The 57,671-nt window shown below is 37.3% G+C and carries 56 protein-coding genes, 2 tRNA genes, 1 rRNA gene and 6 pseudogenes; 22 read left to right on the top strand and 43 right to left on the bottom strand.

Annotation, left to right across the window (positions count from 1 at the left end; translation table 11 throughout):
• The first annotated feature begins 95 nt into the window (after window positions 1-95).
• Window positions 96-1,295 carry an IS110 family RNA-guided transposase gene (locus tag H5R88_RS05900; protein WP_182578375.1) on the top strand — a complete coding sequence of 400 codons (1,200 nt, stop codon included), beginning with the start codon at window positions 96-98 and terminating at the stop codon, window positions 1,293-1,295.
• 214 nt (window positions 1,296-1,509) lie between these two features.
• Here the strand turns inward: H5R88_RS05900 and msrB are convergent, their stop codons facing one another.
• From msrB to H5R88_RS05870, 6 genes are all read right to left on the bottom strand, one after another.
• Window positions 1,510-1,938 carry a peptide-methionine (R)-S-oxide reductase MsrB gene (gene msrB / locus H5R88_RS05895; protein WP_182600501.1) on the bottom strand — a complete coding sequence of 143 codons (429 nt, stop codon included), beginning with the start codon at window positions 1,936-1,938 and terminating at the stop codon, window positions 1,510-1,512.
• 59 nt (window positions 1,939-1,997) lie between these two features.
• Window positions 1,998-2,966 (bottom strand): zinc-binding dehydrogenase, encoded by a 969-nt coding sequence (locus tag H5R88_RS05890; protein ID WP_182600500.1) that lies wholly within the window; start codon window positions 2,964-2,966, stop codon window positions 1,998-2,000.
• On the bottom strand, window positions 2,963-3,601 hold the full coding sequence (locus tag H5R88_RS05885) for an ABC transporter permease (protein WP_182577648.1): 639 nt from the start codon (window positions 3,599-3,601) through the stop codon (window positions 2,963-2,965). The genes H5R88_RS05890 and H5R88_RS05885 overlap by 4 nt, the downstream gene beginning before the upstream one ends.
• Window positions 3,594-4,364 carry an ABC transporter ATP-binding protein gene (locus tag H5R88_RS05880; protein WP_182577647.1) on the bottom strand — a complete coding sequence of 257 codons (771 nt, stop codon included), beginning with the start codon at window positions 4,362-4,364 and terminating at the stop codon, window positions 3,594-3,596. Before H5R88_RS05880 ends, H5R88_RS05885 begins: the two co-directional genes overlap by 8 nt.
• The gene (locus tag H5R88_RS05875) at window positions 4,339-5,004 is read right to left on the bottom strand and encodes an ABC transporter permease (protein ID WP_182600499.1); all 666 of its coding nucleotides are present in this window, start codon (window positions 5,002-5,004) and stop codon (window positions 4,339-4,341) included. Before H5R88_RS05875 ends, H5R88_RS05880 begins: the two co-directional genes overlap by 26 nt.
• Window positions 5,005-5,068: 64 nt before the next feature.
• The gene (locus H5R88_RS05870) at window positions 5,069-5,968 is read right to left on the bottom strand and encodes a glycine betaine ABC transporter substrate-binding protein (protein ID WP_182600498.1); all 900 of its coding nucleotides are present in this window, start codon (window positions 5,966-5,968) and stop codon (window positions 5,069-5,071) included.
• Between the two features lie 148 nt (window positions 5,969-6,116).
• Between H5R88_RS05870 and H5R88_RS05865 the strand changes: the two genes are divergently transcribed.
• Genes H5R88_RS05865 through H5R88_RS09685 form a run of 3 tightly spaced genes read left to right on the top strand, consistent with a single transcriptional unit; the run spans window position 6,117 to window position 7,595 of the window.
• Window positions 6,117-6,572: an Rrf2 family transcriptional regulator gene (locus tag H5R88_RS05865; RefSeq protein ID WP_182600497.1), complete on the top strand. Its 456-nt coding sequence runs from the start codon at window positions 6,117-6,119 to the stop codon at window positions 6,570-6,572.
• Window positions 6,573-6,574: 2 nt separating this feature from the next.
• Window positions 6,575-7,429 carry an NmrA family NAD(P)-binding protein gene (locus H5R88_RS05860; RefSeq protein WP_182600496.1) on the top strand — a complete coding sequence of 285 codons (855 nt, stop codon included), beginning with the start codon at window positions 6,575-6,577 and terminating at the stop codon, window positions 7,427-7,429.
• Between the two features lie 34 nt (window positions 7,430-7,463).
• Window positions 7,464-7,595 carry a hypothetical protein gene (locus H5R88_RS09685; protein WP_003667147.1) on the top strand — a complete coding sequence of 44 codons (132 nt, stop codon included), beginning with the start codon at window positions 7,464-7,466 and terminating at the stop codon, window positions 7,593-7,595.
• A 44-nt stretch (window positions 7,596-7,639) separates the two neighbouring features.
• Here H5R88_RS09685 and H5R88_RS05855 read toward each other — a convergent pair whose 3' ends face one another.
• Window positions 7,640-8,830 carry a phosphopentomutase gene (locus H5R88_RS05855; protein ID WP_182600495.1) on the bottom strand — a complete coding sequence of 397 codons (1,191 nt, stop codon included), beginning with the start codon at window positions 8,828-8,830 and terminating at the stop codon, window positions 7,640-7,642.
• A 103-nt stretch (window positions 8,831-8,933) separates the two neighbouring features.
• Between H5R88_RS05855 and H5R88_RS05850 the strand changes: the two are divergent.
• Window positions 8,934-10,493 (top strand): annotated as a pseudogene (locus H5R88_RS05850) (HAD-IC family P-type ATPase).
• A 48-nt stretch (window positions 10,494-10,541) separates the two neighbouring features.
• On the opposite strand, the gene H5R88_RS05845 reads toward H5R88_RS05850, so the two are convergent.
• The 3 genes from H5R88_RS05845 to H5R88_RS05835 form a co-directional block, all read right to left on the bottom strand.
• Window positions 10,542-11,276 (bottom strand): M57 family metalloprotease, encoded by a 735-nt coding sequence (locus H5R88_RS05845; RefSeq protein ID WP_182586563.1) that lies wholly within the window; start codon window positions 11,274-11,276, stop codon window positions 10,542-10,544.
• A 75-nt stretch (window positions 11,277-11,351) separates the two neighbouring features.
• Window positions 11,352-12,056, bottom strand: coding sequence for a hypothetical protein (locus H5R88_RS05840; protein WP_182600494.1), 705 nt, complete (start codon window positions 12,054-12,056; stop codon window positions 11,352-11,354).
• Between the two features lie 109 nt (window positions 12,057-12,165).
• Window positions 12,166-12,486 (bottom strand): membrane protein, encoded by a 321-nt coding sequence (locus H5R88_RS05835; RefSeq protein ID WP_003667139.1) that lies wholly within the window; start codon window positions 12,484-12,486, stop codon window positions 12,166-12,168.
• A gap of 285 nt (window positions 12,487-12,771) precedes the next feature.
• On the opposite strand from H5R88_RS05835, the gene H5R88_RS05830 reads away from it, so the two are divergent.
• Window positions 12,772-14,130 carry an FAD-dependent oxidoreductase gene (locus tag H5R88_RS05830; protein WP_182600493.1) on the top strand — a complete coding sequence of 453 codons (1,359 nt, stop codon included), beginning with the start codon at window positions 12,772-12,774 and terminating at the stop codon, window positions 14,128-14,130.
• 198 nt (window positions 14,131-14,328) lie between these two features.
• Here H5R88_RS05830 and H5R88_RS05825 read toward each other — a convergent pair whose 3' ends face one another.
• The 6 genes from H5R88_RS05825 to tpiA all read right to left on the bottom strand — a co-directional run bounded on the left by H5R88_RS05825 (window position 14,329) and on the right by tpiA (window position 20,048).
• The gene (locus tag H5R88_RS05825; protein WP_019252848.1) at window positions 14,329-14,607 is read right to left on the bottom strand and encodes a hypothetical protein; all 279 of its coding nucleotides are present in this window, start codon (window positions 14,605-14,607) and stop codon (window positions 14,329-14,331) included.
• Window positions 14,608-14,677: 70 nt separating this feature from the next.
• Window positions 14,678-17,527, bottom strand: a complete 2,850-nt coding sequence (locus H5R88_RS05820; RefSeq protein WP_182600492.1) for a DEAD/DEAH box helicase — start codon at window positions 17,525-17,527, stop codon at window positions 14,678-14,680.
• A gap of 20 nt (window positions 17,528-17,547) precedes the next feature.
• Window positions 17,548-18,048 carry a phosphatase PAP2 family protein gene (locus H5R88_RS05815; RefSeq protein ID WP_182600491.1) on the bottom strand — a complete coding sequence of 167 codons (501 nt, stop codon included), beginning with the start codon at window positions 18,046-18,048 and terminating at the stop codon, window positions 17,548-17,550.
• Window positions 18,048-19,001, bottom strand: a complete 954-nt coding sequence (locus H5R88_RS05810; protein ID WP_182600490.1) for an aldo/keto reductase — start codon at window positions 18,999-19,001, stop codon at window positions 18,048-18,050. Before H5R88_RS05810 ends, H5R88_RS05815 begins: the two co-directional genes overlap by 1 nt.
• A 146-nt stretch (window positions 19,002-19,147) precedes the next feature.
• Window positions 19,148-19,222: transfer RNA gene (locus tag H5R88_RS05805), tRNA-His, on the bottom strand.
• A gap of 55 nt (window positions 19,223-19,277) precedes the next feature.
• Window positions 19,278-20,048, bottom strand: a complete 771-nt coding sequence (gene tpiA / locus H5R88_RS05800; RefSeq protein ID WP_035151270.1) for a triose-phosphate isomerase — start codon at window positions 20,046-20,048, stop codon at window positions 19,278-19,280.
• Window positions 20,049-20,179: 131 nt separating this feature from the next.
• Between tpiA and psiE the strand changes: the two genes are divergently transcribed.
• The 5 genes and pseudogenes from psiE to H5R88_RS05775 all read left to right on the top strand — a co-directional run bounded on the left by psiE (window position 20,180) and on the right by H5R88_RS05775 (window position 24,402).
• A complete protein-coding gene (gene psiE, locus H5R88_RS05795; protein ID WP_003665465.1) occupies window positions 20,180-20,581 on the top strand; it encodes a phosphate-starvation-inducible protein PsiE in 402 nt (133 codons plus the stop codon).
• A gap of 24 nt (window positions 20,582-20,605) precedes the next feature.
• A pseudogene (locus tag H5R88_RS05790) lies at window positions 20,606-20,770 on the top strand (alpha/beta hydrolase); the annotation flags it as partial.
• 479 nt (window positions 20,771-21,249) lie between these two features.
• The gene (locus H5R88_RS05785) at window positions 21,250-22,275 is read left to right on the top strand and encodes a cation diffusion facilitator family transporter (RefSeq protein WP_182600489.1); all 1,026 of its coding nucleotides are present in this window, start codon (window positions 21,250-21,252) and stop codon (window positions 22,273-22,275) included.
• A 330-nt stretch (window positions 22,276-22,605) separates the two neighbouring features.
• Window positions 22,606-24,024: a Na+/H+ antiporter NhaC family protein gene (locus H5R88_RS05780; RefSeq protein WP_182600488.1), complete on the top strand. Its 1,419-nt coding sequence runs from the start codon at window positions 22,606-22,608 to the stop codon at window positions 24,022-24,024.
• 144 nt (window positions 24,025-24,168) lie between these two features.
• A complete protein-coding gene (locus H5R88_RS05775; RefSeq protein ID WP_182577630.1) occupies window positions 24,169-24,402 on the top strand; it encodes a cytochrome b5 domain-containing protein in 234 nt (77 codons plus the stop codon).
• A 68-nt stretch (window positions 24,403-24,470) separates the two neighbouring features.
• On the opposite strand, the gene H5R88_RS05770 is transcribed toward H5R88_RS05775, so the two are convergent.
• Together H5R88_RS05770 and H5R88_RS05765 are read right to left on the bottom strand one after the other, a co-directional pair.
• Window positions 24,471-25,121 carry an NAD(P)-dependent oxidoreductase gene (locus H5R88_RS05770; protein ID WP_182600487.1) on the bottom strand — a complete coding sequence of 217 codons (651 nt, stop codon included), beginning with the start codon at window positions 25,119-25,121 and terminating at the stop codon, window positions 24,471-24,473.
• A 78-nt stretch (window positions 25,122-25,199) separates the two neighbouring features.
• Window positions 25,200-25,427: a hypothetical protein gene (locus tag H5R88_RS05765; protein ID WP_182600486.1), complete on the bottom strand. Its 228-nt coding sequence runs from the start codon at window positions 25,425-25,427 to the stop codon at window positions 25,200-25,202.
• Between the two features lie 107 nt (window positions 25,428-25,534).
• Between H5R88_RS05765 and H5R88_RS05760 the strand changes: the two genes are divergently transcribed.
• On the top strand, window positions 25,535-26,275 hold the full coding sequence (locus H5R88_RS05760; RefSeq protein ID WP_182600485.1) for an SDR family NAD(P)-dependent oxidoreductase: 741 nt from the start codon (window positions 25,535-25,537) through the stop codon (window positions 26,273-26,275).
• 157 nt (window positions 26,276-26,432) lie between these two features.
• Here H5R88_RS05760 and H5R88_RS05755 read toward each other — a convergent pair whose 3' ends face one another.
• The 6 genes from H5R88_RS05755 to H5R88_RS05730 form a co-directional block, all read right to left on the bottom strand.
• Window positions 26,433-27,770 carry a replication-associated recombination protein A gene (locus H5R88_RS05755; RefSeq protein ID WP_182600484.1) on the bottom strand — a complete coding sequence of 446 codons (1,338 nt, stop codon included), beginning with the start codon at window positions 27,768-27,770 and terminating at the stop codon, window positions 26,433-26,435.
• A 961-nt stretch (window positions 27,771-28,731) separates the two neighbouring features.
• Window positions 28,732-29,328 (bottom strand): cysteine hydrolase family protein, encoded by a 597-nt coding sequence (locus tag H5R88_RS05750; protein WP_182600483.1) that lies wholly within the window; start codon window positions 29,326-29,328, stop codon window positions 28,732-28,734.
• Window positions 29,329-29,353: 25 nt separating this feature from the next.
• The gene (locus H5R88_RS05745) at window positions 29,354-29,809 is read right to left on the bottom strand and encodes a PPC domain-containing DNA-binding protein (RefSeq protein ID WP_182600482.1); all 456 of its coding nucleotides are present in this window, start codon (window positions 29,807-29,809) and stop codon (window positions 29,354-29,356) included.
• A 16-nt stretch (window positions 29,810-29,825) separates the two neighbouring features.
• Window positions 29,826-30,359 (bottom strand): flavodoxin family protein, encoded by a 534-nt coding sequence (locus H5R88_RS05740; RefSeq protein WP_182600481.1) that lies wholly within the window; start codon window positions 30,357-30,359, stop codon window positions 29,826-29,828.
• A gap of 13 nt (window positions 30,360-30,372) precedes the next feature.
• Window positions 30,373-32,577 carry a glycoside hydrolase family 3 C-terminal domain-containing protein gene (locus tag H5R88_RS05735; protein WP_182600480.1) on the bottom strand — a complete coding sequence of 735 codons (2,205 nt, stop codon included), beginning with the start codon at window positions 32,575-32,577 and terminating at the stop codon, window positions 30,373-30,375.
• A 16-nt stretch (window positions 32,578-32,593) separates the two neighbouring features.
• A complete protein-coding gene (locus tag H5R88_RS05730; protein ID WP_182600479.1) occupies window positions 32,594-33,511 on the bottom strand; it encodes an alpha/beta hydrolase in 918 nt (305 codons plus the stop codon).
• Between the two features lie 147 nt (window positions 33,512-33,658).
• Here H5R88_RS05730 and H5R88_RS05725 point away from each other — a divergent pair, with 147 nt between their 5' ends.
• From H5R88_RS05725 to H5R88_RS09890, 3 genes and pseudogenes are all read left to right on the top strand, one after another.
• Complete coding sequence (locus tag H5R88_RS05725) at window positions 33,659-34,054, top strand: winged helix-turn-helix transcriptional regulator (RefSeq protein WP_182600478.1); 396 nt, start codon at window positions 33,659-33,661, stop codon at window positions 34,052-34,054.
• Window positions 34,055-34,059: 5 nt separating this feature from the next.
• Window positions 34,060-34,779 (top strand): alpha/beta hydrolase, encoded by a 720-nt coding sequence (locus H5R88_RS05720; protein ID WP_182600477.1) that lies wholly within the window; start codon window positions 34,060-34,062, stop codon window positions 34,777-34,779.
• Between the two features lie 162 nt (window positions 34,780-34,941).
• A pseudogene (locus H5R88_RS09890) lies at window positions 34,942-35,079 on the top strand (ISL3 family transposase); the annotation flags it as partial.
• Here H5R88_RS09890 and H5R88_RS05715 read toward each other — a convergent pair.
• Window positions 35,066-35,567 (bottom strand): annotated as a pseudogene (locus H5R88_RS05715) (ROK family protein); the annotation flags it as partial. The pseudogenes H5R88_RS09890 and H5R88_RS05715 overlap by 14 nt on opposite strands.
• Here H5R88_RS05715 and H5R88_RS09855 point away from each other — a divergent pair.
• Window positions 35,539-35,798, top strand: a pseudogene (locus H5R88_RS09855) (transposase); the annotation flags it as partial. The pseudogenes H5R88_RS05715 and H5R88_RS09855 overlap by 29 nt on opposite strands.
• Before the next feature lie 188 nt (window positions 35,799-35,986).
• On the opposite strand, the gene H5R88_RS05705 reads toward H5R88_RS09855, so the two are convergent.
• From H5R88_RS05705 to H5R88_RS05685, 6 genes and pseudogenes are all read right to left on the bottom strand, one after another.
• Entirely contained in the window at window positions 35,987-36,856 is an 870-nt protein-coding gene (locus H5R88_RS05705; protein ID WP_231824871.1) for an alpha/beta hydrolase, read from the bottom strand.
• Between the two features lie 16 nt (window positions 36,857-36,872).
• Window positions 36,873-37,589, bottom strand: coding sequence for an SDR family NAD(P)-dependent oxidoreductase (locus tag H5R88_RS05700; RefSeq protein WP_182600475.1), 717 nt, complete (start codon window positions 37,587-37,589; stop codon window positions 36,873-36,875).
• Window positions 37,590-37,977: 388 nt separating this feature from the next.
• A complete protein-coding gene (locus tag H5R88_RS05695; protein ID WP_182600474.1) occupies window positions 37,978-38,637 on the bottom strand; it encodes a ferric reductase-like transmembrane domain-containing protein in 660 nt (219 codons plus the stop codon).
• Window positions 38,638-38,809: 172 nt separating this feature from the next.
• A pseudogene (locus H5R88_RS09675) lies at window positions 38,810-39,073 on the bottom strand (flavodoxin); the annotation flags it as partial.
• A gap of 12 nt (window positions 39,074-39,085) precedes the next feature.
• The gene (locus H5R88_RS09670) at window positions 39,086-39,511 is read right to left on the bottom strand and encodes an NADPH-dependent FMN reductase family protein (protein ID WP_231824869.1); all 426 of its coding nucleotides are present in this window, start codon (window positions 39,509-39,511) and stop codon (window positions 39,086-39,088) included.
• A 188-nt stretch (window positions 39,512-39,699) separates the two neighbouring features.
• A complete protein-coding gene (locus H5R88_RS05685; RefSeq protein ID WP_182600473.1) occupies window positions 39,700-40,575 on the bottom strand; it encodes a LysR family transcriptional regulator in 876 nt (291 codons plus the stop codon).
• A 144-nt stretch (window positions 40,576-40,719) separates the two neighbouring features.
• Here H5R88_RS05685 and H5R88_RS05680 point away from each other — a divergent pair, with 144 nt between their 5' ends.
• Window positions 40,720-41,220, top strand: coding sequence for a DapH/DapD/GlmU-related protein (locus H5R88_RS05680; RefSeq protein ID WP_182600472.1), 501 nt, complete (start codon window positions 40,720-40,722; stop codon window positions 41,218-41,220).
• A gap of 165 nt (window positions 41,221-41,385) precedes the next feature.
• Here H5R88_RS05680 and H5R88_RS05675 read toward each other — a convergent pair whose 3' ends face one another.
• The gene (locus tag H5R88_RS05675; protein ID WP_182600471.1) at window positions 41,386-42,531 is read right to left on the bottom strand and encodes an MFS transporter; all 1,146 of its coding nucleotides are present in this window, start codon (window positions 42,529-42,531) and stop codon (window positions 41,386-41,388) included.
• Window positions 42,532-42,842: 311 nt separating this feature from the next.
• Between H5R88_RS05675 and H5R88_RS05670 the strand changes: the two genes are divergently transcribed.
• From H5R88_RS05670 to H5R88_RS05655, 4 genes are read left to right on the top strand one after another with little or no spacing between them, the layout of a single operon-like run.
• Window positions 42,843-43,202, top strand: a complete 360-nt coding sequence (locus H5R88_RS05670) for a cyclophilin-like fold protein (protein WP_182600470.1) — start codon at window positions 42,843-42,845, stop codon at window positions 43,200-43,202.
• A 5-nt stretch (window positions 43,203-43,207) separates the two neighbouring features.
• Window positions 43,208-43,756 carry an NAD(P)H-dependent oxidoreductase gene (locus H5R88_RS05665; RefSeq protein ID WP_182600469.1) on the top strand — a complete coding sequence of 183 codons (549 nt, stop codon included), beginning with the start codon at window positions 43,208-43,210 and terminating at the stop codon, window positions 43,754-43,756.
• Between the two features lie 5 nt (window positions 43,757-43,761).
• Window positions 43,762-44,061, top strand: coding sequence for a YciI family protein (locus tag H5R88_RS05660; RefSeq protein ID WP_182600468.1), 300 nt, complete (start codon window positions 43,762-43,764; stop codon window positions 44,059-44,061).
• A gap of 24 nt (window positions 44,062-44,085) precedes the next feature.
• Window positions 44,086-44,814 (top strand): dihydrofolate reductase family protein, encoded by a 729-nt coding sequence (locus tag H5R88_RS05655; RefSeq protein ID WP_182600467.1) that lies wholly within the window; start codon window positions 44,086-44,088, stop codon window positions 44,812-44,814.
• Between the two features lie 1,148 nt (window positions 44,815-45,962).
• On the opposite strand, the gene H5R88_RS05650 is transcribed toward H5R88_RS05655, so the two are convergent.
• The 6 genes from H5R88_RS05650 to H5R88_RS05625 form a co-directional block, all read right to left on the bottom strand.
• Window positions 45,963-47,165: a tyrosine-type recombinase/integrase gene (locus H5R88_RS05650; protein ID WP_182600466.1), complete on the bottom strand. Its 1,203-nt coding sequence runs from the start codon at window positions 47,163-47,165 to the stop codon at window positions 45,963-45,965.
• A 68-nt stretch (window positions 47,166-47,233) separates the two neighbouring features.
• Window positions 47,234-47,434: a helix-turn-helix domain-containing protein gene (locus H5R88_RS05645; protein ID WP_182600465.1), complete on the bottom strand. Its 201-nt coding sequence runs from the start codon at window positions 47,432-47,434 to the stop codon at window positions 47,234-47,236.
• Window position 47,435: 1 nt separating this feature from the next.
• The gene (locus H5R88_RS05640) at window positions 47,436-48,641 is read right to left on the bottom strand and encodes a Rep family protein (protein WP_182600464.1); all 1,206 of its coding nucleotides are present in this window, start codon (window positions 48,639-48,641) and stop codon (window positions 47,436-47,438) included.
• Window positions 48,642-48,832: 191 nt separating this feature from the next.
• Window positions 48,833-49,333, bottom strand: a complete 501-nt coding sequence (locus H5R88_RS05635; protein WP_182600463.1) for a hypothetical protein — start codon at window positions 49,331-49,333, stop codon at window positions 48,833-48,835.
• Between the two features lie 3 nt (window positions 49,334-49,336).
• Window positions 49,337-50,506, bottom strand: a complete 1,170-nt coding sequence (locus tag H5R88_RS05630) for an FtsK/SpoIIIE domain-containing protein (protein WP_182600462.1) — start codon at window positions 50,504-50,506, stop codon at window positions 49,337-49,339.
• Complete coding sequence (locus H5R88_RS05625; RefSeq protein WP_182600461.1) at window positions 50,503-50,835, bottom strand: hypothetical protein; 333 nt, start codon at window positions 50,833-50,835, stop codon at window positions 50,503-50,505. The genes H5R88_RS05630 and H5R88_RS05625 overlap by 4 nt, the downstream gene beginning before the upstream one ends.
• Before the next feature lie 248 nt (window positions 50,836-51,083).
• On the opposite strand from H5R88_RS05625, the gene H5R88_RS05620 reads away from it, so the two are divergent.
• On the top strand, window positions 51,084-51,734 hold the full coding sequence (locus H5R88_RS05620; RefSeq protein WP_182600460.1) for a hypothetical protein: 651 nt from the start codon (window positions 51,084-51,086) through the stop codon (window positions 51,732-51,734).
• 13 nt (window positions 51,735-51,747) lie between these two features.
• Here the strand turns inward: H5R88_RS05620 and H5R88_RS05615 are convergent, their stop codons facing one another.
• The 5 genes from H5R88_RS05615 to rrf all read right to left on the bottom strand — a co-directional run bounded on the left by H5R88_RS05615 (window position 51,748) and on the right by rrf (window position 57,607).
• The gene (locus tag H5R88_RS05615) at window positions 51,748-53,241 is read right to left on the bottom strand and encodes a restriction endonuclease subunit S (RefSeq protein WP_231824868.1); all 1,494 of its coding nucleotides are present in this window, start codon (window positions 53,239-53,241) and stop codon (window positions 51,748-51,750) included.
• Window positions 53,241-54,716, bottom strand: a complete 1,476-nt coding sequence (locus H5R88_RS05610) for a class I SAM-dependent DNA methyltransferase (protein WP_182600458.1) — start codon at window positions 54,714-54,716, stop codon at window positions 53,241-53,243. Before H5R88_RS05610 ends, H5R88_RS05615 begins: the two co-directional genes overlap by 1 nt.
• A 16-nt stretch (window positions 54,717-54,732) precedes the next feature.
• Window positions 54,733-57,081: an EcoAI/FtnUII family type I restriction enzme subunit R gene (gene hsdR / locus H5R88_RS05605; protein ID WP_231823163.1), complete on the bottom strand. Its 2,349-nt coding sequence runs from the start codon at window positions 57,079-57,081 to the stop codon at window positions 54,733-54,735.
• 253 nt (window positions 57,082-57,334) lie between these two features.
• Window positions 57,335-57,407 (bottom strand) — tRNA-Thr (locus tag H5R88_RS05600).
• Window positions 57,408-57,490: 83 nt separating this feature from the next.
• A 5S ribosomal RNA gene (gene rrf, locus H5R88_RS05595) occupies window positions 57,491-57,607 on the bottom strand.
• Window positions 57,608-57,671 lie beyond the last annotated feature (64 nt).

The following is a 57,671-nucleotide window of genomic DNA, read 5'->3' as shown; positions in this document are numbered from 1 at the left end:
CTTAATCTGCTCTTAGTCTGTTGGCTCTTAAGTCGTGTATTGAAAATTAGATTTAATAGACTTTTTGTGATTCTACTTCATTTGGAGATGATAAAATGCGTACTGTATTTGGGATTGATGTTAGTAAACATATAATTAACTTGGCAATTGTAGTTAATAAAGTAAAAGTTGATGAGTGTAAACTAACACTTGATCGTCCTGGATTAGATAATTTATTAAAGCTCCTTAAGGTCTTCCATCAACCTGAAGTGGTTTTTGAGGCGACCGGTATTTATTCTCGTACTCTTCAACACTTTCTTGATTGTAATGAGTTTAATTATACGATGCTTAACCCTTTAACTGCTAAAAAGCAACTCGATAGTTTACGTCCCTATAAAACTGATCGAGCTGACGCTCTTAACCTAGCTCAAACTAGTTTCATTATTCACCGCTCTTTATCTTATAAGCAGGCCCCAGTATATGAACAGTTACACGATCTTAGCCGCTTTTACCAAGAAGTAAGTCGAGATGTTGTTAACCATAAAAATCGGCTACATCGTGCCTTACAACTTACTTTCCCTCAATTGGAGTCATTATTTAGTAATACTAATAACGAGCTATATTGGGCAATTGTGATGCGTTTTTCCTGTCCTTCACAGGTTCTTAAAACTTCGTTTACTGATTTACGTTCGCTTATCCAGGATAGCACTAATAAAGTTATATCAACTAACCGCGCCACCTGTATTACCAAAAAGCTAATATCACTTGCTAAAGAAGCTTATCCGGTTGTTAATGACAATTCCTATGTTTACGAACAAATTCAGTACTTAACTAAACGCATCGTTGAGGAAGTCCATGAAAAAGATAAGATCATTTCAGAAATGCAACACGAAGCAGAAAATTTACCTGAATATGATTTACTATTAAGTATTCCTGGCTTTGGTGTACGAACCGTTACTTCTTTAATCGGTGAATTAGGTGATATTCGCCGCTTTCACAGTAGTAATGCACTTAATGCCTATATTGGAATTGATCTTAGACATTATGAATCGGGCAACTTCGTTGCTACCGATCATATTAGTAAACGTGGTGACGCAGTCGCTCGTAAAATTCTATTTAGATCCATCCAAAATATTGCGGTCGCTAGTCACTTTCATCCTAATCATATTAACGACTTTTATCAGAAAAGGAAAAGGCAATCTTCTCAGCCAGGGACTAAGAAAATTGCCATTGCCGCGATACATCGCCTTCTCAGAACGATTTATCATCTTGTAAAATACAATCAATCTTATAATTATCAAATAGCCAAAGCATAATTTAGGATTGATTCTTACTATTATTCTACAACCCATGAAAAATAAATCTAGTTCATGAGTTTATTTTGTTATACCTTAAATTCCCTTTTTAAACTACCTTAACTATCTAAATAGTTTTTTCTTAAATTAATCTCAAAGAAACACCTTAATATACTTGACTATTCGTAGAAAACAAAAATGAGGATAGGAGAAATTTTCTTCCATCCTCATTTTTCTATTTATCAAATAAACTCAAATACTCACCATAGCCTTCTTCCTGCATCTTTTCAACTGGAACAAACTGCAAGGCTGCTGAATTAATGCAATAGCGCAACCCTCCTTGATCCGTTGGGCCATCAGTAAAGACATGCCCGAGATGCGAATCAGCTTCCTTACTTCTTACCTCAGTCCGCTCCATTCCAAATGATTGATCGCGCTTTTCTGTAAGAACACGCTTCTTAATTGGTTTAGTAAATGCTGGCCAGCCGCACCCTGCATCGTATTTATCTAATGATGAAAACAATGGTTCACCACTAACAACATCAACATAAATGCCCGGTTCATCAAATCGATCATATTTCCCACTATATGGTTTTTCAGTAGCGCCCATTTGAGTCACGGCATATTGCATTGGTGTTAATTTTCTTAATTTATTCTTATCCATTGAGCACCCTCCTCAGTTCCGCTACCTACTTTGATTATACGAATTCTCAGTGAATACTACTAATTTCTTGCCCATTTATTTAATACAACGACTTTTCCAAGGCCATTTGTACTTTCAAGATACTCATGTGCCTGGGGAAGCTGATCTAAATGAAAAACTCTGCTTGGCGTTACATCGATGTCTTTTTCGACAATTAGCGCTAAAAGTTGGTTTAACTTTTCCTCATCAACATTTCCAGAATAAAAACTTGTTAAATACGAATTAGGAGCTAAATCAGTTATTGGGTCAAAGTTTTCAAGATACCATTGATTCCCCAGTTGACCGCTACTACATACAATGCCTTTTTCTCTAAGATGCTTAAAACTATCTTTTATTGTTACTGGACCAACTAATTCAAAAATTTTAGTAAATACTTGGTCAGTTACTAGTTTTCTATTTTTCTCAAGTACAATATGATCAAAGCCAGCATTCAAAAGTTGTTGTTCTTTTTCTACATGACGTGAAGAACCGACTACAGTAATCCCTGGATAAAGCGCTTTGGCAAGCTTAAGAAACGCAATCCCGACACCACTACTTGCACCACGAACTAAAACGTTATCTTTTTCAGTGAGTTGTAAATTTAACAATGATCCATAAGCCGTATAGTAAGTCTCTGGGACAGCCGCTAAATCTGCCCAATCTAAGCTTGTGTGGACTGGATAAATTTGTTCATTCGGTAATAATACGTATTCAGCATAAGAGCCATCAAAAGCCCGTCCCATTTCACCCATGATTGAAATAACTTTCTGTCCTTGGGGTAATCTTTTAGGGTCAGTAGTTTCTTCAATTATTCCTACACATTCAATTCCTAATATCCGCGGAAATTTAACAGATGGTGATAACCCCTTACGCGTAAAGATTTCTGAATGATTTATTCCGAATCCCATCACTTTTACCAAAGACCAACCATTTTTTACTTCTGGACGTGGCACATCCTTATAGATTAACTGTTCAGGGTCACCAGCTTTTTCAATTACCACTGCTTTCATTTATCCAATACTCCTTTCCAACGATGCAACAATATCCACGAAATCAATTGAACAATTCCTGCGCACACTAACGTCAAAGCCATTGTTAAAACTGTTCCCCACAAAATTGGCACTACCTGTTGCCCCTGCAGTCCTTCAAACAATAATTGACCAAGGCCACCAGCATTGATCGTTGCTGCAATAGTTGCCATTGCCATTGTCGAGGCTAGTGCCACTTGGATTCCACTGAAAATTGCCGGTAACGCTAGCGGTAATTGAATTTGGCGAAAAACCTGTTGAGATGTCATCCCCATTCCAACACCAACTTCAATTAATTGGGGATCAACTCCACGGATTCCCGTAATAAAGGAACGTAATAGGACATATTCAGAGTAGATCGTTAAAACAATAATTGCGGTCTTCATGCCCAATCCAGAAATCGGTAAAAGTAAGGCAAAAAATGCAAAACTTGGGATTGAATATAAGAGCGAAAAGAAATAGATCAAACTATTAAGCCATTTTTCACGCCGCAAGAACAATAAGATTATTACAACTGCAATTACTAAGGCAATTACCAGTGAGGAAAGAACCATTGTTGCATGTTGCTGCATATCATCAAGCATTGTTGGCCAATTTTCATTCCAATATTCAATCATATTGTCGCCTCCACAAATCTTGGTTCTGTCGAATCGTTCCTAACAGTTTCTCAACAAATTCAGTTGCTGGATGACAAACAATTTCTTCCGGAGTGGCAAATTGGACAATTTGTCCTTCATGCATAATCATTACTCGTTGTCCTAAAAATAAAGCTTCGTTAATATCATGAGTTACAAACATAAATGTTTTGTCCCCCAATGATTCATGAATCTTTTTCACTTCTCGTTGCAATTCCATTCTTGTTAAAGCATCCAGTGCGCCAAAAGGTTCATCAAATAATACATACGGCGGATTAGTTGCTAATGCCCTTGCTACTCCCACTCGCTGTTGCTGGCCACCAGATAATTGTTGGGGATAGCGGTTTATATATTCAGCGGGATTTAGTTGAACAAGGTTTAGCAATTCAGTAACACGGCTATTAATTGCTTCCTTATCCCAATGAAGCATCTTAGGTACAACTGCAATATTTTGCCCAATTGTCATATGAGGAAATAATCCTATCTGTTGAACAACATATCCCATGTGACGACGCAATTCGACCAGATTTAGTTTCTTAAGTTTGTGTCCATCAATTAATATTTCACCAGCACTCGGCGATATCAACCCATTAATCATTTTCAAGGTAGTAGTTTTCCCTGAACCAGATGAACCAAGAATCGTGATAAATTCACCCTTGTTGACCGTAAAATTGAGATCAGGAATCACCGTTTGATCGTTAAAACACTTTTCAACATGTTTAAATTGAATAATTGGTTCTGTCATGCTTTTGTACCTTTCTAATTAAAAAATCAAAGCTAATCATTGCCAGTAAGGATAAAATAGCAACACTTACTGCGCCAATTACCACATAACTCATATCGTATAAGCCTAAGCCAGTAAATATTAGGGTTCCCAATCCACCAGCACCAATGTAAGTAGCTAAGGTTGCACTAGCAATAGTTTCAACCAATGCTAGTTTTATTCCGTTTAAAATATAAGGCAACGCAAGGGGAATCTCTATTTGTCGGCGTAACTGACGCTGATCCATTCCGAGGGCTTTTCCCACTTCCTTATATAACGGACTTACTTCATTAAAGCCGAGAATTGTATTTATTAGCAACGGCGGAAGCGCTAAAACAATCAAAGCAATTAATGCGGGTACAACCCCCGTTCCAATAAATGGAATTAATAAAAACAGTAATGCCAAACTAGGAATGATTCGTAACAATTGAGCAAATATCACACAAAATTGAGCAACTGGTTTTATTTGCGAACCAATATATCCTAATGGCAGTGCAATGATCATTGAAATCACTAGCGTTACAACGGTAAGAACTATATGCTGACCAACATATTGCCAATATTGTCCGCTGTTTGTTTGAAAATATTGAATTATTTGCCCGAACAAGCTACCACTCCCCATCTATTACCTATAACGAAGGAGCAAATATCTAGCAATAAAAACTAGTTATCTGCCCCTTTGGTACTTATTTCATATTTTGATTATACCAATTTTTAGCAACGGTCCTATAATTCTGTCCGTCAACGTTAACTTTTTTATTTAGATCTGTTAATTGTTTAGTTGTTAACTTCGCATCAACTTTATTTAAGGCTTGTTCCATTTTGGGATGACTTTTGACAGCCTTTTTATTTACTACTGGTACTAAATTATATGGCGGCCAGATATTCTTATTATCCTTTAGTAAAGTAAACTTACTTGTTGCCAATTGACCATCGGTTGTTGAAACCGGAGCTGCTTGTGCTTTTCCTTGTTCCATAATCTTATAGAGTAAATTTACGTCATAGTCTTTAATTGACTTAAAATCAAACTTACCATAAACCTTATCCATTTCTGGAAGGGCATCAGCACGTTTTTCGAACTCACCCTGTGAAGCAAAGTTAATCTTCTTTGCATTCTTTTGCAGTTCACTTAAATTGGTAATATGGTACTTCTTCGCATCCTTAGTTGGCATTGCTACACCTTGGCGATTATCACCTGGTGCGTACTTAAATGTCGTTAAGCCGTCTTTTTGAATACCATCATGTGCTAATTTTGCCATTTGACTAGCACTCTTGCCGGTTCCCTTCTTTTTAAGGTATGTCTCTACAATTGTTCCCGTATAATCAGGATAAACATCAACTTCGCCTTTTTGCGTTGCACTAAAAATCACATTATTTGAAATATTGGGTTTCCGAGTAACCTTATAGCCCTCATGTTCAAGTGCAAGCGCATAAATTTCACTGACAGTCTTACTTTCCGAGACGTTTTTTGACCCCACAATAATTGGTTTATTGCTGGCCGCACTTGCTACCGCTGGCATAATAGTACCTGTTAGTAAACCAGCAATGCTTAATAATGAAAGAGCAACGATTTTCTTAAATCTCATTTATTTTCTCCTTATTTGTAACTAAATAAGTTTCAATTAATAAAATAATACTATATCTATCAAAAATGATTGTCAAGAAAACCGCTAATTCATTCCCTTGACATCATGTAACTGCATAAATTACAATCTTTATCAAAGGAATGATAATATGAAAATTTCAACCCGTTTTAGTGATAGCATCCATATTCTTGCTTTCATTAATATTTATCAAGGAGTTATCCCCTTAACAAGTAATAATATTGCCAGCAGCATTGAAACTTCACCAGTTGTCGTCCGACGTTTGATGAGTGCGCTCAATAAAGCTGGATTAATCAATACTGTCCACGGGGCAGCAGATCCAGTGCTTGCAAAATCACCCGAAAACATCTCACTCTATGATATTTTTCTTGCGATCGAAGGAGATGCTCACCTATTTACGATTGATGAACGAACAAATCCACAATGCATCGTTGGCGGAAATATTCAAGAGACACTTAACGGATTTTACCAGCAAGCAGAAACAGCGGCGAAAGCTAAACTTGCAAGAACCAGTTTACAAGATGTAATCGACACTATTCGCGTTAAACAAGCAATAAAAGATGCTGAAAAAGAAAGAAGGAACTAATAATGAAGTATATGGTTACTGGTGCAACCGGGCACCTTGGTCAACACGTTGTTAAGCAATTAAGCAAACTTACATCTTCAGATAACATCCGCGTCGGCGTTCACAATCCTGCCAAAGCTTCCCAATTCAAAGATGTCGGATATGAAATTGCCGCAATTGACTATCATGACGTCGCTAAGATGACGGCAGCTTTTAGCGGAATCGATGTTGTTATCTACATTCCAAGCATCACTTACCTAGTTAAGGATCGAATTGATGAATTTGAAAACTCATTAACCGCAATGTTTAAGGCCGATGTTCATAATTTAGTTGATGTTAGTTTTATTGCAGATCAATATAATAACCCATTCCAAATGGCTGGTTACTACGCATACTTACCTGCCCGACTTGCCAGTTCCGGCCTTAAATATGCTGTTGTTAAAAATTCGCTATATGCTGACCCCCTCGTTCCTTACCTTCCAGAATTAATCGAACGACACAACATCATTTACCCAGTCGGTGACCAGGCAATGAGTTTTATTTCCCGTCAAGATAGTGCTGAAGCTATCGCCAAGGTAGCAGTCAAACCATACTTGCGAGATAAGGGTCAAAATTATCTCCTTACCATGAGCAAGAATTATACAATGCCAGAACTTAGTTATATTATGACTAATGTTACGGGTGAAAGAATCGGCTATGACCCTGTTACTATAAAAAAATTTGCTGAAATTTACGCTGCTGAGGGTGACGGAAACGAACTTGCTTCTATGTACCAAGCAGCTGCAATGGGATTGATGAACCACGTTACTGACGATTTTGCGCATATCACTGGACATCAACCAACAGATATGAAAGAATTCCTTATAAAAAACTACTAAGCGCTTAAGTAAATTTTGAAAGGGTGTCTTTTCTATGTTTACTCTTCCCCTTGGTATTGGACAAATTCATGCAATGCACGAATTATTTAAAACAAACCCACGTCTTGCTGCCCTTGTCCTTCTTTTGATTATGGGAATTGCTATTTACTATAAATTTCATCGTTAAAATAGATAAAAGAGGATGGAAAATCAGAATTTTTCCATCCTCTTTTATTGATATGCAGAAAATAATTCTTTTAAAAAACTATTACCAACCGGCAACTTATTTTCTAAGTCATAATTATCAAGAATTGTTGCACCAATATCGCTAAAACTTCTGCCACCGAGAGAAACATTTTGTTTAATTTGCGGGGATGTTATAAGTAACGGCACATATTCACGAGTATGTTTTTCACCTGGATAAGTAGGGTCATTTCCAAAGTTCCCCGTCACGATTAGTAAATCATCACTTTGCAGTTTATCGATAATTTTTGTAAGCTCTTGATCAATTCGCATTAATTCCGTTCCAAAGCCTTCAGGATTACGCGCTTTACCAAATCGCTCTATCTCTCCTACTTCTGCTATACAAACACCTGTAAATTTTTTACCGATCAGCTCTTGTAACTGAACAAAACTCTCTTTATTATTCCAGGTTATTTCATTACGAGCCAAATCAAAGAACTGGGTGCTTCTCCCGATTAATTTCACCGCATAGCCTTCTTTCAAGAGACAATCAATAACCGTTGGACTCGATGGAGCTAAAGGAAATTTATAAAGTTCTTGGGGATAAAAATTAGCCGGCCGGTTTCCACTAAAAAGAAGGCCATTTACATTTTCAATAGTATACGGAGAGTTATCGAGCATTGTTCGCAAAATCTGACAATCTTCTTTTAATTCGGCAACCGAAATAGTATGTTCATGGGCAATTAACCAAACACTCGAAGAAGTAGCCGTTGCTAATAATAGACCGCCTGTGGCCAATTGTTCACGACCATAATTTCTCAATGCCGTGCGGATATTCATTAAGGAATTACTTAAAAGAGGACGCTTTGCTTTTCGTGCAAAATTAGTTGCTATTTCCAGCGGTACGCCAGTAATAAAAACATCAGATTCAGCTGTAGTTGCCAAGCCCATCATCTCCCACTGACTTTCACGATCACTCAGGCCTGTTGAGATTGAACTCATTTGCCCGTAAGCCGCAGACGGATTTTCAAGCGAAGGCATCCCCATAATCGGGTGCAAGTTCCCAAGACCCATTTTCTGAAGAGTCGGTAGTTGTAGCCGTATTCGAAAATGCTCCCCAAGATGGCCTAGCGTATCAGCCCCTAAACTTTCAAAATGATTTGCGTCTGCAGTTGCCCCAATTCCTAATGAATCAATTATCAATACAAAAATTCGTTGATAAGATTGTCCATTTTGCATTATTTTCCACCAGTTTCCTTAATATTTCTATTTTTTATTATATCACTGCATAAAAAACCTATAGTTAAAGTGTAAAAAGTATTAGAAACTAAGCGGGGGTATTATGAAGAAATTATCTAATAAGCAAAAATTAATCATCATCTTAGTAATCGCAGCAATTGCAGTTATCCTCCAATTTGGATTCCACTTACACCTCTTTGCACAAATTTTAGTTACAGTCGTTGGGGCAATTGTTGCTTTTTCAATGTTTATTGGCATGATCAAACTATCCGTAGTGGTAAATATGGCGTTGATCTGCTTGCTATTATGGCCGTCATCGCAACGCTAGCCGTTAGCGAATACTGGGCAGCCATGGTTATTCTTGTAATGTTAACCGGAGGAGATGCCTTAGAAGATTATGCCGCTAAAAAAGCAAGTACTGAATTAAAAGCATTACTTAATAATTCACCACAAACGGCGCATTTAATCACTAATGGTAAAACCAGTGATACTCCAGTTAACGATGTCAAAGTTGGCGAACAACTCATCGTTAAGCCCGGAGAATTAGTACCAGTCGATGGAATTATTAAAAACGGTGAAGGATTGATTGATGAATCGTCATTAACTGGTGAATCACGGCCAGTTTTAAAAGCTGCTGGTGATGAAGTGATGTCAGGATCAGTTAATGGTGATAATGCTGTTGCTTTACAGGTCACCAAACTAGCCAAGGATAGTCAATATCAGCAACTTGTGAAATTGGTTAAAGAAGCTGAATCAACTCCTGCCCACTTTGTTCGCCTAGCTGACCGATATGCCGTGCCTTTTACGATTATGGCCATTGTCATCTCTTCACTCGCATGGGTACTTTCTGGTCGTCCTGAACGATTCGCGGAGGTTCTCGTTGTCGCTTCTCCATGTCCACTAATCCTTGCGGCTCCTGTGGCAATGGTTTCTGGAATGAGCCGAGCTTCACGAAATGGAATTGTTGTCAAAACAGGGAGTGTGCTGGAAAAACTAGCAGTTGCTAAAACTGGTGCATTTGATAAAACTGGAACTATTACAAGTGGTCAATTGACCGTTGATAAAATCTTACCAACAGGAAAAATCGATTCAGCTCAGCTCCTCCATTATGCAGCAAGCGCCGAACAACAATCATCACATATCCTAGCACGCTCACTGCTTTCTTACGCCACTGCGTATAACATTCCCTCTAATGTTAACGGGAGACCAAGCTGTTATTGCAGATAAAGTTGCTCAACAAGTAGGGATCACCCAAGTTAAAGCCGACCTTCTTCCACAAGATAAAATCAATGCACTTAAAGCCATTCCAACAAATGAACACCCTGTCTTCATGGTTGGCGATGGCGTAAATGACGCACCTTCTCTTGTGACAGCTGATGTTGGAATTGCAATGGGGGCTCACGGATCAACTGCTGCTAGTGAATCCGCTGCAGTTGTCATCCTAAAAGACGACCTTTCGCGAGTCGCAAAAGCCGTTAGCATTTCTCAGGAAACTCTGCGAATCGCAAAACAAGCGGTCCTAATCGGAATTGCAATCTGTACTATCCTAATGCTTATTGCTAGTACCGGAATTATTCCAGCCTTTTTCGGCGCCATGTTACAAGAAATAATTGATACTGTTTCTATCCTGTGGGCACTAAAAGCGCAGAAAATGATAGACTAAATATAATAACGAGGCTGAAAGAAATTCATTTCTTCAGTCTCGCTATTTTTATTTATTATTAGCATATAGTTTTTGTACCGCTTGCACATCATCTGGTTGAATCGTATAGAATGATCCAGCAGGCTGCATTACCGAAACAGCATTGGTATGATCAAGTCCAATCGCATGTCCCAGTTCGTGTTCGGCTGTATTAACAATTCGTTCCTGACTATAGCCATAGCTTGGGTCAGTTAAATAATATGTATTTAAATACACCGTTGCATGCATAAATCTTCTTGTCAACGAATTTGAGGACGTCTTCGTTAACCCAGCAGCATTTGAATCAGAGCGGTTCATCGTCGTTACAACAATATCCGCTTTGCTTTGATTGTTTACTGGTTTGAATGTAAATGCCCCGGTTTGATTCCAGTTTTGAATTGCTGTATTAGTAGCTGCATCAAGTTGAGCATTATTTGTATTTACATAAACCGTTGCTTGATTAGTCGCCCATCGTCCAGTAGACGGAATCGAAGTTTGTGTACTCGTTTGTTGTTCTGTCGTTGGTTCTTGTTCATTTTTAGAAGAACCGTTATTTGCATCGTTTAAGTGCAGATTAGAATTATCGTTTGAATTTGTATCGTCTTTGCCAATTAACTTAGCAATACGATCACGAACGTTCCATGCAGTTTGGTTTGCAGTTGCTTGAACCCGTGCATCATTGAAATAAAGCCATCCTCCACCTACTAAAAGTCCTATTATAAATATCCGCTTAAGCAGTCGAAAAATGAAATTTATCTCGTTCACCTTCTTTCAACTGTTACTAATTATAAAAAGTCAATCGGGATAAATCATGAACTAAATTTTAAGTTTTGGTAACGATCATCGATAATTTAATTCACGCTCTAAATCGCGAGCATAAAATTTCAAGATTTGTTCAATCGCTATCACATCATTTTGGGCTTGATGGTATTTAACCCGGGGAAGATGCAACAAACGGCACATCTTTTCCAGACTGATCCCACTTTTACTTTTCCATACTTCTTTAGCAACTAATTTTTCCAGATCTAACGACTGAATTGTGCGCCAAGGGCGATCCTCTTTCCTAATCTTTAATCGATTTGCTTCATAATTCAACGATTCAAAGTCAGTTCCATTATCCCAACTCACAATATAGTCAGGGCGTTCTACCGCAATGAAATGAAAAATCCGGTTAAAAATCTGTCTAACCTCATATTCATTTACTTCCGAAATGCGAAGGTCATATTGTCGTAAAAAAGCCAATTGCCGCTCAGCAGACATATTCTGAGCATAGAGGTAGTAATTAAAGCTGCTTTGTGTTTCAAACATTCTCCCTGCAATCTGGGCAACTCCATTTCGATGCTTCTGCTGATCTTGAAAAAACTCAAGGTCCAAAATAAGAAATCGTGCTTGACTATTTAATCGTTGACGCAATTGATCAAAGTTTTTAATGGCTGGCGCTTTCTGAGCCTCTTTGTTCCTTTCAACCGGCAACGACTGTAAAATCATCTCTGTCACCGGCGCAAAAGAACTAAAGTGAACTACTGGCATCCCATCTTTTAGCATCTCTACTCACCTCTAAACATATGTTCGATTAATTATATCATAGAGTTGAGAATTAGCGTATAAAAAATAGGATTGGAGAAAATCTCATTTTCTCTCAATCCTATTTTTCCTAATGTAAACATGTGATAAAGGTGATTAAGCCAAAAATAATGCCAGGGAAATTTGCCCAGAAGACTGGCCAATCACGTTGTTGTTTGAAGTAAGCATAAATGCACCATAACGTACAGTTAAGCGCTGCCACTAATGGTTGTAAAGGAGCACCATAATTTCCTGCCAAATTATTCTTAATCTGTGAAATGTAAGATACATACATCAAAATAGCTACAACTGTTGCAACTTTACTCAAGATGTCGATAAACTTGGTCTCTTGAATAACTGGTTTCTTTTCATTTACTTTTTTGGGGTGTTCTACTAAATGCGCAGCTTTCATTATAATCTCTCCTCAATCAAAACTATTTGTAAATCAGTAAAACGTTTTATTTCGATAGCACACTCTTTATGATCAATAATGTACAATATTTTATCAAATACGTTTTTTTAATATACAAGTTCTGACTGCAGTTGGGACTAATATATTTACGATATCATCCTAACACTTTGTTCAGTAAAATGCAAACTGCACATTTGTCTCATTTAAGCGTTTTAAGTGACAAAGCGTTTATTCTTAGTATAATTTCAAAGTATGTAAAATGATTTCAACTTTGGAGGCTTTTTAATGGAAACAGTCAAGAATATTATTATCGGGTTTGGCAAGGGCGGAAAAACGCTTGCGAAGTTTCTCGCTCAACATGGGGAACAAGTGCTTATTATTGAAAAATCGAAGCAAATGTACGGGGGAACCTGCATTAATATTGCTTGCCTTCCCTCCAAACGGCTAATTATTGAAGCTGCTCATGGAACCTCATTTGAAGACGCAATCGATGGAAAAAATGTGATGACATCCCAACTTCGGCAAAAAAATTATCAAATGTTAGCAAGTGAAGATCATATCACTGTTTTAGATGGAACCGCTCATTTTACTGGTAACCACACGATTGATGTGCAAACTCCAGATGGGCAAACGCTTTCCTACAAGGGCGAACGTATTTTCATCAATACTGGTGCAACACCAACCATCCCTGACATTCCTGGATTGAAGGATAGTCCATTTCTTATGAATTCTACCCAAGCAATGGACCAGCCTAAGTTGCCACGTGAACTTGTGATTATCGGTGGCGGTTATATTGGTCTAGAATTTGCAAATATGTTTACTTCCTTTGGTTCACACGTCACAGTTCTTGATCACCATAAGACTTTACTACCACGTGAAGATGATGATGTAGCTGAAATGGTAATTCAAAACTTTAGGGATAACGGAGTTCGTTTTGAAGTTGGGGCTGATATTAAAGCAATTAGCGAACAAGATGAGCAAGCTGCGATTACTTTTGCCAGAGCAGACAATCGTGAAACAACCATTTTTGCCGATAAGATTTTAGTGGCAACCGGACGAAAACCCGCAACGGCAGGTCTTGATTTGCAAAACACAGATATCAAGGTTGCTCAAAACGGGGCAATTGTTGTCGATGACCTCCTCCATACTAGTGTTCCGAATGTGTGGGCACTCGGGGATGTTAAAGGCGGTCCCCAATTCACTTACATTTCCCTTGATGACTTCCGGATTATTAAAGAAGAATTATTCGGTAATAAGGAACGGCGAGTTAGTGATCGCTTAATCGTCCCAACCAATGTCTTTATTGAACCTTCCCTTGCGCAAGTTGGCTTAACAGAAAAAGAAGCACAAAAACAAGGGAAAAATTACCTTCTCTTTAAAATGCCTGTTACTGCAATTCCAAAAGCAAAAGTACTGAAGGATACCCGTGGACTGCTTAAAGTACTAGTAGATCCCCAAACAAACTTAATTATTGGCGCTACCCTTTACGTCCAGGAAGCACAAGAAATTATCAACATGATTGTGCTTGCAATGCGGGCAAAGCTTCCCTATCAAATGCTTCGTGACCAAATCTATACTCACCCAACAATCAGCGAAGCATTCAATGATTTATTTAAGCAACCAGTAAATAAAAGTGACCAATAAAAAATGAACGTGGGAAATAATCTTCTCAACAAGGCGGTACTCTAAGCTAGAACGGTAATTAGTACAAGTATAGGATTAGCGTTCGTACTTAAATTCGAGCCTTGTGGCAACGCAAAGCTAATGCCCTGTTATTTTGATATTATTCGTAAAAATAGTTGAGACTGAGAGAAAAGTTTTATTTTCTCTCAGTCTCATTTTTTACAGCTTATTATCAAGACGATCAATTAGTTTGGAAATATGATTATTAAGTTGATCAATCGTGTCCTTTTGTTCATCGATATGTTCTTGTTGTCGCTCAATGGTATCACGTAATTCATCTTTTTTGCTTTGCTTATTCTTCTTTTGACTCTTCTTTAAGGACTTTACTAATGCCCCCATTGTATTGACGTCAAATTCATTTAATAAGCCAGCTAACTCATCTAATTTAACATCCCGAACTGAGCGCTTATCACTAGTTTTTACCTTTCCTTTTGCCATAATCTTCATCTTCTTTCTACTTCTTCAATTATAGAAGATTTGGTAAAAAATAAAAGTAATATGGTTGCGTTTACATCGCTAATAAACTCATCATCGCGGAAGTTAGCGATTGTTCTAATACCAAATCCATCCCCACTGCCGCTTTTTTCTTTGGACCAACTAATTCTTCTCTTACTGAGTCTGGTTGAATATAAGCAGGGCCTAAATAATAAAACTCTTTGCCAACCGCATCACTCTGTTTTACAAATAAGTGTAACTTTACTTGTGGTTTACCTTCTTTTACCCCCGCAAGCAGCCGCTGTACTTCATCAGATGAAAGATGACGAGGTGCCCGGGTATACCAGCGCAAGGAACGGCCATCTTGTAATTGATTATTATAGATAGCATTTCTTTTTTCTTCCGCATCCTTATGGTAGGTAATGAAAATCGGACACACATCTTCTGCTACCCGATACCCATATAACGGAGCACTTACGTCGAGGGGCCAATTTAACAAACGACAAACATCTTTTCGATCATATTGCTGATAAAGTGTAAATGCATGCTTAAAATCATATTGTTTAGTGATTTCAAGCCCCGTCGTTAATACATCCATAAACAATCGCTTAAAATCATTATGCCTTTTCAACCCTTCTCGAATTTTTGAATTAAACTGATATGTTAATAAATCTGGATGATCAACCAGAGGAAGCCCGCCATACTGATCTTTTTTTAATTGTTTACCGGCTTTTACATTAAAGAAGCGTAAACTTAAAATATCGTCAACTGATTGTAAAACAGCTGGTGAAACCCGAATATTTTGTTGTTTTAGTTCTGCTTTAAAAGCATCAATTGAACATGTACCACGAAGTAAACATTGAAGGAAGATCAATTCATGTGGCCGTTTACCATTAAGAAGCTCTTTAGTTAAAAAGGCCAGTACTTGTCGCTCATAATTAGTTAATTTAAGTTCGGTCCCCATCTTCTCTAAAAAGTCACCATAATGGTTGAGTTGGGCATTTTGCGCAAATACTCGGGGATCAACAGAACCATAACGATAAAAGTCATTCAGCAACGGTGTTTTCCCTAGTTGGTTAGTTAAATCATGGTATGCCTGCCGTAATTCACGCATCGAGTCCAATTTAACCTTATCAAGGGAGGCTAAAATTTGTTCTTCGGCAACCTTCGTAAAGTTAATAGTTGAAACATCAAAATTTGTTGGCACCTTAATTTCACAACGCGCTCGATCCTTACTTCGACTATTATCCTGGTTAAGTGCAAGTGGAATCATGTAGTTATGCTGATAATTTCCAATAAAATCAATTACTGTCACAAAATCTTTACCAGGGTATTTACGCAATCCGCGCCCTAGTTGTTGGGTAAAAACAATTGGTGACTGGGTATTGCGCATCATTACAATCTGATTTACTGATGGAATATCGACTCCTTCATTAAAAAGATCGACGGTAATGACATACTCAATCTTTCCTGCTTCCAATTGTTCAACTGCCTTTGCCCGCTCTTGACTGCTGCTTTGATTCGTTAATGCAATCGCAGGATGGTCAGCCGCATTAAATTGGACTGCCAATTCTTTTGCTTCTGTCTGACGACTACAAAATACTAATCCACGAGGCTGATCCCCACAGTATCCATAGTAGTCTAATTGACTAAGAACATAATTAACCCGTTTTGCAGCAACCAATTGATTTAACTTAGAAGTCTCGGTAATAACTTCGCCATCAACTTCATAATCGGTGACCCCTACATAATGAAAGGGAGTCAACATTTTAGCAACCAATGCATCTTTCAGACGAATTTCGTAGGCCAAATGATAATCAAACAACTTAAATACATCTTGATTATCCATTCGTTCAGGGGTTGCAGTCATCCCCAACCAAAACTGCGGCATAAAGTGGTTTAAAATTCGTTGATAACTAGGTGCTGCTGCACGATGGGCCTCATCGATCAAAATGTAGTCAAATTCGGTTGCTTTGAGCTTATCCAAAACTGATTGCTGGCTCAGTGTTTGAACAGTTGCAAATAAATATTTAGCATTCCAATCATGGCGATTACCTGTCAGTAACCCATAATCAGTTTTCTTTCCACCAATAACTCGTTGAAAACTAGCTAACGATTTTTTGGCAATCTGTTCTCGATGAACGATATATAAAAAACGACGCGGTTGATATTTTTTAACCGCAAACGCCCCTAGATATGTTTTTCCAGTTCCAGTTGCTGAAACAACCAGTCCTTTCTTTGCGCCAGTTTTTATCAGAGTACTTAATTGTCCTAAAGCGGCCTGTTGCATTTGATTAGGCTCAATTGGTTTTAATTTTTCCGGTTGCGTCACCCTAGTCTTTGGTGGTTGCCAATTCTTGCGATACTTCGCAATCCACTCTGATGTTAGAACAGTACTCTCATGTTTAACAGCATTTAATTCCGCCGTTAGTTGTTGAAAAAAGCTTCCTTCTTGGCGGGAACTTAATTTCAAATTCCACTCCTTATTAACTAACAAAGCAGACCGTGTAAAATTAGCACTCCCAATAATTACGGTCTGATATTCCCCATGATCAAATAAATACCCCTTAGTGTGAAATCCATTAATATCAGCAATCCTGACCGTTAAATTAGGAATTTTTTGCAATTCTTCAAACATCGCGGGGTGATTAAAATTCAAATAATCACTGGTAATGATGGTCCCATGTACTCCCTGCTGTGCTAAGTCAGCCATCACTGCCTTAAATGGAACCAACATGTCTAACGTAATAAAGGCGACTGACCACGTAAAACTTTTACATGACAGTAATTCGTGCCGTAACGTTTGCCAAATTGTCGATGATTGATTATTGGTTAATAATTGCGGACCTAGTAACATATTGCCTTGATATTGATTACTAATAAGCCCATTCAAAATTGCGTCTTGCAAGACTGAATTGTTCATGAAATACACCTTTCTAAAAATTAGACAAGAAATAAAAACAAACCACAAATAAAGCCACAAACAAACCCGATAACAACATCACGGAGAAAATGAACTCCGCCAATCACTCTCGTAATAGCTGAAACAACAGCTAAAGTGAGTAAGATCATTCCTAAAATCAAATTTAACCTTAATCCACACATCGCAATAACAGTCGCCGAAAAAACATGACGACTAGGCAGTGAATCACCAGTTTTTTGCCGTAAAATTAAGGGATTAATCGGAAATTTTTCATATGGTCGTGGCGCATCAATCCGTTGACGAATAAAAGAAAGTAGGATAAAGCCAATGCCAGGAATAAGTAGAAAATGGCCTGCTTTAAAGACATCATTTTTCCCTACCCACACCAATATAACGATATAGGCAATGTACATAACCCACACAACAAATTTATTAATCGCTCGTAATAAAGGAATTGTCCACGGGTGTCGATAAAAAGGAGCTGTAATATGCTGATAGAACTGAAGATAATCTTTTTTCATTATGGCAAATCATTCCCGGCCGCAAGATATAGGTCATACCATTCTTGACTTGTCAACGTAATATCGCTCCCCTTAGCACTGTCAATAATATGAGCTGGCGTCATAGTGCCAAGCAACACTTGCATATGCGCAGGGTGACGCAAAATCCATGCAACGGCAATTGCATTTTTACTTACCTTATATTTTTGCGCAAGAGTTTCTAACATTGCATTTAGTTCAGAGAATTGATCATTATTAATAAATGTCCCAGCAAATGTGCCATATTGGAAAGGTGACCATGTTTGAATCGTCATCCGTTTTCGACGCGTGTACTCTAATAATCCCCCATCATGATTGATTGCAGCATCATCAGTCATGTTCGTATGCAGGCCAAAATCAATCATCCCCGTATGCTTTAAGCCAAATTGTACCTGGTCAATCAAAAGCCGTTGGTTTGTCGCCGCTTGAAGGAGCGCGATTTGTTGCGGGTTAAAATTCGATACTCCAAAATGGCGGACTTTCCCAGATGATTGAAGTTGGTCAAAGGCTGCTGCTATCTCTGCGGGCTCCATTAAGGGGTCTGGACGATGAATCAAAAATGAATCAAGATAATCAATTCCCATCCGTTGCAAAATCCCATCAACAGCAGCGATTAAATGCTTCTTTGACGAATCATACCGCGTTATTTTATTATCCTCGTTCGCAAAAAGGCCTCCTTTTGATTGAATGTAAAAGTCATCACGAGTAAGACTACTTTTCTTTAACGCTTCACCAAAATGAATTTCCGAAGATCCGCGTCCTAACTGTGGGTCGTTGCCATAAATATCAGCTGAATCAATAAAGTTTATTCCAGCATCGTGGGCGGCTTCTAAGGCATCGATCGCTTTGGGCACTGCTAATGTCCCCATTCGCATAATACCCAATGCAACATTCGATACTTCCCAGCTTGTTCCACCAATTTGTATGTTTTTCATAATTAAAGCCCCTTTTTCTTTCTCCACCTTATACCGTTTCTATTTTAAGTTACTTTCTTTGATGTTATCAATTAAAATTCATAAAACAGAGAATACAAAAAAACGCGACAGCAAAGGAAAAATCCTTTGCCATCGCGCTAGGTCAGGGCGGTATGTGGGATTCGAACCCACGCGTGCCGGACCCACAAACCGGTGTGTTAACCAAACTTCACCAATACCGCCATAACAACTGTTAATAACTATAACACAAAATGACGGTAAAGAGAAAGACTTTTTTTATTTTTCTTGGTCCTTTTTTAAATAATTGACCATCCGCAAGAAATTATCAACATCTAAACTTGCCCGACCGATTAAAACCCCATCCACATCTGGCTTGTTCATAATCATTCCGATATTATCTGGATTGACACTGCCCCCATATAGGATCCGGATCTTATCAGCAATCTCATATGTATAGTTATCAGCAATCGTTCGCCGAATTTGACGGCATCCTTCTTCAGCAAGAACTGGATTAGCGTGCTGACCATATCCTACTGCCCAACTTGGTTCATAGGAAACGACTACATTTTTAATTTGATCAAGAGAAACGCCCCTCAATACGCTCATCAATTGTTGGAAAACGTAGTGGATTTCACCATTAACTTCTTTCTGAACCATCGTTTCATCCGTACAAATTATCGGGGTAACACCCATTTGGAGGGCTGCCAATACTTTCCGATTAACCAACTCATTATCCTCATGAAATAAATGGCGACGTTCAATATGTCCTAACATTACATATGAAACACCAGCGTCAGCTAAACCTCGTAAGCTAATTTCACCAGTGAAAGCTCCCGAATATTCAGCCGCCGCATTTTGCGCGATTATCTTTAATCCTGAATCATCAGCAGCGTGAACCATACTGGGTAATGCAAAAGCTTGGGCCGCAATTCCGACTTCAATTTCTTGCGGATCCGGTAGCTTTCCTTTAATTGCGTCCACAAATTCAACCGATTCTTGGACATTTTTATGCATCTTCCAATTAGCTGCAATAAAGGGTTTTCGCATTTCTCACTCCTCCTTTTATCCTCTATCTTTAAGTATCGCATATTTTTAATGGCTATTTTGTTAAATATTAGCTAAATTTCTTTATCATTGCTATTCTATAGATAAAGCGTTTTCTTGAGGAGTATTAGAGAATGAAAAAAATATATAAATTAGCAGCTAATTTTAGTCATATTTTGCGTCTATGTACAATCGGTGCACTAGCAATTCTAGGAATTTTATTAACTATTATTTTATTTACGGAAACTTTTTCGCTGATTCCTCTTATGCAAGCGGGAAATACGGACCATGTCATTTTTAAGATTTTGGATCGCGTTATCGTCTTCTTTCTTTTCTTTTCATTTATGACAATGATAATTGCCGCGCTAAAACATCATGGCCGGATTGCGGTCGATTTTTTATTAAGCTTAGGAATTATGGCTTTAATCCGGGGACTAATTGCCGCTCACGGTCAGCCTTATGAAATTCTTACTAATTCGATTGCCATTTTATTATTAATCATCGGCATGGTAGTATTGAAACACTTTATGAAATAGGAGTCGTAATAATGAAGAACTCATACTTATAAAGATGACCCAATCGTTCCTTATCAAAATAGCATTGCGGTCGCTAATAAAATTAGAGCAAAACTCATAGTTAAAGAAAAAGGCGGGCACTTTTTAACTAGTGACGGCTTCATAAAATTCCCTCTAGCATTAAAAGAATTAAACAAATTGGCTGGATAGCTTAACTTTATAAATAAATAACTCGACTTTTCTTAAGAATTAAAATTTATTAATTCATATGATAGTTACTTATAATATTTTACTTATAATCATTCCCTCCTTTCGTAAAAAAGCTCATTAAAAGCTTAGCTAATTATTATCGTCACTACTGCTTAGACCTGTTACAATACTTGGTGGAGAGGGGAAAACAATTATTATAATTTGTTTTCCAAAAAGGCAACTGTAATTGGTTGTGCTGTAAAAAATATTTTAATTATGTAAAGGAGTTGTTCAATATGATGTCAATTATGAGTAATATGATCGCTGTAGTAAGTTTTATGGGACTGATTATTGCAACATGCGCCCACGTAATTAATAACCGGGCCTAGCAATTATTTTCATTATTATTTTTAGTAAAAGCTGAGAAAATCGTTTTCTCGGCTTTTATTTTTTGCGTTACAATTAAACTGATTTTATTAACCAAGGAAGTTCTTAAATTAATGACTAAATTTAAAAGACATACAACCAAAGAAATGAATAACTGGGAGAAAACGCAAGCAACCGAACTAGCGAAGATTCGAGCTTCCCAACACCATTTAATTTATAACTTGATTGCTTATGTTGTTATTTCAATTATCGAGTACTGGTTAGCTGAAATAAGTAAATCACAGACGTTACGAGCCGATGCTTTCAACAACCTTTCGGGAATTATCTCGACCTTTTTACTGATGATGGGCTTACACATCGCCCAGGATGTCGATGATGATGATATCATTGGCGCACGGCTGCCTTCTGGAAATTATCAAGCACATATGGGATCTGACCAACGAGTACAATTTGTTCGTTGGCGTTATGAGACAATTTTTTCCCTTGTCACAGCGGTCGTGATGGTTGCGATTGCTTTAAGCGTTATCATCGATGGCATTAAAAGTCTCCTCAATCCTGCAAGTCGAGTAGTTCCACAACCAGTCGCATTGATCGGGGCGGGGATCGCGTCAGTTATTATGTTAGTCGTTTGGTATATGAATCGACAAACAGGACTTAAGTTAAAAAACGCCGCGTTGCTTGCTTCTGCCCAAGATAGCCTGAGCGATGCCTTCACAAGTATTGGAACCTTGATTTCAATTGGTGGTGCCCTCCTCTTTAACCTTCGTTGGCTTGATGGTGCTACCAGTATTGTCGTCGGTTTCTTTATTCTATATTCTGGACTAAAAATTTTCTTTGAAAGCAGTCTTAACTTAACCGACTACTTTGATCCCCGGGCTGAACAGGAATACCGTCAAACAATCACCAATATTCCGCACGTTGTAAAAGTTGTCGAACTAAAAGCTCACTATAACGGAAACGTGGTCACGCTTGATGCTTCCGTAATGGTTAACGCTAAAATGACGATTCTCAAAAGTTTTCAATTATCAGAACACATCGAAAATGTAATGCGAGAAAAATTCGGAATAATTGACACTGATATTTCTTTTGTCCCTGATCCTCATTCATTTTCTGATAAGGATATTTCTGGTGAATTCTAAAATTAGAGTTTGACAAATTTTGATTAGAATGTTTTAATAATTACAACTTAACTTGAAAGGAACGACTAACATGATTCAACACTCATTAACTTCAACTAAGTATTATAACAACTATGCTTACCGTGCATAATTGTCTGTACTCATCTAGGTACGGACAGCGGTGTTCGTACCTAAGCAGGGTTGTTTTAATGAGTCCTTTGCTAGGTACATTGATCTAGTAAGGGCGTGTAGTTTTCCGCGATTTTTTATACTACCGTAATACCAACTAGATTAAGCAAATGCCGCTGATCTAGTTGGTATTTTTTATTAAAAAACAAGGAGAATTACACAATGAAAACTATTAATAAATCAAAAAATAGTTCTGAGCCAGTGATTGGCTTTAGCGAAAGTTTACTTATTCTTGGCGTAATATTATGTATCTTAGGCTACCCCATTATTTTTAAACACCAAGAACCACAAGCACCACTATTTATTTCATTTGTTTTGCTCGCTGTTTATGGGCGAATTCGTGGATTTAAATGGAATACCGTGATGGATGGAATGCGTCATGGTTTGCGAGCCGGCGTTGACCCTCTCATTATCTTTCTTTCAATCGGCGTCTTAATTGCTACCTGGATTTTCTCAGGAACTATTCCAACAATTATGTACTTTGGATTTGAGATTATTTCCGTAAAGTTCTTTTTGCCAACAGTTTTTATCGTTTGTACCCTTGTTGGGGTTGCTTGTGGAAGCTCATTTACAACTGTATCGACAATGGGGATCGCCTTTATTGGCATTGGTGCAACCCTTAAAATTAACCCCGGTTTAACTGCGGGAGTAATTATTTCAGGGGCCTTTTGTGGTTCGAATATTTCCCCGCTTTCAGGAACTACAAACCTTGCTGCCAGTGTTGGTGAAATCAGTATCTACCAGCACATTAAATCCCTACTCACCACCGATATTCCCGCCTGGGCAATCTGTCTTATTCTTTACACCTTCCTAGGATTGAACTCCAAAAATGTTAGCTTAGGCGCCGTTCACCAAATGATGGCCGGTTTACAAAATGGGTTCTGGATCTCAACATGGGCTCTTCTCCCTGTTCTTCTCCTAATCGTGTTAGCTATTTTCCAAGTTCCAGCTATCCCTTCCCTTGGCCTTGGCTCACTCTTTGCGGTCGTACTTGGCTGGATTCATGCACCTAAAACCAGCCTCACTACGATTACTAATACCATCATGACTGGTTACGTTTCCCATACCGGTGATAAGACAATCGATATATTGCTTTCTAAAGGTGGTATCTCTAGTATGCTTACTTCTCTAGCCCTAATTATCTTCGCGCTTGCTTTAGGTGGCTTATTGATCAAGTTCAATATTATTAGCGCCATCATTAATCACTTAACTGGGATTGTAAAGACGCCTGGTCGATTAGCATTCTCCACAGCCCTTACCTGTATTGGGGTTAACCTCCTTGTTGGGGAACACTACCTTGCAATTATTCTTCCCGGTCAATCATTTCTCCCGTCATTTGATAAATTAGGCTTAAAACGGGTTGATTTAACTCGGATTCTCAATGACGCAGGGGCCGCAGTCAACGCAATTGTCCCATGGAGTGTTTCTGGGGTATTCATCGCTAGTACCTTACAAATTAATCCATTAAGTTTTATTCCGTGGACATTTTTCCCATTCCTCGTTACCATCCTAACGGTTATTGCAGGAATGCTTGTAAAGGTCCCAGTCCAAAGCCCTGCTGCAAACTTAGTCGCTGAATAAATTGAATTTCAGATATCATTCCCATTTTCGTGTTATAGTGATGATAAGATAACGAATAAACTCGTCATCGATTTTCATATGTTATTACACTCAGACAAGAAGAGGCCGAGTCGATTCCCAGCTTCTTATAGAGGAGGGATTATTATGCGGTTATTTACTCACAATGAATTAGCGCAATATAATGGCCAAGAAGGTCGTCCGGCATATATTGGAGTACGCGGAAATGTTTATGATGTTTCTGAAGTTCCAGAATGGAAAGGCGCGGAAATTCACGGCAACGTTTTTGGTCATGACCTATCGGATGTTACCTATCAACAAGCAGCTAAAAAGTATTCACCGGTTTCGAAACTTCCAATTATTGGAAAATTAGTTGACTAATATTATTAAAAGGCATGAGAATTAATTTGCGTTCTCATGCCTTTTAGTATTTGCTTTAGTTCTAATAACTATTCCGCATCAATAACGGTAATTCGTTCACGATGGTGGCGTGGCGCTAAAATTTCATTGACCACTAACTTCGCCATTGTCCCCGTAGTTACCTTTGATTTATTTTGTTCGTTAAATAATAATTCATCCTGACCAAGAATATAATTAGTAGCAGCGCCAGCTTCAAATATTGCTGATGGTGAAATGCCTAACCAGTCAATATCAGAAACGGTTTCAAGGTACTCTAACTCTTTTAACTGCTGGCGTGGTGCATTAATCCATGTCTGAGCACCGGGCATTTTTTCAATATCATCAACAAATAGGTGCTTATCCTTACCAGTTTTAAGGCTTCCGGCACCGAGGATGAAAATTAACCGAATTTTATGTTTCCGGGCTAAAACTACTAATTTCTCAGCCAGTCTTACTTGCCGATCCGCATTCTCTGGACTAGTACCATATGCATCAACAATCACATCAAACCGTGATAGCAAACTATCATTTAAGGCGAAAATATCACCACTAATCAAATTGGCATCGTCACCAAGGATCTTTCTTGCCTTACTCTCGTTTCGAACAATTCCAGTCACATTCAAATCTTTTTTTGTCGATGCTAATTTATAGATTGCACTACCAGCCATTCCAGAAGCACCAATTATTCCAACTCTTATCATGACTATCCCTCCTTGGACTATATTCCTTTCATGAATAACTCTATCACGAGGAAGTATTTTTGCCAAAGAAAAGGCTTTCTAGTCATTACTGGCTAAATAATGGCGAATATTGCGAATACACTTATTGAACTCAACCCAGTCATTAAAATCCAGATCAAGATCTTTCACTTGATAGCGATCAGGCGGTGTAATAACTGCTCGCTCTTTCCCATTATATTTAAGAATTAGTTGTGAAGCTCCTTGTTCTAATGTATAACCACGTCCATGAAGCCAAGTCTGGAGCGCTTTTAAGGTTGCTGTATTCATTACATTTCCTCCTCATCTTTATTTTATTATAAAGACTTTTCTAACAAATAGCTAAATCCAGCCAAAAATGCCATAATTATAAAAAAGATTAGAGAGGAGTTTTATATATGCAAACAGTTATTATTACTGGTGGAACCTCTGGAATTGGCCTTGCCACTGCTGATGTTTTTCTCAAAAACGGGTGGAATACGGTGCTTATCGGTCGCAATGCAGAAAAAGGGATGCAAGTTGAACGGCGCCTAGGCGAAACGTATTCTCCGGCACAAGTTGCTTTTATTCAAGCTGATATTAGTAAATCAAGCGAGGTTGAACATGTTAAGCAAACAATCCTCAATAAATTTACAACCGTTGATGTACTTGTCAATAATGCGGGAATCGTTATTCACGGCGAAGTTCATGAAACAAGTGAGGAAGATTGGGATAAAATCTTTGATGTTGATGTTAAAGGGACTTTTCTCATTAGCAAGGCCTTCTTGCCAACAATGATTGAACAAGATCATGGGAGTATCGTCAACATTTCCTCTGTCTCAGGAATGGCTGGCGATCGAGCTATGGTTGCTTATAATGCCGCCAAAGGAGCAATTATTAACATGACTCGGGCAATGGCAATTGATTACGGTAAGAATAATATTCGCGTAAACGTTGTTGCACCTGGTCCTACCAATACCCCGCTTTTTCATCAAGATAAACAAAAATTTGCAAAGAATAGTCCATTAAATCGAATTGTTGAACCTGAAGAAGTTGCTGCTGCAATTTATTTTGTCGCTAGCCCTGCTGCTAGTGCAATAACGGGAGAAGTAATTCCTGTAACAGCTGGCTTTGAAATCTCAACCGGCCAACCAATGTAATTAATAAAGCCACTAGTAACACTTAATCTGCGTTGCCAGTGGCTTTATATCAAATCTGGTCAAAGTTTTTGCATCATCTTTTTTACGGAGACATGCACAAAGAAGTAAGTCGATCACCAGCTCAAGTTAACAAAAATCGTTAATACCTGTTGCATTACTAGTACGGATTAAAATGATCAAAGTGACTTGTATTTTTGTTTGGCCTAAACGGTTGCTGATAAATGTACTCGAATAGCTTTTGGTACTGATAATATAGTTTTTGTTCTGATTTATTAGGGGCGGGTTCATAATAATGACGGCCAATTAAATCAGCAGGTAGATAAGGTTGTTTGGCAACTTTCCGTGGCTCATCAAACATATTTTTCATTAATCCAGCACCACGTAACTTATCCGCCCCCTTGTAATGAACATCTCGGAGATAACTCGGCATTGGGTGCTGACTAGCATCTTTTGCATCCTTGGCTGCTCGTTTATAAGCCTGCATTACTGAATCAGAACGTGGACTAATCGCTAAAAGCATCGTTGCCATTGCAGCATGGGTAGTAGCACGCGGTAAGCCAATTTCTAAAGCAGTATTCGCTAACGTAATTACTTGAGTTGCTCGGGCGGGATCTGCTAAACCAAGGTCTAAAGCACTCATATCCTTTAAACTTCGAACTACTGATTCCAGATCACCCGCCTCAAGTAAAACTGCTAAATAATAAAGGGCAGCATCCGCATCTGAACCCTCAATTGAATCACGCCATGCTGACAAATAATCATAATGTTGAGTTGCATCCTTGTCATAGGTTAAGTGTTGTTGGCGGCTAAAGTTTTTCACTTGCCCAAGGGTTAAATCCTTTTGATACATTGCATATAGGGTATCTAAAACATTTAGGGCCGTTCGTACATCCCCATTGCCAGTATTTGCAATCATATGCGCAATCTCTAAAGGAATCTCATAGTCAAAGACTTGGTGGGCCGCTCGTTCGATCATTTGTTGGACATCTGATGTTTTAAGCGGATGAAATTCAAATATCTGACAGCGAGAGCGAATAGCAGGAACCAATGAAAGGATCGGATTTTCTGTCGTTGCTCCAATTAGAAGGATATGACCATTTTCTAAATAAGGCAATAAATAGTCCTGTAACGGCTTAGTAAGACGGTGAATTTCATCTAATAAGAGGACAAAAGATTCGTCTGGGTGACGGTTAATTAGTTTTGTTAGCTGTTGCTTATTTTCAATACTGGCATTGAACTGTTCAAAGGAATAGTGCAACTCATTAGCAATCACATGTGCTAAAGTTGTTTTTCCGGTCCCCGGGGGTCCCCATAAGATTAATGGAATTGGAATATGCTGGTCAATAATTTGGCGAAGAGGCTTCCCCACTGCCAACAAATGCTCTTGTCCAACCATTTCAGATAATTTTTGTGGTCGCATCCGATCTGCTAACGGTTGTTTAAAGGGATGATTTACTGGCTCATTAGCAGAGAATAAAGAAATATCTTCACTCATCATGCTCCCCCCTTTCTTTAAGGAAGTTTCCTTAATTATACTGCACAGGGAATATTGTGTCTTAGGCAAAGTTTAAGAGAAAAATATATTTAATATAGTAAGTTCTAAAGTTGATTTCCAGACTAGAGGACGCATTTAAATGTAGGCTTTTAATTTTCTTCTAATCTCAGGAAAGCTCATAGTCCTGTTGAAAATGGTCATATGATTGGAAAAGTATCGATCACAGCTTGGCAAAGGTAACTTATGATAAATATCGCTGCCTAGCGGTGAGCTAAGCTAGGACGATAATTAGTACGACGGGCTGAGTATCGTTCGCACCTAGGATCGAGTCCTGTGGAGACATGAGACTAGACTCTGGGAGTCCCCGTATGCAACAATGACCTCCAACGCTCGGTAAAACCGAACATTGGAGGTTATTGTTGTACTGTGCTATTTGTCTTAACCTGACTTATGTCACATCCAATATTTCAAATCATGATTTGGATATATAAAATGGATATAAACCCCATAATAAACAAAAATAGTTCTTAATACATCTTTGTAAAAAGTTGATATATCAAGAACTAATAAACTTTGCAAATTCCAAAAATGCTGAATGCCAGGACATGAGTTGAAAGAAAAACTTGAATCGTGTTTTTCCCCATTCTCTGACAAGCATACATATTAGAAATGCGATTGTTATTTCCAAGCAGACTACTTAAATATACTCGCAGAGAATACAGAGCTAAAATGTAATTTTCTTGTTGTTCAATCCCAGCCTTATTACATGCTTCTTTTAGTCCGTCATTTAAGCCGCCTTGTGTAACTGGCAATTGGTTATTTGAGCTAATTGATTTATAACTCTATGTAAGTTCAGAAAGATGTATCCTGATGTGTTTTTTAAACCATAATTGAAGTGCCTCATAATTGTTAGATTTCTTGTCTAACAATTAACTCCATTTTTAGGGGATGCTTTTAGTTATTATAATTCTTTGATAATTTCTTCAGTTAGCATTTTTGTTGCTACGTTATTCATCGCATAGTTCATTGCAGCTGATTGCCATTCATCGTTAATAGTAGCAGTAGCATCAGGAACTACTATAACTTTATAACCATAATCAGCACCATCTCTAGCAGTATGCTCTACAGCCATATTAGTCCAGACACCAGTAATTATGATCGTATCAATATCTAAATTTTTCAAAATAGTATTTAATTCTGTACCGTGAAATGCACTCATTCGATCACGCTGAAGTACAAAATCTTCTGGGGCAATGTCAATTCCATCAACCGTTTCTGCACCCCAAGTACCGCTAAATGCACTCTGATTATTTTTCATATTTATAAATATCGGTGCATTACTCCCGATTGCCTTCCCATCATTTTTAACTACAAATTGATTATGAATCACGGGAATATTATTTTCATGAGCAGCGCTGATTAATTGACTAATATGAGGAACAATTTTTTGCTTTTGAGCATGTTCTACGGCACCAGTACCTTCTGATTTACCTCCAGCACTTATATTATCATTTTGCATATCAATTACTAATAGAGCTGTTTTATTTTTTTCTAACATCTATATTTCCTTTCTTAACATATAATTATCTATCTTCTTCAAAATGCCAGACATCTATACCAACGTTAGGGTCAAATTGCTTAGATATCTCACCACCTATTACAGGTTCAATGACAATTTCACCAGTATACATAATTCGGGATGATTTTAAATCGCCACCAAAATACTGAATAGTATTAGTTTTAGCATCAAGATATGAAAACATCCCATGAGCATGAATATTTAATTTAGTATGATCAGCATTGTGCGTTACATTTCCCATTAAGCTAATCATTTCTAACATTCCTTCTTTAGTATGAAGTAAAAAATCTTGTTTTTCTGGAAGATAAGTACCGATTACGACTTTGTCACAAGCACCAATTCCAGAAAAAGTTGCTGAACTAATTTTTTGTTCTTGGCAGGTTTGAAGTACGCTCTTTAATACTTCATCGCCTTTATCTAAACGAAGATATATCTTATCACCAAATTTTTTACTTTTCATTTTCTATTCTCCTATCTTATCTAATCGGTTCACCTAAATGACGTCCAAGCTTATATGCTTGTTCAATATAGTCATGACGTTTTAACAAATCCACATTATCAGACCATTGAGCCGTAATGTAGCCCGCATCAACCCACTTCATATAGTGAAGAATCGCATGATAATGACCAACTAAATTGTCAAATCGGAAACTATCACCCCAAGCAGTGGCAAGTAAAACTCCATACTTATTGCCCATTAGGCCATAATCATCTTCATAAAAGCGATCAACGGCTGCCTTCATTTGGGCGCTCATACCGAAGTAATAAAGTGGTGTAGCAAAGACTACTGCATCAGTTTCTTCTAATAAACGCAGATAATATTGAGTATTTTTATCTCCTGGAATTGCACGATTATTAGCATCAACATGCATTGGAGTAATTGGATTCTTTGCGGCATCATAAACCGTAACTTCATGCCCCGCTTCTTGTGCGCCTTTAACAAAAGCTTCTGCTAAAGTAGTTGAAGTACCTGGACGTCGTGTACTACCTAAAATTACTAATACTTTCATTAAATTTTTCTCCTTAATTAGCTTCTGCAATAAAATCCTTTACCATTTTTTCAGGAATATTTACCATTCCTAGTGCACGTAATGGCATATTAGCAAAAATAGCTTCATTTTCTGGATTTAGCATTTTTTCTAGTTCACTTCCTAGACCAGATGTCTGTAATGCTTTTTTAACTACTGGATCTTTACTATTAATAACTTCATTAATATAAGTATCGCGATTAATTTTAACTGTCGGAGTTGTACCAATTGTTAAAGTAAATTTATCCTTAAGTCTAATGTCAGCAACAGAAGATCCGACAAAAATTTCATAGCTACCATTATCAATTTGCCAACTATTATTTTCAGTATTGTACCAAGCAAAATCTCGTCGAGTTAAAAAAAGCGGCACCTTTTTACTTTCTCCTGGCTCAAGGTTAACTTTAGTGAATGCCCTTAATTCTTTCTTTGGTTTTTCAATAAAACTAGTCTTATTTCCTACATATAGCTGTGCTACTTCTTTACCTGACCTTTGCCCTACATTCTTAATCTCAAAATTGACTTCAACCCTATTTTCTTTTTCAGTAATTTGTAAATCACTATACTCAAACTTGGTATAACTTAATCCATGTCCAAATGGGAAACGTACGGGAATACCTTTAGAATCATAATAACGATAGCCGACAAAAATTCCTTCATGATAATTTTCTTCTTTTTTGCTGGCATCAAAGGTTAAGTAGGTTGGATTATCAGCTAACTTAATTGGAAAAGTTTCGGATAATTTTCCTGACGGATTAACTTTACCAGTTAAGATATCCCACGTAGCCTCACCTACTGCTTCACCAGCTAAATAAGTTTCTACAATTGCTGGTACTCGATTAGCCCAAGGGATTTCAACAACTGAACCATTTTCTAAAACTACTACCACATTTGGATTAACCTTAATAATTTCAGTTAACAGATGATTTTGATTTTTTGGCAAAGCAATTGACTTCTTATCAAAACCTTCTGTTTCCATTTCTTCTGGAAAACCAGCAAAGAAAACTATTTGATCATTTTCTTTTGCTAAGTTAACGGCCTTGCTTTCCAGTTCAGTGTCTACCTTATCAGTAGTTAAGTCATAGCCAGGAGCATATTTAGTATTTTCAGGGGCGGCTTCAAGAGGTGTAACTAAATGGTGAGCATTAACATGAGAGCTACCGCCACCTTCATAGCGAGGCTTTTGTGCTAATTCCCCAATAATAGCAATCGATTTTTCAGTATTAAGTGGAAGTTGCTGATTTTCATTTTTTAAAAGAATAATACTTTCATCTGCTAATTTACGAGCAAATTCATGTTGTTGATCCTTATCATAATTTACTTTTTCAGCATGATTTTTACCCCATTTTTCAACTATCTTTAATATGCGTAACACAGAGCGATTTAAAGTAGCTTCGTCTAATTGACCTTCCTTAACTGCAGTCACAATTTCATCAACTGAAGCTTGCCCTTTACCAGGCATTTCTAAATCTAAGCCGGCTTTTAATGCCGCTACATGATCAGCTACTGCGCCCCAATCAGACATTACAAAGCCCTCAAAACCCCATTCATTGCGAAGAATATCAGTTAAAAGATGTTGATTTTGGGAATTAAGTACTCCATTTAAACGATTATAAGAACACATAATTGTAGCGGGTTGTGCCTCAGTAACAATTCTTTCAAATTGAGAAAGATATATTTCACGTAAGGTACGTTCATCAATATTTGAAGATGAAGTAAAGCGTTGGTCTTCACGATTATTAGCCGCAAAGTGTTTTACACTTACTCCAACTCCTTTACTTTGAACGCCCTTTACGTAGGCAACTCCCATTTTTCCAGTTAACAAGGGGTCTTCAGAAAAGTATTCAAAATTTCGCCCTGCCAAAGGACTACGTTTAATATTTACTCCCGGTCCTAATAACACACCAACATTTTCTGCACTTGCTGCTATTCCCAGATTTTCTCCTAATTTAAACAGCATCTTTTCATCAAAAGAACTTGCTGTTAAAGCTGAACTTGGGAAACAAACTGCATCAACACTCGCATTAATTCCTAACGCATCAGCACCATCGGCCTGCTTTCTTAAACCTGATGGTCCATCAGTCATCATCATTGATTTAACTCCAGGAACACTAGCAGTAAACCAGAAATCCTTTCCTGTAACTAGTTCTGCACGCTCTTTAAGAGTTAATTCTTTTACAAAATCAAGATCTATTTTTACCATTTGAATCACCTCATAATTAATCTGCTGAAAAGAAAGTAGCCCTTTGACTTTTATGAGGAGCTAACCACTCAATAAAGAGATCAAACCACTTACTTACCTGAAAATTAACTTGTTTTTGATCATTACCTGTTCTTAAGTCAGCCAACGAGAGACCATGACCACCCTCATTAAAAATATGAGCTTCAAACGGAACATTTTTATTAAATAGAGCCTGCTCAAAATCAATCGTTCCCTGAACATTAATAATTTCGTCTTTTACAGTTTGCCATAAAAATGTCGGTGGTGTAAAAGTACTAATATGTTTTATAGGATTTACTTTATCCAATTGTTCTTCTGCCGGATCAACTGTTCCGAATAAAGCATGACGAGCATAACTCATAATCTCTGGCATTTTAGTATAACGTGAATTACCCTTATCTGATAAATCATATGCGCCATAACCTAACATTAAATGTGTTGGGCGATACAATTCTTTAGACTTACCAACTAACTTTTCTAACCATTCTTCTTGCCAATACACACCTAACTGTGCAGCAATATTAGCTCCCGCCGAAAAACCACCGACACAAATATAATTTTCATTAACTCCCCAATCAGTCGCATGTTCTTTGAGATAGCTAACCGCTTGAGCAACCTCAACTAAAGAATTCGGAAATAGACTTGCTGGTTTTTTTGGAAGCTGGGCACTACTTTTACCTAAGTATTTATCTGCTCCATCAGTTGCATAATGGACTACTACCACATTAAAGCCTTCATCCAAAAAACGTAAAGTGACTGCCTCATCTTCACGAAAAGAGGTCATCATAAAAGCTCCACCGGGACAAATAACCATAGTTGGAAATTTACGTTGCGGATCAACTTCTTCACTACGTTCTTGAAGATAATATTTGGCATAAGCACCATGGTTACCGATATTTTTTTTGAAGTACTTCATTAATGTTACCTCCCAAAACTACAAACTATTTTATTGAAATGACTGAAAATACACACAGTTATTATAATTATTATGCTTGTATAAAGTAAGTAGTTACTTTGAAGTATAATAGTAACCAAAAAGTATAAATTAAAAGTGGTGAAGAGTTTGACGAATAATTTTCATATGGGTACTAACTATCTCTTAAAAGTAATTACGGGAAAATGGAAAGTTTCTATTATTTGTGCATTGGGACTGAGAGATTATCGTTATCTAGAATTACTTAAATACGAAAATGACGTTAATCATACTAAGATTTCTAAAAAAGTATTAACCGAACAGCTTAATCAATTGGAAGAAGATGGAATTATCACTAAAAAAAGTTATGGTACTATACCTCCTAAAGTGGTCTATTCTCTAACTACAATTGGTCAGGAACTTGCCAAAAACCTAACTAATCTAAATTTTCTAGGTGAAAAATTAGCTCAAGTTAACCAAGCAAATATCAGTTTTGATATCAATGCCCAACAGGTTAAGAATCTACATAAGGAAGAACAGGATTAAAAATAATGAAAAAGGCCAAAAAAGTTATAATTGTCATCATCAGTATCATTGTGATCTTACTAGTAGCAGCAGCGGGATGGCTTCATTTTTCAACTTATCATCCCTCATCTGCAGCTCAAAAAGTAGCCCAAACTGCTAGTCAAACTAATAAAGCGACAGTTTTTAAAGCACGGCATAATAAGATGACGGTCATTTTTTATACTGGTGCGTTAGTTGAACCAGATTCATATTCAATCTGGGCCAAACAAGTGGCAGATGCAGGCTATCCAGTTAAAATCGTTCACTTTCCCTTAAATCTTGCTTTCTTTAATGTTAATGCAGCTGATAAACTAGCAGGAAAAAATAAAAATTATGTTGTTGGTGGTCACTCTCTCGGTGGAGCAATGGCTAGTCGTTATGGCCATGGTAGTCATAATAAATATCTGCGTGGTATTTTCTTACTTGGTGCTTACGCAGATGAAAAAGGACGTTTAGATAAAACTAATTTAGCTGTGCTTTCTATTACCGCTAGTCATGATAAAGTCCTAAATTGGCAAAAATACCAAATAAATAAAAAATATCAGCCAAAAAATACTAGCTACCAAACAATTAAAGGCGGTAATCATGGTAATTTTGGCTCTTATGGTCATCAAAAAGGTGATGGACACGCTACTATTTCTAATGCCAATCAACAAAAACAAGTGGCTAGCTTGTTAATTAATTGGCTTAATAAAGTTAGTAAATAAAAAAGCATTCTGAAATTTTGGCTCTATACTTTTTCCTGTTGATGGAATATCTTATGGTATTCTGTTGACAGGATTTTTTGATATAAAAATAGAGTCCACAGCCTCTCTTTGACTTAAAATCCTTTTTCGACCAATTCAATTAAGTTTCTTAGGAGTTATGCTATGTCCTCTTTTAATGGTTGTATTAAATTTTCTCTTGATATTAAAGATAAAAATATTATTTTTCTTGATTTCTTTACTAAATTTATTAATAGTAAAGCTCATAAAGTTTATCTGGCTAAGCTGCTTTTACCATCTTGCCGGCTGAACATGAACTATCTATATAAGCATTCATATCTTGTAAGCCAGCACTTTAATTGGATCCAACTAAGTTCATCAGCCTGAAAATTACGCCCATGTAGTACCCGATTATCAATTAAGATACCACCACCAACACCATTTCCAAGTGTTAATACTGCAGCAGTATTTACTTCATGCAGTTCCCCTAACCACTGTTCGCATAATGCAGCAACTTTACCATCATTTTCTGCTCCTACGGGTACGTGATATTTGTTACCTAAAGTTTTTTCTAAGTTTAAGCCATCCAAAAATGGTAAGGCCCCACCAAAATGAATAATTTTCTTCTTGGTATCAATTTTTCCAGGAGCACAGACTGCAATTCCTTCAAATTTTCCTTGATACTTATCAGCAATGACATACATTGAATTCAAAAATTCACCTATATTTTCGGTTTTTATTGAGGTACCTCCTTGATTACCAAAAACAAATACAGAAATGGATACAACCATTCAAACCTTACGTCATAATATAAAATTTATCTTAAATAGCGCTAAGTTTGACTACTCTAACGGGCCCGTTAGAAGGTATCAATCGCAAAATCAAAACGCTAAAACGAACTTGTTATGGTTTCGCCAATCAAAAATTTTTCTTTTTAAGAATTGATTGTATTTTTTTTCGTAAAAAAATACCCCCTACATTTTCGTAGAAAGTATTTTCAGTCAACCATACCAGTTGACTGATATCCATCGTGGAAATATATCCCGAAGGTGAGAAAAATGTAAATCGCAATACAGCTGCGAAACTTCCTACCAGAATAATTGGAAACATGACGCGCAAAGTATGACGCAAAATGTAAGCAATCTTGCTTCGATATACTCTAGCTGTGAGCTGGACTAAATGATCCATTGCCAGCACCCTCTTAACTTAATTATTTCTCCCACAAGAAACTAATTAGTTCCCTATTCACTTGCTGATTATTGTGCAACTTACTGTGTTGGGCATTCTTACCCTTAATCTCAACTTCACGATAAGATTTAGCGCGATTACTTACCAAATATTTAAGTGACTTAGCCGAATTGACAGGAACCGCTGAATCCGAATGGCTGCCATTCGCAAGGTCACCATAAATATTTAAGACCCGCGTATTTGTTGGGAAGTCCTGCTGTAAGCCGAGTAAAGCCTTATAAGTTGGATCTTCCCAATTAGGTTGACCATTTTGATCAATTTTCGCCTTTTGTGCTTTCTTTTGTTGCATTAAACCATTGTAATGACCGGCAATTGCAACTAAGTGGTTAATCTTAGGTAAGTTCTTATTATTGATGTTATCGTTGATATAGTAGATTATCTCTAAGTTCCCCATTGAATGACCAACCAAATTAATTGTGTCATAATGGTGTTGCTTTTCTAAGGCTTGTACGACATTCTTCACGTAATGAGCACCATGATGATAACCGCTAGTCCAATTACCATCTGCACCGTATCCGGCTAGCTTATTATCTTCTAAGTTAACCTCAACTATTGGATTAACTGCATTAGATGGAACAGTACGACTGAAAGTTACTTTTCCATTCCGGCTAACATTTGCCCGAACAACTGTCCTAGTTACTCCAGCGTTCCGGGCAGCGTTAGCCATTTTTTCTTCCGCATGGGAGCTGCTTCCCCAACCATGAACAAAGATGGTTGGTACATCAGATTGAACATAATTTGTTGCTGCCGATACGTGATGGAAGCTTGTAATGCCAATAAAGCCGACGATTACTACTACACTTGTTATTAATAATTTAAAACTCTTTTTCAAAATACTCATCTCTTTTCTATAACTTAAAACCAGTTAGTTGATACAACGAGTTTACTAGTTTATCTTGCAAAATAGTTGAATCGACTCTTTGATCATAGTTCTGAATTCTCTGGTGGTAATAATAGTTTCCCGTTACAATATTGTCCCTGGCTTCAGTTAACCATACCTGAGTTTCATACCCATCCATTAAGCTATCAGGCGCTGCTTGGCCCCCCATTCGTGTTGGTACCCAACCAGGATCAACCGCACTTACCTTTACATGTGGATAGAGTCTTGCCACTTTTTTCATTAGTAACAGAATCGCTAGTTTAGATCCTGAATAGCTTAGATCATTCGCAATTTCCCCAATATTTAACTTCGCATCCATGTGCATATTAGATGCAATATAGATAAGTTGTTTTGGCTTATGAATTAAGCTAGTTAAAACATATGGTGCTAGTACATTTACGCGAAAAGTTAGATTAGAATTGGCTGTATAAACTCCAGCATTATGAATGATCGTAGAGAATTCACCCAAGTCATTAATTTCTTTAGCAACTTTTTGCAGCCCATCAAGATGACTCAGATCACCAATCAATACATCCTTTGCCTGAGAGCATTCCTCCAGGGCGTTCTTTGCTCGTTCAGCGTTACGAGCGTGTAAGTAGACCTCATAGCCATCCTTAATCAATTCTTTAGCAGCGAGCATTCCTAAACCAGTACTTGAGCCAGTGATAAATACTTTTTCATTCAAGGTAATTCACCTACTTTTTCCTTTCTTACAATTACTACTTTAAGGAAGAAAGAATTAAAAGTTAAATACCCATTTTTTGTAGTGATTCATAATAAAAATGCATAATTCTATATCGTAATTAAATATTAGTCATATTATTAATTGAAGAATATACTTTTAACTGAATTAAACATGAAAGGAGCAGTTTATAAATGAAATCTGCTGTATTTGCTGAAAAAGGCTCAATGAAATTAGTCGACGTTGATAAGCCAACCATTCAAAAAGCCTGACGACGTTATCATTAGGGGGCAATTCCTGTACTTAATGCATACATGACAAGTAGTCCTTCCAAATGAACCAGCGTACCAATCTCTACTTTATCAATTTTTTCGGTGTAATCCCCTAATTTTTAAATCAAGAAATTAATGTGCTCTTGATTTACTGGCGAGGCAATAGAGAAAGGGTGAGATTCTTTTGGTATACTTTTACTATTAAAGGATAAGAAGTAAAAATCACCTGCATTATAAGTGTTTACATCTTGATTCAACTTAACCGTTATCTTTTGAATTGTCGGCGTTAATGATTTATTTTCAACGACTATTCCTGTCTTTCGTTCATTACCGATAATTTTCTGATAAGTATACACTCCAATGAACACAATCGTATAAATATCAAATACGAGTGCAAAGTATGGGACGCTAGCCCAACGAGGAATGACATGAACATGTAACCAGATCAATCCGATTACGACGAAATTAAGCCGGTGAATCCAGATATTTAACTGATGGTTAAATACATGCTCTAGTCTCTTCTTCAACCGATAAAACACCCGCGATCCTTCGGTTAACCAACCGGATAAAAAGAGGATAGCAAATAGCAAAACAATAATTGCCAAGTACCAGGCCCCATTCCCAGTATTTCTAATAATTGGGTGGAAAGTTGTTGAGCTAAATTTATGAATAGTTGCTGCCAAAAGCGCAAGCACACCTGCGATTCCGTGAATCATATATAAGCCAGGCATTCCGATCCGATTAACTAACGGGTGGCAAGGAATACGCTCCCCAGCCACAAGACATAAGCAACAATTCCAAAATCATAGACTGCCAAATGGTCAAGACTATCAATCATTCCAGTGTTAAGTAGATAAATTAACGGTGAAGGCAATACTACGAGTAAAACAAATCATAGTATTAATTCATAACCCTTGCGTTTTATCATGAAAAAGCCAACTTTCTGTTTAATTAATAGCCTAACCTACTAAGCCACTTATCTACTCGCGGTTGGATACTGCTTGGGTTATCATGAACTGCATTCCCCTCGGCGGTAAATCCTTTACGAACCCTAGCGTGTGGATATGCCTTATGTAAAACTTCAGTGGTGTTACCAAGCCCAGATTCTTCAGAGGTTGTGAACGGAATAACAGTCTTACCATTTAAGTCAACGTTGTCCATAAAGGTCCGGACAATCATCGGGTATTCGCCCCACCAGATTGGCGCACCGATGAAGACCGTATCGTACTATTTTACATTAGGAATGGCATTTTTAATCGCCGGGCGGGCGTTTTCCTGCTGCTCTTCCTGACCTAAATCATTAGTCGCTTCGTTCCCAGACGGGTATGTTTTTTTCGGAACAATTTCATAAGTATCACCATTGGTGTGCTGCTGGATAAAGCCCGCCACTCGTGCTGTGTTTCCAACCTTAAGCATTCCTCCTGCAACACCCTTGCGCCTTGAGAAATATACAATCAAAATCTTATAATTGGTTCCGCTCATTGTTACCTTACCGCCAGTCTTGACCTTCGTCTTAACAGTTTTTGTTGCACTAGCAGAACTAGAATTGGAAGCGGCCTGTTGACTTTGGTGTTGTTGGTGGCCATTAAAGCCAATAACCGCGCTAACCACGACTATAATGACGATAATGAAGCCAATAACTCTTTTGTACATATTTTTCCTCACTTTCGACTAAATATTAAATCAGTCGCTAATGTTATAGCTCTAATTTAATTGTTCGAAGTATAAGGTATTCTATATATAATGTTAAATATTTATTCTCTATCTAAAAATATGCAAAAAATTATACGTTGACTAAAATAAGGAATTCGCCTAGCCACACTAGCCAGCGAATTCCTTATTTACTTAGTAGTTTTAACTTTTTTCTGGATTTTATCGATAAACAAACGACTCAGATTAGATAACTGGTGATCTCGATTCCAAATCAAGGTGTTAAGATCAGTGACCTCTGGATAAAGTGGACAGAAGACAAGCGAATCATCTTGAACTAGATTCTCATACGTTAGTGCAAAGCAGGAACCTGTTTTTACTAATAATGTAGCATTATTGATCAAATTGTAGTGTCCCACAAAGGTCAGCTGATTAACTAATGATCCTGCCCACTCCCGAAAGGCATCACCATTATTAGTCTCATATGACGTAATCAATGCGTGGCCAATAAGATCTTCGGGAGCAATTACATCTTTTTGAGCTAGTGGCTCATCTTTACGTAACAAAATCCCCCAGCGGTTCTTTTGGGGAAGTACTAGTGAATTATAATTTTGTAAATTATGAGTACCCATAACTACCCCAAATTCAATCAAGCCACTCTCCAAACGCTTTTCAATACTATTAGCATTCCCACTGACAAGATTGACTTGTACTTCAGGATGTTCCTGTAAAATATCGTTGATGGTCTCCATTACAATCTTCATCGCAGGACTTTCCCCTCCACCAATATCAAGTGTTCCACTGATAACGTCCCGGGACTGTAGACTGTATTCGGTGGTGTTCACCATCGCTACAATGTCCTGAGCACGTTCATATAAATAGTACCCTTCCTGAGTAAGCTTAATCTGACGGTGGCCACGCTCAAACAATGTTACTCCTAATTCCATCTCCAAATCCATGATCTGCCGTGATAAAGCTGGCTGTGATATGTGTAACCTCTTCGCTGCTGAAGAGATATTGCCATCCTTGACAATTGCAATAAAGTAACGAAGTACCCGAAGCTCCATGATGTCCTCCATATTTTTTTGTTATATTTAATCATTTGATATGAGTATTTAACATTATTCTAGTCCCTTGCTAGAATAAATTCAATTAGATAAATACAAGTAGGAGGTAATATTATCACTGCGCTCAATCTTAATTATGATGATATGCAACACGTCCAAAAGTTAGTTGCACAAAATCAGCTCTTATTGCAAAAGTTAAATAATGGAACGGCTGACCAACAAGAGATTCGTAAGCAGCTTTCAGTAATTACCAATCAACGAATTGACTCTTCTGTCGAAGTGCGACTCCCGTTCTACACAGATTTTGGTCGTAACATTCATCTTGGTAAGAATATCTTTATCAATAGTGGTGTGATGATGACTGATCTTGGTGGTGTTTACATCGGTAATAATGTCTTGATTGGCCCAAAGGTAACAATCGCCACTGTCAATCATCCACTGAACCCACAAGATCGTCATCACGTTGATCTAAAGCCAGTTTATATTCGCCAGAATGCCTGGATAGGTGCCAACGCCGTAATTGTTCCTGGGATTACCATTAGTGAAAATGCTGTTGTTGCTGCCGGATCAGTAGTAACACACAACGTTCCAAAAGACACCATGGTTGCCGGTGTTCCCGCAAGGATTACCAAGCTTCTTAAATGACTCCAAAAATGAGCTAAGTAAATTTGCTTAGCTCATTTTTACATGGTATTAAATCCTCTGAGACTATGTATAAACATGGTTCTATTCTTAGAGTAATAAAAAAGTTCAGAGCGATTATTTTCGCTCTGAACTTTTTTATTTCTTATAGGTTCCCTCAAACTATCCTTAGGCAACCTTTCTTTGAATAAGCAACATAACGTAACTAAGAACGATAAAGACTAATGATCCAAGTAGAGTAAAACTAGTGTTAAAGGTATTCAAGAGCGCTCCGCAGACGGCCGTTCCAATGGTTGTACCTAAATTAGTTGAAGTCAGGAAAAGACCATTGGCAAAATCTGGCGCCTTGGGAGCTGCAGAATTAATCAGGTACTGGTTAATATTAGCGATTAGCCCGGCCAGTACACCGACAATAAAGATCAGTACAGCGGCTAAAATTGAAATCCTTCCTGTAAAGAACAACACTAAGTAACTGATGAATGTAATTACTGGCACAACCATTACAGTCTTAACAGGCTTGATGCTCAAAGTATTCCCCGCAATGATGTTACCAACAATATTGGCCACCCCATATACCAGCAACAGCGTGCTGACAATGTTAGTTGAGAATTGGCTTACTGAACTCAAAAAGTCCGACATATAGCTATAAAAGCCGAAGACAGCGGCGTTCAACCCAATTACTGAGGCAATTGCCAAAATCATCACTGGACTCTTAAGGACACTTAGTTGACTTCCGTAACTAGTAGTTTCGATTACCGGCATTGAAGGAACAACAAAGATCGTGAACAGGAAGACCAAAATATTGATTACGGCAAAGAATGACATGGCGGCAGCAAACGAGAAGTTATTAGCAATGAAACTAGTAACTGGTACCCCTAAAACCATTCCGGCAGAAACACCAACGAAAACTTTGGCAACCGCTTGTTGAGCATGTGCCTCTTCGACTGCTTGTGCGGCCATCGTAAAGGCCATTGAAACATAAACCGGTTGGAAAAATGCTGGGATGATCCGGGCAATCATTAATATAGTGAAGCTATGCGTAAAGATTGAAACAACGTTACTGATACAGAAGATTCCTAATGATAGCATCATGGCTGTCTTCCGATTAACGTTTGAGAAAAGCAGTGGCATTGTTGGACCAGCGATAGCCACCCCTAAGGCAAAACCACTTACTAAGAATCCGGCTGTTGAAACTGATACATTAAATACTTTGGCAATTAATGGAAGAATACCGATAATTCCCATTTCAGTGTTAATAATGCCAAATACACCAATTGTTAAAATCAAAATTAAAAAGCTGCTCTTGTTTTTCATTATGTCTGTCCTTTCGTCTGAAATTAAATTTCAAATATTTTCTGAAACTTAGATTATCATCAAAAACTATAAATATAAAATATTTATATCTAATCAAAAAATATGTTTTAAAGTTATATATAAATCAAATGCATGCTTTTATATATAAAATGTATATTAGACATAGTCATAGTAACTAGTTACTATTGGTAAGTGAGCAGGAGGTGATTCTTATCTTTAAGAATTTTCATTTGATAGTTGCTATCATTCTTGGATTAATGCTTATCCCAGGAATAGCTAGCGCAAATAAAAAAGAAGGAGCAACACATCATATGAATAATGAAATTGTCCTTTCATATAATGGAAAAAACTATCAAGTAACAACTGAAAATAACGCAACTGTTAAAGCATTATCTTCCCGTCTCCCATTGACAATGAAGATGAATGAGTTGAATGGTAACGAACGTTTTCATAATTTATCTAAACGTCTGCCTTCGAATGATAAGGCCGTTAAGAATATCAAGAAGGGCGACATTATGCTATACGACTCTAACTGCATCGTCCTTTTCTACAAAGACTTCAAGACCAGTTACAGTTACACCCGAATTGGTCACGTTAATAACTTCTCGTCTGTAGCAAACAAGCTCGGTAAGGGAAATGTCACAATTACACTCAAAAATAAAGGAGAATAACCTCAATGAAAACCACTATTTTCTTATTTCACCCTGACTATAAAGACTCAAGAGTAAACAAGGCGCTCGCTTCTGGAGCCAAGAATGCCGGAATTACTGTTCGTAACCTTTATGATCTTTACCCGGACGGTGAGATTAATGTAAATAAAGAACAAGCAGTACTAGAAAGTACCGATCGAATTGTTCTGCAATTCCCAATGTACTGGTATAGCAGCCCGGCTCTTCTCAAGGAATGGGAAGACAAGGTATTTGAACACGGTTGGGCTTATGGTTCTACCGGTGACAAGCTCCATGGGAAGGAATTAATGCTCGCAGTTTCACCGGGTGCCCCTACTTCTGCATACCACCACGATGGTAAAAATTACACCGTTACGGAATTACTACGGCCTTTCCAGGCTACTAGTTCTATGATTGGGACTAAATACCTGAAGCCCTTCATTACTGTCGGTGCTACTTCAATTAGCGACGCTGATCTTGCTAATCAAGTAACCAACTATGTTAAGTACTTAGAAGAAGAAAACATTCCTAAATTAGGAACATATGAGGAGGAATAGTTGAAATGTTTTTAGTAGATATTCGAATTAAAAGCAACCAGCTTTCTGATGATGAAAAAAACACTTTAATGAAAAAGCACCAGGAATGGTTTAAGAATTATGTGGTAAAAGGAACCTTCTTGATGGTGGGGCCATCAAAGACATACCAAGATGCAGGAATTATCCTTGTGGGTTTAAGTGATCGAAAGTATTTAGACAAGATTTTAAGCGAAGATCCTTTTTACCCTGATAAGGCCGAATACCACATCAATGAATTCACGCCGATGAAGATTTTGGACTCTATTACTGATTACGAAGGCAAATAAGTTAAGGAAGGAGCGCTCTAATCAATGGCAAGGCCACGCATAACGTTACACATTTATTCATCACTCGATGGTCGAATCACTGGTAAATTTGGTAAAAGTAAACAGGCTAAATTTTCATCTGACCTGTTTAAGCAAATTGGATTCAATGATAATTCTGCAAACAGTTTTCATTTCGATGGATGGATTTATGGAAAAAATTCCTCCATTGATGGTTTCAATAATCATGAGGCACCAGACTTCCAAGAGCATGCTCCTGTCCCAGCGGGCGACTTCATTACCGGTCTCGGTGCCAAACGTTACTACATATCCATAGACCCACGTGGCGAAATTGGTTGGCAAAAGAAGACCGAAAGTTATGGCGGTCAGGACGCCGTTATTATTGAAATATTATCTGAACAGACTTCAGACGACTACAAAGATTTCCTTCGTAGAAACGGAATTCCTTACCTAATTGCTGGACAAAAGGAAATCGCCTTTCCCCTAATGCTAGAAAAGTTATCCAGATGTTATGGCCTAAAGAACCTTTTGCTTGGTGGCGGTGGAATTCTCAATTGGAGTTTCTTAACTCAAGGATTAGTAGACGAAATCAGTATTGTCATGGCTCCAGTTGTTGATGGTGCCACTAATACCGCTCGATTATTCAATTCTGTCTATATGAATAATTCTCAACCAATTGCCTTCAAGCCCAGGAAGATTCATACATATGATGATGGAACGCTATGGTTACGCTATACGCCAATAAAGCCAGATTAATCACGTAGTCTAACTATTTACCCCTAAAGAAAAAGAATGCGAATTATAATTTCCTGACTTATTCAAGCAGAATTATAATTCGCATTTTTTGATTATTCCTTTAAGTTATCTAAATAATTCTATTAGATAGAATATCAGCGTTTATCTAAAATTTTTTCTAATTACTTCTGAATTTTCTGTAAAATACTAATTTTAATTAAAATGCACGCAAAAAATGGATGCAAAGCTTATTAAATCAATAGATCCAACAAATTTCCCAATGCAAAATCATGCACAAGCTTTCCTGTGTGCATGATATTCTTAAATAAACAAAAATAGTCCTTAATATATTTTCGCAAAACGTTGGTATATCAAGAACTAACAAACTATTAGAATTTGAAAAAGAATAGTATCTTATTATAGTGAGGATATGTTGACTACCTTTATTAACCGACAAAAATCAAATTCAAATCACTACCTTATAGTCTTCTAAGTAGCACTAATTAAATAATATATAAAACTATTGAGAAAAATTATATTACTAGCGCTAAGAATAAATTAACAAAAGGGACTACGTAATTCGAATTTACGCAGTCCCTTTTGCCGTATAGTCTGTTGGTATTTTGGGTAGACTTTTGATAGACAACTTGCGTTTAATTGCCTTTTCTACCAAATTTGGCCCTCTACAAATGCCGTTATCTTAAGCTTTCCTCTTCATATTATACTATAACATTATTCGGTATCAATAATTATGGATGCGAAACTCATTAAATTAATAGATACATGTAGTTTCTACGAAATTTTCTACATATCCAATTAATAACATTGGATATGTAGAAAATACCTGGATATTTCAGCTCAAATCAACAAATTTTACCCTCATTTCTCATATTTTCACACGCCAAATTTGTCTAAACGCCTGACAATATTAGGGTACAGCGATTCGCCGTAGATCAAAACAACAAGTTAAATTGTCACGTGAGAAAAAAGTGAGAAGTCGATAATGTTTTATAACGTAAAATAGCCTATTCTAACGACTGAAAATACCGTCAGAATAGGCTATTAGACTCTTTATAGTGCTGACTAGAAGCACGGAGGTTAATTCCTTTCAGTGCCTCTATATCAATATTTTTAACGTCTTCTGTATACATTTGCGTGTCAATCGTGTGTCAGGACATCCAAGCGTCCATCATCTTCTTATCCATATCACGATCACTATGAACATAAGTCCTCATAAATACGGCTAAACTATGTCCCATTCGCTCCGCTGCCCATGGATAACTGATCCCTGGTTTATTAGCTAGTTTCGTGCAAATTGTGTGCCGAAATGAATACATTGATAATTGTGCATCCCCACCATCAATCCCTAACTCATTACATATCTTATCTAACATTAGATTCATACTACGTTGAGTAATGGGACGCCCTTCAGTTACTGACCTATAGTCATGAAGATTAACAAGGACTAATTCATTATCTAAAGGAAGTGCTTTTTCTTTAAGAAAGGCTACTACTTGCTTATAGTATTCCTCTAAAAATTGAACTAGCTGATGACTAATCGGAACGGTGTATCGGTAATACCCATGCGGCCTGGATTTTAAGGCACCATTGAATGACTTTGTATAATCAGACCAACTATCATTGATCTTAAATACAGAATAGCCATCTTTATCGGTAACATTACTAAATCTAACCGCTTGAATTTCTCCCGGACGCATCCCCGTCTCTAAGGCAATCCATATGGCTAACCTAGTACCAATGTTATTAATAGAAGCGCGATTAATTTCTAATAATAACTGCTGCCGGATTAACTCTAATTCTTCATTAGAGAAAACATATCTCTTTTTACCGACATCAAACTCACTTTTCTTAAAGAACTTAGATAAAGCCTTCTCCGGAACAGGATTAATTTTAACAACCGTACCCTCAAGTGGCTTAAAAAAGTTCCTCATATGTGTTAACCGATGGGCGATTACCGTAGCCCGACCAACAGTTGAATGATGATCTTTAACGAACTGACGAGCAAACCGCCCAACTGACTGCTCAGTTATATCACTAATCTTAGCATTACCAAAGTACTGCTTAAATACAGTGGCTGAATAGTGCCAATCACGAAAAGTAACTGGCGAAATCAAATTTTTCTTCTGATTCACAAAGTTATCAAAATCCTCGCTAAAGGTATCAGAAGCCTTTCCAATATCAAGGCCTGACTTGTATTCAGCCCACATTTGGCTTTCAGTAAGTTTAGCTTCTTTTTTTGTTGCAACATATTTAATCGGCCAGCTAATTTGCTTTCCGGTTACTTTGTCACGTGGCTGGATACGAACCATCCATTGGCCTTTATGAGCACCAACTGTTTTCTTTTTAATCATAGTATAACCTCTCTTTACCATAAAAAAGAGAAGTTGCAAGCTACCTTATCTAGCTTACAACTTCGTAACTATTTTGTCCACGTCGATTGAGCATGATAGCCATGTTTCATCAGCCACTCTACAATTTCTGCGCGATTATAATACTTGCGACTGTTATTCGTTAATTGATGATAAGGTAGCCCTTCTCTAATAAGTTGATACAACATGGTAGTGCTGATATGAAGATAATCTCTTAATTGCTTCCCATTCAAAATATTGGTACCGAACATTTTAATCACCACCCTGTTTATTTAATTGTTCAGCATATTTATTTAGATCGTGGAGACTAAACCTTTGTAGTTGTTTCTTAGATTTATGACGATATTTATTTTGAAAACTTGATAGTTTCTTGTATCGCCATTCACTTGAAGTTGTTTTACGCAAATATTGGATCTCTTGCACCTCACTATCAGTAAAAAAGGATATACTTCCCAAACGACGATTTAGCTGATCAAAAGTGTCAATCTTCTTATCACTAACATTTAATTCTTGATAAAAATCGAGAGGACTATAAACACTGGTGACTATAATTACATCCGACTTAAAAAGAACATTGTGATATCGGGCAGATAACATCTTTTCAAAGTTATACGGATCTAGTAATTGTAAAAGATCCTGATAATTAACAGAATGAGGCCTTATTTCATCGAGGATAAGAACTTTCTGCCCGTTATAATTTTCGAATGGATCACGCCAACCACTGGTCACAAAACAAGACAGTGCATTAACTCGTGCGAAATCAACCGCATACCGCGTTTTACCCAATCCACTTGGTCCCGACAGCCATACCGTCTTTAATGGCTTACCTGCTTGCTTTTTGGTTCGGACCCAGTCTTTATAATTTTGCTCATCCAAATCATCTTTAATATCATCCAATTTTTTTGAGAACTGTAGAAATATCTTAGCGCCTTTAGCTCTAAAAATATCCTTTGCCTTCTCATAACTCAATAATCCACCGCTAACCTGATCTAATAATTGAAAGCCATCATAATTGCTTTGTACATTTTCAACGTATCGCACATAGTTAAAATTAGCAGTAACAGTGTTTAAATCATATTGGTACTTTTTTGCCGAATTCTTAGTCCGGTGACATAGATACAACATCACATTGATAGCTGCCATCTTAGTACTCGTACCACGCTTAGTAAAAATCGCAAAATGTTCTGATGTGGTATGAAAAGCTTTAGCAGCCACAGATACTGAAACTCTTTTGTTAAATACAAGTCCAATATGAAAATGTGGCTTTACCATGTTACCCTCAATATCAACATCACGATCATGCTTGATAATCGCCCACTGATATAGATCATGTTCCTTCTCCAAAGTTTTACAACACCGCCGCAAATATTCTAATGGGTTATTCTTGTCCTCAAAATATTCTTCTTGCTGTACGAACATCATCACAGCCGAACGAGGTGTCTTCTTGGCTTCTCCCACTTATACCCCTCCTATTCATTGATACATCAACGTTTCAGCCTATTTTTTGTCATCTTCAACAATCCGACAAACAAGCCCCGGATTGTTGGTACTACGCCATTTGGTCGTTTGTTTTGTCTTTATTCTTCACTATAAAATGTATGTAGGATTTGGCGTTTTGCTTTATAAAAGCAGAGCCAATCCTACATATACTACTGGCGAGGATAGCCAATAATCACAATAGCTCTATCACCATATTCTGGTTGTCCAAAAACAAAATTTGGAAAGTGGTTCTTCAAAAAATGGCTGAACGATTTACTGATAAGTAATTCGTCAAAATAATCTTCTAACGAGATAGATGATCTAAAGCAGAATAAAAAATTAAGAGGAATTACTAGTTTCACTTGATTTCTAAAGACAAACACTCTAACAAAGTTCGCACGGAAATTAGCCTGCATCTTGATATAGTTCCCAGCATCATATACATTAGCTGGTACTTTGAGCTTGGCACGTAACGCTCGATTTAAATAATGGTCGCTACCGCGGAAATAGTAGTGTTGAAATAGTAACCATCCTACTAGAAGTAACACCACACACACCGTTATTCCAATGATGAAATTAGAGATTAAATTATTTAACCAACTAACCCCATTGGCCTTATTACTAGAGATAATACCCAGCCGTTGTAATTCTTCGTTCGTTTGTGGATCCATAATTTAATCTCCTTCCAGATTCAAAATTGTAGGCATTAAAATCGGTGAAACTCCAAAGTGATCCATTTCTCCATCAGCAACAGAAACTATTCCGCTTCCTTTACCACCAAGGGGTAGAGGTATCCCGCCATCTCGCAATTCTGGAAAAAGTTGAACAATGTTAGATTGATCCAAGCGGCCTAACTGAATACGTAAGGTCATCTGAGCCCTTGCAGAACTACTCAATGTGGCACCAGTTACACCGTTACCGACAGAAGCAACTTGAGACGATAGTAGTAAATGCCATCCTGCTTCACGTCCTGTTAGTGCTATTTTGGTTAATAAACTTTGAAATTCGTTAACCAAAGTCCGCTTCACTCCCGCAGTAATGCTCTCAAGCTCATCAATCACCAGGTAATTCTCGACAGCATTTTCTCCCAAAATTCTATAATCACAATCAGGCTTTGATGATTTTTCATATAACTCATCTTGTATATTGCTAATATCAGTCAGAATTTGTTGCAGCTTAGCATTAACTTTTAATATGAAATCCTCTGCTCGTTCTCCAGTTGTTGGTAACAGCAAATCAACGTCTTTTGATTTCTTGAAAAAGCGTGCCATTGTTGACTTCTTAGGATCAATTATCATTACCCGCCGAGTGGGACAATTTGATTTTCTTTTATTTGAAAACAATAAAAGACGAACAAGTGTTAATACAGCATAAGTTTTTCCTGACCCTGTATTTCCTGCAATAAAGATATGTGCAACTTTACTTGTATCTATAACTAAATTCTTCTCTAATGGAATCTCCATATCGTCTATACCATCCATAATTTGATGAATTGTACCTACTAATCTTGTTGGAGTACCTGGACGAATCATATACCAGAATCCCCTAGCCATTGACAAATCACTACCCGGGAAGGTACGAACAATCATTTGGCTACTACAAAGCGTATAGGCTGGAATCAGACAGTAGTATAAGATTGCATAAACTCGATGATAAAGTTCCTCGTCAGGAACCAACGGGCTTGGCGACTTGATAAGCACCCATAATCCTTTAACTTCCCCATCAATATCAATTTTAATTTGAATGCTATTCCCAATTGGATTATCTGGAGTTGATAAACACATAGCTAATGCTTGTTCACAAGTACTTTCAAGTTTTTGATCTATTGAACTGAACCGATTCACTTGAAATCAACCCCCTTAGCTCGAACAGTGATATTAACAAACGATTTTCGAGCCCACACTGTAATCTTAGGATCAATGATTTCAACATCTTGACCAATAGTCATTTCTCGTTGCAACTCGATTCCATCGCTGGTTTTTAGATATGCAGAAAACCGTTGCCCAACATTTCGGCCATCAGGTGTTGATTTTACAATAAAGGTCACCCGTTCTGGATACTTCGCTACATCATCCTGGTTACCATACTCTGAGTGAGCGGTTCTTGTCGAAATACCTAATGCTTTAATCACGTAACCGTTTAGTACATTAATCCCATTGATATTTAGATTCATAACTTATCCTTCCTTTCGATAAAACCATCAAACAACATCTTTATTTTCATATTTTTAGTACAAAAAAAGTTGCAAATTCTCGGCCTAATTTTGGCCTTAAATCTGCAACTTTTTTATTAATTAATTTTCTAAAATTGGCATTTTCGCACTTCTGGAGTGATCACCATAAAAAATTGAATTTATATAACAATGAAGTTAATTCGAATTAATAAATGAAGAAAGGAAAATGAGCTCATGATTGTTAAGAAATGTCTGCAATTACTGCACTTCAACTACGTTCTTTCACTGCAAAAAATAATCTTAAAGGAAAAGACCTTATCAGCATAATTGAACTCGCTGGTGTAGGTATATCTGCTTCCAAATTATCTAGAATGATGTCATTAGAAACTAACAATAATCCGACTAGTCTTCATACTATCAAAGCTATTGAGATTATTTTCCAAAAAAGATATGGAACAGTTTTGTTCCCTAATAATACTGTAAAAAATAACTATATTTCATTGATAGCAACTGAGTATTCTACTATAGCTATTCAAAATTTTGATAAACTAGATAATCCCACAGACTATTTGATAAATCATATCAACGATCTTACCCGTGTTTCGATTACTAAAATTGGACAAATAAAATTACTTGGTGCTTTGTTACAAATTTATAATAATGACAATAGTCAAGATATAAACGTTCAAATTCAAAATGGTTTATTAAAATTTTTGGCTAAAAGACAACTTTTAAAAAATTCTCTCGACCTGTGCTTTAACGCAAATGTAGACGATGAAACAGTTCAATTAAGGTCAATCGTCAATATAAAGTATTCCCCTTCTGCTACTAAAAAATTAGCTATGCAGTTAATTTGTCAATCCCTTTTCAAATTAATAATCACTAATGATAGGCCCTAAGTAAGTGTGGCAACTATAGAGGCTCATTGTCTAATAACTTCATAAATTGATCTATCTTCTCAACAATTCGCTTTTGTTCTTCTATAGGCGGTAAGGGAATTAACATACTATTAAGCAGTGTTTTATTAAGTGTCTTACCCTTAATTGCTGTATTTGTTTGACTCATATTACTAATAAATGGTAATACCCAAAAAAGATAGTTTCTTTGTATATTGTTATTGTCAACATACGGGTGAATATCAATAATTGCTTCATTATGCACAGCATCTAAGTTTAAAATTGTTACTTTTCCAATACTTAATTTAAAACTCATTAACAATGTTCCGGTGGGTACTATTTTTCCCTTGAATACCTCGGTCATTGCAACATTACTAATTTTTAGCTTTGTCTTATTTAAGGTTGGCTTTTGCATATCAGAAATAGAAACCCACGGAATTTCCCCATTAGACCAATAGATATTATCTGTTTTTTTAGGTGTTTTTCCTAAATTAAAGTTCACCAAGTTTCCAAATCTTACCCATTCCCAACTATCGGGAATATCAAACGGTTTTTCTTCGTCCGTAATTGCTGGCAACTTCTTTGTCCGTTTAATCTTCTTTTCTTTAATTAGCCGGGCCTTCTCGTCCGCAATCTGCTTTACTAACACGCTAGCTGGTTCATCATTAGAATCTTGCTTAACCAGCTTACCTTCCATGGCATATTTCAAAATTGACTGTTTCATCCGGTCGTTGAAGTTAGCATCAATCTTGGTCAATTGGTTGTATGATTCAGCATATTCATCAACCAGCGGCATCAGTTTTTCAATCTTAGCTACAATTCGCCTCTGTTCTTCTAATGGCGGAAGTGGAAATTCGACTTCATTTTTTAAAAATTTTAAAGAAGCTAAATTTTTTATGGCTGATCCTTTTGAATGAAGTTTTAGCTTAGTGGAAATAGATTCAAGCTCCAGTAAAAAGAATTTTTTATCAATTAAATCCGTATCAAGCGTAAGTTTCAATAATGCCTGATTAATTATTCCCTGCTCAATATTAGGCGGTAGTATATAAGCTTTCCCAATTGTGCCAGCACAGCTTATAATAATATCTCCCGGTTCAACCTTAAAAGATTTAAGAGTTTCATATTTTTCTCTAGTAATATAGTAAGACCCATAACTAATATTCTTTCTAATGGCATTACCCTGCTCATAAACCTTAAAGGTATTTTTTCCCTTTGGAACAAACATACTTTTTGTAATAGAACTACCAAATGGTCCTCTTTTAATAGAGGTATTATTTTTTGTACAAATTTCCTTTAACCTTGCTATTGCCCAATTTTGAGGATAATTACCAGTATTCTCTGCTTTTACATACTTTTCTTTACGTAATTCTTTATTTTTTACTGCTTTTTCTATTTTTATCCGTGAAGATTGTAATTGAGCAATAGCAGAAAGATCATTTGGATCTTGCTTAACTAGTTTTCCTTCCATTGCCTGCTGCAAAATCGAGGCTTTCAATTGTTCCGGAGTCATTAGTCATCCTCCTCTAACAATTGTTTAATTGCACCTAGCGTCTTATCAATCTGGGCGTTTAGCTGTGCTCGTTCTTGACTGTACTGCTGCATTAATTCTTGAGGTGGCAATACTTCTTCCGTTTCAGTTGGAAAGCCGCACAAGTCAAAGTTATAATTGTTATCTTCTAATTCTTTGACTGTATAAGCACGTGACTTATAATTATCGCCTTCTTTAATTTCATGACGATTGTTCCACCATTCGCGTACTGGGTCGAAATGTTCTAACTTCATCGGCCGGGTCTTTGAAAAGTGCTTATAACCCTTTGGCATATCTAGGCGATAGAACCACGTTTCTTCTGTTGGCTTAGTCTTATCAAAAAACAAAATATTAGTTGCGATTGACGTATAAGGTGAGAAAATACTTCCTGGTAACCGAATAATGGTGTGTAAGTTAAAATCATGCAACATCCGTTTCTTAATATTGGTCTTAGCACCATCATCCCCAAACAGGAAGCCATCAGGCAAGATAATCCCTACTCGACCGTTGTCTTTCAAGCGATACATGATTAACGCTAAGAACAAGTCAGCTGTTTCACTACTCTGTAAATCATTTGGGAAATTCTGTTTGATAATCGGCAGCTCGGATCCCCCAAATGGTGGATTCATCATGATAATATCGAATTTCTCGTCATCTTCGTATTCTGTGACCCGGCGTTCAAGTGAATTACCATGAATAATATCCGGATCATCAACATCATGTAATAGTAAATTCGTTACTGCCAGAATATACGGTTGTCCCTTTTTCTCAATTCCAAAGACGGCATGATTATATTGATCGCGGTCCTCTACCGTTTTTACCTGTGGACGTAGCAAGTTAAGTGTACTAGTTAAGAAACCACCAGTCCCACAAGCTAAATCGGCCATCTTCTCGCCTAGCTTAGGCTTAAGCGTTTCAGCAATGAAATCAGTTAGTGCCCGTGGGGTATAAAATTCCCCCGAATTACCAGCACTCTGTAGCTCTTTTAGAATCCCCTCGTAAATATCATTGAATAAGTGCCGATCTTTGGGATCTGTAAAATCAACATCATTAACTACATTCAGAACCTGTCGTAGTAAAATCCCGTTTTTCATATAGTTATTAGCATCAATAAAGGCATCCTTTACAATGGCCTTGCTAATTGGTGTATCTGGAGTTACCGTAATTTCCTTTAATGCTGGTAATAACTTGTTATTTACAAAATCGAGCAGCTCATCTCCGGTTAGGCTCTGTCCGTCTTTATTGTCAACTGCCCACTCATGCCAATGGAACCCAGCAGGAATAATTGAAAGATAATTATCCCGACTAATTTCCCAAATCATTTCTCGATCATCATAAACTTTTAGAAAAAGGATCCATGATAACTGCTCAATTCTCTGTGCGTCCCCGTTGATACCGGGATCATTTCGCATAATGTCTTGTATTCTTTTAACAAACTGTGTATTTGCTCTTGCCATATAACATATTCACCTATTAACTATAAATTTCATCCTTAACAGTTTTAACTGCGTCTTGATATTGGTTCTTTCCACCAAAGATCTTAAAGATGATCTTTACTGGCCCACCAAACTTTTCAAACTCTGGTAAGTTTAGCACTTCATTACTTTCTAAGTCCTGGATCCCATCCATTTCATACTTATTTAGTAAAGTATCCAGAACTTCCCGAGCGGCCCCTTGGTACTGCTCTAATTTACCTGAATGCTTAACATGGCTGATCCGTTCAGCTTTTGTCAACGGACGTTGATTGTAAGCTAAATGAACTAGTACATCGAATGGATCCATATTCTTGAGCTTCTCATCATTGATAATCTGCTTATAGAAAATCCCATTATCTTCCATTTTATCCAATAATCGCTGCTTATTATCTGCATTACGCCACTTCCTAGTAAAATCATCTAAAGAAGCGTACTGGCCTAACATATTCTTCTTTGTAAAGTCACGTAACGAGGTAGTTATTAAATCACCATTTTCATCCATATAACTAACTTGATCGTTAATCACTTTAACTTTCTTATTAGTTACCAAATAAACCGGCCGTGGTTCTGCAACAATATCACCAGGATCACCATCAGAAGGGGATGTTGGATCACTACTACCGGGACGGTGTGTGACTGTCTGTGGCCTATTCCCATCGATCTCCTCAATTGGTTCACCGTCAAATGCTGGATCAGCAAATAATCGCGAAGCGCCTTTGAAATCAATAATGGTAAAGAATTGTTTACCATGTTTCTCATCTAATCGTGTACCTCGGCCAATAATCTGCTTAAATTCAGTCATCGAATTCAAATTTTGGTCTAAAACAATTAATTTACAGGTCTTAACGTTAACACCCGTTGTTAACAGTTTAGAAGTCGTAACAATCACAGGATATTTACTAGCGGTATCTTCAAAATTACCTAGTTGAGATTTTCCTTCCTTATCATCACCGGTAATCTTCATAATATAATTTGGATTTTTTGCTACTAAATCGTTATTTTCATTCACTAAAGCCTGCCGCATTCGCTCAGCGTGATCGATCGTATCACAGAAGATTATCGTTTTATCAAATCGCGCATGATTCCGTTTTAAGTAATCACTAACATATTTAGCAACCTTTTTTGTACGGTCATCAATCACAATATCACGATCAAAGTCGCGTGTAGTATAAACCCGGTCTTCAATTGTCTGACCTAAGGCATCTTTTTCATTTTTAGTTGGGCGGAATCCATTCACATCCACATCAAGATTTACTCGAATAACGCGATAAGGAGCTAGGAAACCATCATCAATTCCTTGTTTTAACGAATATGTATAGATTGGCTCCCCAAAGTAATCAACGTTCGAAGCTTCTTTATCATTCCGCGGTGTAGCTGTCATCCCAAAATGAGTAACTTTCGGTCCATCGAAGTAATCTAATATCTTCCGCCACTGACTATTTTTCTTTGCTGATCCACGGTGAGCCTCATCAATAACTACCATATCAAAGAAATCAGGCTTTAATTGTCTAAATGGCTCGTGACCCTCATCTTCATCATTTCCTGCTAACTGTTGATATAAGGCAAAGTGAATCTGATAAGAACTATCCATCTGTCCACCTTGTACCTTAGTTGACTTATCTAATAACGGTGCAAAATCACCAACCATGGTCTGATCTACCAGGATATTCCGATCAGCTAAGTATAGTACCCGTTTCTTAATTCCAGCTTTTAACAATCGGTAGACAATCTGAAAGGCTGTATAGGTCTTCCCTGTTCCGGTAGCCATAACTAACATAACTCGCCGCCTACCGCTTGCAATTGCTTCAACAGTTCGATTAATTGCAATCCGTTGATAATAACGGGGAGAAAAAACATCACGAGAAGAATAATATGGTTCATTGATAATCTTAACTTGGTCTTCTGTGAGTCCCTTCTCTAATTTCAAACGATCCCATAATGTTTCCTTAGAGGGAAATTCATTCATGGTAATGGTCCGTTCTTTACCGGTAATCATATCATGTTCTAAAAACTTTTCTCCATTAGTAGCATAGACAAATGGTACCTCTAAATTTTTAGCAACTTTTAGTCCTTGAGCATAACCAATTCCCTGTTGCATACCATGACCATAATCATGATTTAGATCCTTTGCTTCCACAATGGCTATTGGTACATTAGGTTGATAATTCAACAAGTAATCTATTTTCTTTCGTTTACCCTTTTTTACACTATTTCCGATAACATTAATTCGCCCATCAGTATAAGCATATTCCATCAAATAATCGGAAGCTTTCCACCCAGCTTTATTAATGGCCGGAGTTATATATCTATTTTTGACATCTTCTTCAGACAAAGAACTATATGTCATGATCATTCCCTCCATTATGTATAACTATTGTTATTATACAATATTGAAGTATCTTATGGACACACAAAAAAACAGGCCTAAAGCCTGTCATATCAGTAGTTTACAACTTCTCGAAGTTAATTCCAGACACACAGAACTAAATCGTGTGTCATACCTGTGTCAAATAGTATAAAATCTAAAAAAATAAAGCTTGACATATCTACGTAAAACATTGATATATCAAGCTTTATTAAACATTGTAAATGTTTGACTATGCTGACTAGAGGATTCGAACCTCCGACCTCATCATTACTAGTGACGTGCTCTGCCAACTGAGCTAAGTCAGCATAATAACAATTCCTAACCAATTATACCAGAAATTGTTATTAAAGAAAAGACGCGAATCGTTTAATCGGTTCACGTTTTGATCGCATGGCAACGTCCTATCCTCGCAGGGAGCGATCCCCCAACTACTTTCGGCGTGTTGAAGCTTAACTTCTGTGTTCGGCATGGGAACAGGTGTATCCTTCAAGCCATCATCACCACACTCTTTGTCCTTGCGGACGAGAGCTTGTGCTCTCAAAACTAAATCCTATCTTTTCTCTTCCAAA

It is taken from the genome of Limosilactobacillus agrestis, assembly GCF_014145585.1.
Lineage (GTDB): Bacteria > Bacillota > Bacilli > Lactobacillales > Lactobacillaceae > Limosilactobacillus > Limosilactobacillus agrestis.
Note: the sequence above shows the minus strand (reverse complement) of the source record. Positions and strands in the feature narration are given on the sequence as shown.

Bases quoted from the DNA above. Each gene is read 5' to 3' on its own strand.
- H5R88_RS05900 (WP_182578375.1), top strand. From the start codon at position 96: ATGCGTACTGTATTTGGGATTGATGTTAGTAAACATATAATTAACTTG.
- msrB (WP_182600501.1), bottom strand. From the start codon at position 1,938: ATGGATAAGAATAAATTAAGAAAATTAACACCAATGCAATATGCCGTG.
- H5R88_RS05890 (WP_182600500.1), bottom strand. From the start codon at position 2,966: ATGAAAGCAGTGGTAATTGAAAAAGCTGGTGACCCTGAACAGTTAATC.
- H5R88_RS05885 (WP_182577648.1), bottom strand. From the start codon at position 3,601: ATGATTGAATATTGGAATGAAAATTGGCCAACAATGCTTGATGATATG.
- H5R88_RS05880 (WP_182577647.1), bottom strand. From the start codon at position 4,364: ATGACAGAACCAATTATTCAATTTAAACATGTTGAAAAGTGTTTTAAC.
- H5R88_RS05875 (WP_182600499.1), bottom strand. From the start codon at position 5,004: ATGGGGAGTGGTAGCTTGTTCGGGCAAATAATTCAATATTTTCAAACA.
- H5R88_RS05870 (WP_182600498.1), bottom strand. From the start codon at position 5,968: ATGAGATTTAAGAAAATCGTTGCTCTTTCATTATTAAGCATTGCTGGT.
- H5R88_RS05865 (WP_182600497.1), top strand. From the start codon at position 6,117: ATGAAAATTTCAACCCGTTTTAGTGATAGCATCCATATTCTTGCTTTC.
- H5R88_RS05860 (WP_182600496.1), top strand. From the start codon at position 6,575: ATGAAGTATATGGTTACTGGTGCAACCGGGCACCTTGGTCAACACGTT.
- H5R88_RS09685 (WP_003667147.1), top strand. From the start codon at position 7,464: ATGTTTACTCTTCCCCTTGGTATTGGACAAATTCATGCAATGCACGAA.
- H5R88_RS05855 (WP_182600495.1), bottom strand. From the start codon at position 8,830: ATGCAAAATGGACAATCTTATCAACGAATTTTTGTATTGATAATTGAT.
- H5R88_RS05840 (WP_182600494.1), bottom strand. From the start codon at position 12,056: ATGCTAAAAGATGGGATGCCAGTAGTTCACTTTAGTTCTTTTGCGCCG.
- H5R88_RS05835 (WP_003667139.1), bottom strand. From the start codon at position 12,486: ATGAAAGCTGCGCATTTAGTAGAACACCCCAAAAAAGTAAATGAAAAG.
- H5R88_RS05830 (WP_182600493.1), top strand. From the start codon at position 12,772: ATGGAAACAGTCAAGAATATTATTATCGGGTTTGGCAAGGGCGGAAAA.
- H5R88_RS05825 (WP_019252848.1), bottom strand. From the start codon at position 14,607: ATGGCAAAAGGAAAGGTAAAAACTAGTGATAAGCGCTCAGTTCGGGAT.
- H5R88_RS05820 (WP_182600492.1), bottom strand. From the start codon at position 17,527: ATGAACAATTCAGTCTTGCAAGACGCAATTTTGAATGGGCTTATTAGT.
- H5R88_RS05815 (WP_182600491.1), bottom strand. From the start codon at position 18,048: ATGAAAAAAGATTATCTTCAGTTCTATCAGCATATTACAGCTCCTTTT.
- H5R88_RS05810 (WP_182600490.1), bottom strand. From the start codon at position 19,001: ATGAAAAACATACAAATTGGTGGAACAAGCTGGGAAGTATCGAATGTT.
- tpiA (WP_035151270.1), bottom strand. From the start codon at position 20,048: ATGCGAAAACCCTTTATTGCAGCTAATTGGAAGATGCATAAAAATGTC.
- psiE (WP_003665465.1), top strand. From the start codon at position 20,180: ATGAAAAAAATATATAAATTAGCAGCTAATTTTAGTCATATTTTGCGT.
- H5R88_RS05785 (WP_182600489.1), top strand. From the start codon at position 21,250: ATGACTAAATTTAAAAGACATACAACCAAAGAAATGAATAACTGGGAG.
- H5R88_RS05780 (WP_182600488.1), top strand. From the start codon at position 22,606: ATGAAAACTATTAATAAATCAAAAAATAGTTCTGAGCCAGTGATTGGC.
- H5R88_RS05775 (WP_182577630.1), top strand. From the start codon at position 24,169: ATGCGGTTATTTACTCACAATGAATTAGCGCAATATAATGGCCAAGAA.
- H5R88_RS05770 (WP_182600487.1), bottom strand. From the start codon at position 25,121: ATGATAAGAGTTGGAATAATTGGTGCTTCTGGAATGGCTGGTAGTGCA.
- H5R88_RS05765 (WP_182600486.1), bottom strand. From the start codon at position 25,427: ATGAATACAGCAACCTTAAAAGCGCTCCAGACTTGGCTTCATGGACGT.
- H5R88_RS05760 (WP_182600485.1), top strand. From the start codon at position 25,535: ATGCAAACAGTTATTATTACTGGTGGAACCTCTGGAATTGGCCTTGCC.
- H5R88_RS05755 (WP_182600484.1), bottom strand. From the start codon at position 27,770: ATGAGTGAAGATATTTCTTTATTCTCTGCTAATGAGCCAGTAAATCAT.
- H5R88_RS05750 (WP_182600483.1), bottom strand. From the start codon at position 29,328: ATGTTAGAAAAAAATAAAACAGCTCTATTAGTAATTGATATGCAAAAT.
- H5R88_RS05745 (WP_182600482.1), bottom strand. From the start codon at position 29,809: ATGAAAAGTAAAAAATTTGGTGATAAGATATATCTTCGTTTAGATAAA.
- H5R88_RS05740 (WP_182600481.1), bottom strand. From the start codon at position 30,359: ATGAAAGTATTAGTAATTTTAGGTAGTACACGACGTCCAGGTACTTCA.
- H5R88_RS05735 (WP_182600480.1), bottom strand. From the start codon at position 32,577: ATGGTAAAAATAGATCTTGATTTTGTAAAAGAATTAACTCTTAAAGAG.
- H5R88_RS05730 (WP_182600479.1), bottom strand. From the start codon at position 33,511: ATGAAGTACTTCAAAAAAAATATCGGTAACCATGGTGCTTATGCCAAA.
- H5R88_RS05720 (WP_182600477.1), top strand. From the start codon at position 34,060: ATGAAAAAGGCCAAAAAAGTTATAATTGTCATCATCAGTATCATTGTG.
- H5R88_RS09670 (WP_231824869.1), bottom strand. From the start codon at position 39,511: ATGTACAAAAGAGTTATTGGCTTCATTATCGTCATTATAGTCGTGGTT.
- H5R88_RS05685 (WP_182600473.1), bottom strand. From the start codon at position 40,575: ATGGAGCTTCGGGTACTTCGTTACTTTATTGCAATTGTCAAGGATGGC.
- H5R88_RS05680 (WP_182600472.1), top strand. From the start codon at position 40,720: ATGCAACACGTCCAAAAGTTAGTTGCACAAAATCAGCTCTTATTGCAA.
- H5R88_RS05675 (WP_182600471.1), bottom strand. From the start codon at position 42,531: ATGAAAAACAAGAGCAGCTTTTTAATTTTGATTTTAACAATTGGTGTA.
- H5R88_RS05670 (WP_182600470.1), top strand. From the start codon at position 42,843: ATGAATAATGAAATTGTCCTTTCATATAATGGAAAAAACTATCAAGTA.
- H5R88_RS05665 (WP_182600469.1), top strand. From the start codon at position 43,208: ATGAAAACCACTATTTTCTTATTTCACCCTGACTATAAAGACTCAAGA.
- H5R88_RS05660 (WP_182600468.1), top strand. From the start codon at position 43,762: ATGTTTTTAGTAGATATTCGAATTAAAAGCAACCAGCTTTCTGATGAT.
- H5R88_RS05655 (WP_182600467.1), top strand. From the start codon at position 44,086: ATGGCAAGGCCACGCATAACGTTACACATTTATTCATCACTCGATGGT.
- H5R88_RS05650 (WP_182600466.1), bottom strand. From the start codon at position 47,165: ATGATTAAAAAGAAAACAGTTGGTGCTCATAAAGGCCAATGGATGGTT.
- H5R88_RS05645 (WP_182600465.1), bottom strand. From the start codon at position 47,434: ATGTTCGGTACCAATATTTTGAATGGGAAGCAATTAAGAGATTATCTT.
- H5R88_RS05635 (WP_182600463.1), bottom strand. From the start codon at position 49,333: ATGGATCCACAAACGAACGAAGAATTACAACGGCTGGGTATTATCTCT.
- H5R88_RS05625 (WP_182600461.1), bottom strand. From the start codon at position 50,835: ATGAATCTAAATATCAATGGGATTAATGTACTAAACGGTTACGTGATT.
- H5R88_RS05620 (WP_182600460.1), top strand. From the start codon at position 51,084: ATGTCTGCAATTACTGCACTTCAACTACGTTCTTTCACTGCAAAAAAT.
- H5R88_RS05615 (WP_231824868.1), bottom strand. From the start codon at position 53,241: ATGACTCCGGAACAATTGAAAGCCTCGATTTTGCAGCAGGCAATGGAA.
- H5R88_RS05610 (WP_182600458.1), bottom strand. From the start codon at position 54,716: ATGGCAAGAGCAAATACACAGTTTGTTAAAAGAATACAAGACATTATG.
- hsdR (WP_231823163.1), bottom strand. From the start codon at position 57,081: ATGACATATAGTTCTTTGTCTGAAGAAGATGTCAAAAATAGATATATA.